The sequence below is a fragment of the Kiritimatiellia bacterium genome, assembly GCA_028715905.1.
Taxonomy (GTDB): Bacteria; Verrucomicrobiota; Kiritimatiellia; order JAAZAB01; family JAAZAB01; genus JAQUQV01.
Map to the genome: position 1 here is coordinate 1 of JAQUQV010000008.1, position 55,127 is coordinate 55,127.

The following is a 55,127-nucleotide window of genomic DNA, read 5'->3' on the forward strand; positions in this document are numbered from 1 at the left end:
CCCTCGCGCATACACGAGTATAGCGCTTCGCGCGGCGCCGGTCCATCTGAACCGGACTGGCCTTTCTTTTTCGAATCCGGCTCCGCCGGAAGCCAAATTCACCCCACGCTTGCATCGGGCTTCGCTCAAAGCTACGCCCGAGTTCAGACTTTCTCTGTTGCTTCTTCCGAAATAAAGTGGAAATGCGCCGTTGATCTCTTATGTTATGGGTGAACAAACAACCATTCATGGATCAAATGGCTGCCGTTAAAGACGTTTGCCCAACCCTTCTTATTAATAGCATGGAGCAGCCGGGAGCATGGGAAAAAAGGCTGCTCAATGGTGTGGTATGCCGTGGAAACAAAGGGGGAGTCAAGCAAAAACCGCATCAAAAGCCGTATCAAAATGACTTTTATCGAGCTCTGGCAACGTTCAAATGCTTAAAAACACTGGCGTACCTGGCTGGATTTGAACCAGCAGCCTTCTGATCCGTAGTCAGATGCTCTGTCCAGTTGAGCTACAGGTACCCATAAGCGCCGGTTAAAGCATAGAAAAACGGCCGGCGTGTTCAAGCTTTATTTTATAAATACGAAAAAAAATAATACTTTCACTTGCGCGCCGGACTTGATATTGTGCTTCCAAAGCTTGAAATAAACGGGAAGGAGCGCAAGAAAATGCTGCTGTTTATCGCGGTGGTTTTGTTTACGGTGGTCATGTCGTTCATATGTTCATTGAGCGAGGCGAGTTTGTTGAGTTTGTCATCAGCCGATATCGCGCGGATATCGGAAAAGCGGCCGAAAACGGCCGAGATCATGAGGGGATTCCGGAATAATATACAAAAGCCGATCGCGGTAATTCTGATCACGAATACCCTGGCCAACACGATGGGCGCTTCGGTTGCCGGCAGTTTATTCGGCAGTTTGTTCGGTTCCAAGCTGATCCTGGTGTTTTCCATTGTTTTATCCTATGTTATCATTCAATGGAGCGAAATATTGCCGAAATCGCTCGGGGTGCGGTTCAACCGGCAGGTGGCCTGCCTGATTGCCGGTCCTTTGCAAAAAGGCATGGCAATATTGAACCCCTTCACTTCTTTTATAGAATGGATGAACCGCCCGTTTTTATCGCGCGGCATGGTTAAGTCCGGGCATGACACTATCGGCGACATTTCCGTGCTGGCGCGCTTCGCCTTTTATAACAAGCTCATCACCAGCGAGCAGGAGGGTATTGTGGCGCGCAGCCTGAAATTGTCGCAGACCGCGGTGCGGGACATAATGGTGGCGCGTGAGGAGATAAAATATCTTTCAACGGACATGTCTCTGGCCGACGCTTTGATTGAAGCCCACCTGCACCATCACACACGTTATATCCTGGTTAACAAGGGCAATCTTGACGAGGTGCTCGGTTACGTGAACGTCAAGGATATTGTCAGCGCCCTGCAGACCAATCCGAAGGACCCTTCCCTGAAGGGCATCTCGCGCCCGATACCGGTTATAAAATCATCGCAATTTGCCACGGAATTGCTGAAGAGTCTGACCAAAAGCTACCAGCATATTGCCCTGGTGCACGATGCAGACGGGCGCACCGCCGGCCTGATTACCATTGAGGACGTGGTGGAGGCGATTGTCGGCGACATGGAGGATGAGTATGATATTTTGCCCGCCTATGTGTATCGTCTCTCGGACGTCCGTTTTATCGTGGGCGGAGGCGCCTCCCTGGAGCTCCTGAAAAGCCAGACCGGGTTTGATTTGCCCGACGAAGGCGCCACGGTTAATGATTTATTGCTTGGCCTTGTCGGGACGGGCCTTCCGGCCGTTGAGAAAAAAATCGCATACAAGGACATTGTTTTTATCATTCGCAAAATGCGCCGTTCAAAAATTCATGAAGTGATGGTTGAAGGCCGTCCGCAAGTTTAACGGTTTTTGCTGCCGCGCGGTTTTTGCGGGCCGCGCGCCGGAACGGGGTGGTTTCAAAACGGCCGGTTTCGTTTTCTATTTAAAAAAAAGGGGGAGGGTGCGAGCCGCGATTTATTTGTCGGCGCTGGTCTGGCCCGGCGCGGGGCAATACGCCCAGAAAAGATGGCTGGCGGGGACGTTTTATGCCGTGGTATTCCTGGCCGGCGTGGTGTTTCTGTTCGTGTCGGTTTTGACTCCATTGTTTCGGATGTTGTATGCGCTGGCGGATTTTTCCGGCCGGTCGGAAGAGTTTCTTGCGGTTCAGCCGTCCCTGCGGAACATTCTGCTTTCGTTCGGTTTTTTGTTTCTTGTTTATCTCGGCGGTCTGCTGGATACGATTATTTATTGCCGGCGGCGTGAGCGGGACGGTATATGAAAATATATGATTTTGATTTTGTGGTCATCGGCAGCGGCATCGCTGGATTGATGTCGGCCATTCATCTCGGCCGGCTGGGGCGTGTCTGTGTTCTGACAAAGAAAGACAGCGCTGAAAGCAATACCAATTATGCCCAGGGCGGCATTGCCTGCGTGTTTTCTTCCGACGACAGTTTTGAGGAGCATGTCCAGGACACGCTCACGGCCGGCGCCGGGCTCTGCGATGAAAAGGTGGTGCGCCGGATTGTCGCTTCAGGACCGGCGCGCATCGCGGAACTGGAAGTTCTGGGAATGAAGTTTGCCGAAGAAGAGACTTCCGGCGGCGTGCGTTACGACCTCGGCCGGGAGGGCGGGCATTCCAAGCGGCGGGTGCTGCATGCCGGCGATATTACCGGACGTGAAATTGAAAAAATTCTGCTGGAAAAGGCGCGCGCCTCAAAGGCCGTGATCATGGAGCATTGTCTGGCAATAGACCTGATCACCACCGGCTGGCTTGGGCTGAGCGGCCCGAACCGCTGTGTCGGCGGTTATTTCCTGAACAGGCGGACGGGCGAAATTTCGGCCTTCCGCGCCCCGCATACCGTTCTGGCAACCGGCGGAGGCGGCAAGGTGTATCTTTACACCAGCAATCCCGATATCGCCACCGGCGACGGTCTGGCCCTGGCATGGCGCGCGGGGGTGCCGATTAAAAACATGGAATTCATCCAGTTTCATCCGACCTGCCTGTATCACAGCGAAGCAAAATCGTTTTTAATCAGCGAGGCGGTCCGCGGCGAGGGGGCAGTCCTGGTGGATGCGGCCGGAAAACCTTTCATGGAACGTTACGATCCGCGCGGTTCACTGGCGCCGCGCGATATTGTCGCCCGCGCCATAGACCGTGAAATGAAAACCAGCGGCGCGAGATGCGTTTATCTGGACATCCGCTCCCAGTCGCCGGAGTTTTTAAAAAAACGGTTCCCGAATATTTACCGGACCTGCAAAACGTACGGTTTTGACATGGCCAGAGACCTGGTTCCGGTGGTTCCGGCGGCGCATTATTTTTGCGGCGGAGTGGAGGCGGCTGTTGACGGCGCGACGGCCTTGCCGGGACTCTATGCCTGCGGCGAGGTTGCCTGCACGGGGTTGCACGGCGCCAACCGTCTGGCCAGCAATTCCCTGCTGGAGGCGCTCGTCTGCGCTTTTGAAATGTCCGCGGCCGTTTCCCGCGTGCCGCGCCGGTTTGAGAAAGTTAAAATTCCGGACTGGCAGACCGGGGCGGCTGTGTCCAGCGACGAATCAATTGTAATCGCCCACAACTGGAACGAGGTGCGCACCTGTCTCTGGGATTACGTCGGCATTGTCCGCACGAACAAGCGGTTGGAGCGCGCGCGGCGGAGGATCGGCAATCTCCGCGCCGAAATTCAGGAATATTACTATGATTACGTGGTTACCGCCGACCTGCTTGAGCTCAGGAATATTGCCGCGGTCGGCGAGTTGATTGTCAGTTCGGCCGCCTTGCGGCATGAGAGCCGGGGACTGCATTATACGCTTGATTACCCGGGAAAAGACAACTCCCGTGCGCCGGTTGACACCGTTATCCGCGACAAACCCGGCGGGAAACTGTGGGGCGCGAACTGATTTTGCTCATGAACTGACGCCTGGTAGTCGCGGCTCTTCAGGCGTGATAAATTGTGCAAGATGTTTGCGCATGACGGCGAAGGTGCACCAGGAGGCCCGCGGCTTGTATTTCAGTTCAAGATTGGTTCTTATGTATTCCCCTTGTTTGTAATTGAAGGTTTTGCGGGAGGTGATGATTTGTCCCCAGGAACCGAGTTTGCCGACGATATTACACGGTTCCTCAAGGTTTTCCTGCCACTGGCGCGGAAAGAATTTCAGCCATTGCGGCGATGAATTCAGCCAGGTGAGAGTTCTCAGGACGCCATAACCGAACTCCTTTTCGCCGGCATCCATCAGCCGCAGGAGGCATTCGGCCGTGTAACGTTCTTCCGCGAGGATTGATTTCGGCGCGATGGAATTGGTGATGTGAAAGTTGCAATAGTCTGCCGGCAGTCCGCATGTGCTCGGCGCATCGTATCGGACGCAGCTTCCGTTGTATTTAGCGAGCACATTCTTTTCCCAGCGCAGGTTTTCCGACAGGAACCACTCCAGGTGCGGCTCAAGCATCCGCCATCCGTGTTCTTCAAACTCGCCGGAAGTTTTTGCTTGTCCATAAAGCTTTTTAAGCCTTTCGGTAAGTTCCTTTTCCAGTTCCGAGTTTTGAATGCCGGTTATTTCCCAGATGGAAGTCCGTCTGAGAATGGCGGAGTCTATTGTTTCTTCCGGGTGTTTCCGGAGGTATTCAGCCGCGAAAAAAAGAAACAATTTTATGACTTCGCGGATAAACTCGCGGTGCTCTTCGGGCGTCCGGGGTGATGTATTCAATGCTGCCAACCAGGGCCTCCCTTGTTTCAATGGTTTTCAGGTATCAGGCGCGTAATTGTAGCCGCGGAGTGTTTTTTGTCAATGGGCGATCCATTTCAAAATCAGCATGAAGTATGGCGCAATGGCCCAATAACCGGCCGAAAAAAGCTTGAACCGGACCGGCAAAGGCGGCAGAATGCACATCGGCAGACAATTCAATCTTAATCGTCCCGGGGCCGGATTGATCAACCGCCGGAACATCGTTAAAACAATAGGAGGAAAAAAATGAAAATAACTGCGGGAATATTATTGGCGGCAGTTTTAATTGCCGCCGGCGGCGCGGCGCGCGCGGAAGGATTGCAGGATTCGGTGGACCAGGCCGCGGACATTATTAAACGTTTCAAGGAAATGCCGGAAAAATCCATTCCGGAGAAAGTTATCCGTGATGCCCGCGGGTTGGCGATTATGACCGTGGTTAAGGCCGGTTTTGTTTTGAGCGCCCGCGGCGGCCAGGGCATTGTCGTTGCCCGTCTTGCCGGCACCAATGAATGGTCGGGGCCTTCGGCCATTGCCACCGGCGGCGCCGGGTTGGGGTTTCAAATCGGCGCACAGGCCAGCGAATTTGTTCTGGTGTTGAATACGGCTGAGGCGGTGAAGGCGTTTTCCAGGGGAGGGAACATTTCGCTCGGCACGGATTTAAGCGTCGCCGCCGGACCGGTCGGACGCGACCTGGCCGTGGATGTTGCGCCAACGACCGCCATTTACACTTACAGCAAAAGCCAGGGACTGTTCGCGGGCGTGTCGCTGGAAGGCACGGTCATTGTCACGCGCAGCGAATCCAACACAAAATATTACGGCAAACATGTTGAACCAGATGACATCCTCAGCGGCAAAATACCGCCGCCGGAAGGCGCCCGCCGTTTGATTCGGGAACTGAAAAATTTCTGATGCCCGGCGGCATCCCGGAAAAAGAAAAACAATCGCTTCCGCGAATCCGCTCCGGCGGAACGGGAATCATATGCCTTCTTGCCGGCTTGCCCGGCCGTAGCCCGGCAGGGAGGGGGATGGAGCGGAGGAGATTCGAACTCCCGACCCCCACGTTGCGAACGTGGTGCTCTACCAACTGAGCTACCGCCCCGTTTCAGAAATGCGGAAGGCAGAATTATAACAGCCTGCTTGCCGCGCCTTCAGCGCGGTTACTGCCGCGCGGGCGCAATGGCGGCGGCTGCCGCCTGCTTGGCCTGCATTTTCATTTTTTTCTTCAGTTGCTTTTCTTTGATTGAAAGCTTGGGTTTGTTAGTGTGCCCGACGTTGCCTCTATCCATTCCTTTTGCCATGGCGTTTCCCTTTCGCTTTGCTTCTATGGTGAAAGTTGCAACGGACTCATATTGTTTATTCGCCCGGAAAAAATCAATAAAAAACCGTTAAATTTTGCGCGCCCGCATGCGCAAAATTAAGGCGTCGCCTGCCGCATGACTTCTTTAATTTTTACGATGCGTTTTTCCGCCATGGATTTTTCGGCGGCCACGGCCACGGCCACGGCTGTTTTCCCTATCGCGGCGCCGGCAAACGGTTTTTTGCCTTTGCGTATGCAATCCGCAAAATCAACGAATATTCCGTCATTGCCGTTTTGATTGAAGGCGGTTGGAACATTTCCGCTGGTCGCGATGTTTATCCGCGCGATATTGCGCGAGTCATTCGGTAAAATTTCAACGTTTTGGCCAAGGTCAAAGCCTTCCGTCCTGATCATGCCTTTTGCGCCGGCCGCGCCGATTTCCCGCACGTGCTGGCCGACCCCGCACTCGCATTTGAAAGGCAACCCCATAAACATGCAGAGCTGCAGGAACGCTCTGCCGCCGTTTTCATAGTCAATAATCACATAGGCATTGTCCGCGATGTTGCTGTTCAACCCGAACGGTTTTTTAAACACGTCCGCCGCGCCGGAAGCGAAGACTTGCAGCGGCTTTGAGCCCATGAGCCAGTTGAAAACATCAAAATGATGACAGCTTTTTTCAACCAGCATGCCTCCGCTTTTTCGCCTGTCAAAGGCCCAGGACATGGTTTCCGGGAATGGATTGCGGAATTCTCTGATCCAGGCCATGACCGGCTTGCCGATTTCGCCTGCTTTGATAAGCGCCGCCGCCTTCTGTAAATGCGCGTGATAACGCATTTGTTGGCCGACCATAAAAATCTTTTTCGCCCTGTTGGCGGCGGCAATCATGTCGTCGCATTCCTTCACGGAAAGCGCGAGCGGCTTTTCGCAATAAACGTGCTTGCCGGACTGAAACGCCCGGATGCTCAGGTCGCGGTGGGCGAATTGCGGAGCGGCAATCACAACCGCCTCTATTTCATTATCCTGAAAAACATCCGTTGCATTGGTTGTAACTTGCAGGCCGGCGCCAAGCTGTTCTTTGGCGGCCTGAAGCCGCTCTTCTCGTTTATCGCAGATCTTCATGATGTTAAATGAATTGTTGTTGATCAGGTTTTGCGCAAGCCCTTGGGCGCGGAATCCGAAGCCGATTATAGCCGTCTTTATTTTTTTCATGTTTTTTTCTTTTGAAAACCAAGAATAACATATAAAACGATTTTATCAATAGAAAAATGCGATTATATAAAAAATAAAATGTATTTTATTGTTGATATTTTTGCGCCGATTGCTTATTTTAAAGAAAAGGCAGGAGGCTGTAGACGGAGATTATATTTAGCTGCCTTCAGGTTTCAGTCTGTCAAGCCATGTACAAATATCTTGAACTTAAAAATCGTATCATTGACGGCATTGTCAGGGGAAGATGGCCGGTCGGTTCCATCCTGCCGAAAGAAAACGAGCTCGTCGCGCAATTTAACATCTCGCAGTCAACGGTCTGCAACGCCATGCGGGCGCTGGTAACGGAAGGGTATATCAGACGCAGAAAAAACGTCGGGACGATCGTGATCAACGACAAGCCGATTGCGGACAATGTTCCGGAACCGGCGGAAATATACGTGGCGGGAATGCCGCCTGCGCAGTATGCGCATACCATCAATTGGTTTGTCAGCGAGGAATGTCTTCGGGGTATTCTTAATAATGCCAGTTATCCGGTTAAAATGATGCGCGCATCGGAATTTGTTAAAAAATGGGGCGCCGTTTGCAGTGTGCCGCCTTCGCCGGCCCGGCGGCGCGTCCCGGCCGGGCCGCCGGGCGCATGCGCGGCTCGCCCCGTGGGTTCGTTCCGTCTGCCGGAGCCGGAAGGAATTATTGGCTCTGGCCGGCTGATTTCCGATGCCGGGCGGCCGCCCGTTCGCCGCGGTCTCATCTTGTCTGATCCCGAACCGGATATTTTGGCGCGGGTTAAGGATTTACCCTGTGTTTGTATAAACCGATTGGCGTCTAAATTTCTGCCTTTCAACAGCGTCAACAACGATTCAGCCCAGACGGGTTATCAGTCAATATCCTATTTGGCGCACGAGCTCGGCCATCAAAAAATAGCAATTGTATGGGGAGGGCAATTGTATCATCAGGATTTTATGGCCGGCTGCCGGCGGGCATTTTCCATGTTTGCGTTGGCGCTGGACGAGAATCTGGTCGTTGACACGCGGGGCGGGGGTGAGGAAGCAGGATATGCCGCCGGGCAAAAGCTTTTGAAGCGGCGGAAACAATTTACCGCCGTATGTGTTGACACTGATTATAAGGCTTTGGGCTTAATTAAAGCTCTGTGCGCCGCCGGCGCGCGCGTGTCGGAGGATATTTCCGTGATTGGCGCGGATGACATTCCGGAAATCAGCGAAAAGAACGGCCTGACCACCATCAACCGCGCCTTTTACGAAACCGGCGAACAGGCGGTCAAAATGCTTGAAAAACGCCTTGCTGATCCCGATTTAAAGCCGGCTTCGGTCATGATTTGCGGTCATATCGTTGAACGGCAGACATGCCGGAAAATATAAAAACCTGTGTTGGGCAGTATTTTTGCCCGCCGGACATATGATGACTCCAAGACAAAGAGTTGAAATTGCGCTGAAGGGCGGCCACGGCGTCCGCGTGCCGTTTACCATGTATGAGACTATGATTCCCCAATGCGCCGCGGAACGCGAAATGCGCAATCGCGGTCTGTGTATCGTCAAGCGCGTCGACTGCTTTAAGACTCATCGTCCGAACGTCAAGACATATAGTCATACGTTTTATGAAAACCACCGCCAACTGGTCCGGCATTTTTATGAAACGCCGTATGGCGTTCTCACCACCCTGCATGAGCCGTCTGGCTTTACCAGCTGGGCACTTGAGCGGATGTATAAGAAGCCGGACGATTACAAGGCAATGCTTTTCTTTATCAAGGACGAGGTCTATGAGCCGGATTACGAACACGTTGCGTCCCTGGACAAGACGCTTGGCGAGGATGTGATCTTAAGGGCGGGCATTGGCGGCGAGCCGTTGCAATCGCTTGTTTCAGGCCCGTTTTTTGATACCGCTCAATTCTGCCTTGAATGGATGGATCATCGTGATGAACTCATGAAATTGTACGATGCCATCGCCGCGAAACGCCGTTCCATCTACAAACTGGTCGCAGATGCGCCGGTATTGCACGCCAATTACGGCGGCAACGTTACGCCGGAAATAATCGGGCTGGAAATGTTCAGGCAATACTACGTTCCGCATTACAACGAGGCTGCGGAAATATTGCACAAAAAAGGGAAACTTATCGGGTGCCATTTTGACGCCAATTGCAAATTGTTTGCGGATGCCATCGCCAAAACCAGGTTGGATTACATTGAGGCGTTCACGCCGGCGCCGGATACCGACATGCGCATAGCGGATGCGCGCCAGGCCTGGTCCGACAAGGTTATATGGTTGAATTTTCCTTCCAGCGTGCATCTGAAACCGGACGGGGTGGTGGAACAGACGACCGTTGACCTGCTTGATCAGGCGGAATCAATTGACGGTTTGATTATGGGAATTACCGAGGATATCCCGCCTGACCGCTGGCAAAACAGCTGCCGCGCGGTCATGGAGGGGCTTGACCGCCATGCGCGCCAAAGACCGGAATTGTATCGGGATTGATTTCAGACGGCGAAAGGGCGGGAAAAACGGAGCCGGAACACATGATAAGCAGAAAGGAAACAAAAGCGCCATGAAAACAGAAAATACCGCGGCAAAAACAAGCGGTCTTGGAAAAAAATCTGATTTTTCCGGGGGAAACTTGCTTAAATCGGGCGGATGGCTGCGGGGCCTTTTTTTTACGGGTCTGGTCGTGTTCCTTCTCGGATGCAACACGCGGGAAGTTGAAAACGGCGGAAAAAAATATGCCGGGGATCCTGTTATTGTTTTGCCGAAAAATGCGGATGCGATCAAAAAGTTTGCGGCGGAAGAATTGAAAAAACATCTGGAGCTTATCACCGGCAAACCGATAGAAATTACGGACGATGCAGAAGGGAAAAAGGGGTTTCCTTTTTATGTCGGGATTCCCTTTCCTGACGATAAAGCGGAATTGAAAAGAGAAGAGGCGCGGTACCGGATAACTCCGGCCGGGATCTATCTATACGGAGAGGACGCGCATGGAGAGGATGCCGACCTGGAAAAAGTTTTACACCCCCGGGTGACAAGAACAGGAACGATGTTTGCCGTTTATTTTTTCCTGGAAAATGAGCTGGGCGTGAAATGGATGGAGCCGGGGGATGACGGCATAGCTTTCTGCCCCAGGTCGGAACTGGTGTTTGCGTCCAAATGTTTTTCATGGGCGCCTGGACTGACAATCAGACAGTTTTCCTTGAACAGGCGGATCCTGTTCAGGAATGTGCCGGTGAAAATGGCCTATAACCGGGAAGAAATGGACCGGATAATCCTGGAGCACGGGATATGGTTGAGAAGAATGCGGCTTGGTTCAAGCGAAATGATTGAGATGGGGCATGCTTTCACTGACTGGTGGGAAAAATACGGCAAAAATCATCCCGAATATTTTGCGTTGAATCCGGAAAACGGCCGGCGGGAGCCCTACAGGGAAAAAAGGCCTGACCTTGCAAAGCTTTGTGTTGCCAACAGGAATGTTCAAAAGCAGATAGTGGCCAACTGGCTGGAAAGAAAAAAGAAACAGCCGGAGCTGGTCAATATCAATGTTTGCGACAATGATGGCTTTGGTTTTTGCGCCTGTCCTGAATGCCTCAAACTTGATGTCAGAAAAGAAGGAGAGCCGCTCGTGGCATGCCAGAAAGATGGAAAAAATATCCTGGCTCACATGACAGACAGAGAAGTTTGGTTCGCCAACGAAGTGCTGAAGCTGGCGCGCGAAAAATATCCCGACCTAAAAGCCGTAATGTACGGCTATGGTTGTTATCTCCAGGCGCCCCGGCGCGAAAAAGTGTCAGAGGGCGTTATCATAGAGTTTGTTCCCACCATGCTTTCGGGGAGCGCGGCAATAGAAAAACTATATTGCGATTGGAAAAATATGGGGGCAAAGGAGTTCATTCACCGGCCGAATGACATGTGGCTGGCGACGGGGCTGCCCATGGGGTTTGAAAAACTAATGTTTGCATCGTTGAAAACAGGTTTTGAAAACGGAGCTATCGGCATGCTTTTTGACTCGCTGATCACGGGTTCCTGGGAAGCCGACGGGCTTGGCTACTATGTCATAGCCCGGGCCGGCACATATCCGGACCGCAGTTTTGATGACTGGGAGGATGAATACTGTTCCGGCTTCGGCCCTGCCAAAGATGACATGAAAGAATACTTCCAATACTGGCGAAATAACTGGGACAGCAGGATATGGAACGCAAACACGCCGGACAAAGAAAATGTCTTGCAGGATGCCGCCTGCGCCTACCAGGTGGTTTTGCGCAGGATGCTTGATTACTTTACGGCGGCTGATTTTGATGCTACCGACGCCATTCTTGCAAAGGCCTCCGCAAAGGAGCTGAGCGCGGATGCAAGAAAACGCGTTGAGAAGATGCAGCTTGCCAATAAGCATTCCCGCCTCTCAATGGAACTGCTTGCGGCCTTTTCCGATGAGAATTCTTCCTTGCGCCAGAAGGTTGAGAAAGCCAAAGAGGCGTTAAATTTCAGGATAGAAAACAGGGACAAAATCAAGATGAACTGGTCTGCTTTTTTGGCCGCTGAAAGTTACTTCGGCGATGATGAGAAGCATAAATGGGACGGGCCGTTGAACGGGGCTATGGCTTGGGCCGAGGCCTTTTTTGACGGCGAGTTGGAGCCGCTCGCTCAAAAACCCCTGGTTTGGAAGTTCAAAATAGACGCCGAAGCCGCCGGAACGCAGGAAGACCTGCAGAACGCAAAATGGACCGATGTCAACAAGACATGGCTTTCCGTCAATACCGTCTGTTCCTGGGACAAGCCCCGAAGCGGACTTCCCGAAGAGATTAGAAGCAGACTTGAAAAGCATGATGGCAAAGGCTGGTATGCCGCGGCAATTAAAAAAGATGAAAGGATGAAAGATCGGAAAGTTTATCTTGTCTTTGGCGCGGCGGACGGATTCTGCCGGGTCTATGTCAATGGCGCAAAAGCGGGAGAAAATATTTGTAAAAAAGACAATGCGGGGGGCGCGCCGTTTACAATCAGGATTGACCAGCGCTTCGATGATGGTGAATGGCAGCAGATAAGAGTCTGCGTTTCAAACGCCACCGGGCCCGGCGGCATCTGCAAGCCGGTATGGCTTGCCGCCGGCAAATAAGGTGTTTCATAATGCAAGGCCATGATGCGAAAAAATGTCAGGCGCCAGGTTGGAGATAGCGCGGGCGCTGATCCGGGAACTCTTTGTGTCGTCTGCCGACATCATGCCAAACAACGAGGACGAAACGCTCGCCATTAAAATTCATCGCATGGCTTGCCCCGCTCTCGACAAGGCGATAGCCGCGCTCCTGGCGGAATGATCACCATCTCTTTTAGTATTCCAATTTTTAAGCATGGTTCTCCTTTGATTAATCGCGATGTGTTAAGAAATTTTCTTTTTTTTTGACGCGGTTTTCTGAACTATTTTTCCCGATTGTTGTTTCACGGGTTCATCCTTTTTCCGGCTTGGCAACGCGCTTGCGCGGGGCTTTGTTTTCCTGCCGGAAAGTTTCGCGCCATCCATTTCTATCCCGAACAATTTGGATATGTCTTCGTCTTTTGCTTTAATGACCCGCGCGCTTTTGACCTTGGCCTTTTTCAGCATTTTCGCGCTTTCGCGTTTGAGCATTTTGCCGACAAAGTCGTCTATTTTAATGCCGCGCAGGATGAAAAACAGTTCCGGCTTTTCGTCGAGCCGCGCCGCAGTCCCATACAGCGTTGCGGCCACATGCTTGCACATGGATGCCCAGTCCGGGCAGGAACATGAAAATTCAATCTCCCGGGGCGATGGAAACAGGCCGCTGCCCTTTTCGAGGAAAGATTCTTTCAGCTCGGCCGGAAACTCGCCTGAAAGCAGGGACTGCATGGAATCGAGCGAAGATCGGCTCTTTTCCATCAACGCCCGCCTGACCTTTTCGTTGAGCGGTTTGATGGCAATGGAAATTTCGTATGGTCTCGGACGACTGCCGGCAACCAGCGCTGTAATCGCATTGGCGGCAATCCTGAGGTCCAGCACCGATCCGTTGCGCACGTAGGACCGGCCGCGCGGCAGACGATTGCCATAGTCGGCGTAACGCTCAAGGTTCTCGTTCCATGCTCTTCCCCACCACGTTCGGGCAATTTCCCGGCCGTTGATTACAACCGGTTCAACGGCCACGCCTTTCTTTTTCAGCGCAACCGCGGCCTTTTCGGCATGGCGTATTCTTTCGGCCATGGGAACATAGCGAGGGAAGTAACTTCTGCTCCTGTATCTCCAGCTCATGACACTATTCCTTTCTCCTTAAGGCGGTTATTCATCTGCCGAAGCAAGCGTCAGCCGGAACAGATCGCGCACCTGGGCATCGTTCATTTCCGTGATCCAGTTTTCAGCCGCCGCGGGGATGATCTCCCCGGCCAGGCTTTTTTTATCCTCGATCAGGGCGTCTATCTTTTCCTCGATCGTTCCCTTGCAAATGAATTTATGCACCATCACGTTCCGTTTCTGGCCGATACGAAACGCCCGGTCCGTGGCCTGGTTTTCCACCGCCGGATTCCACCACCGGTCAAAATGAATGACGTGGTTCGCCGCAGTCAGATTCAATCCTATTCCGCCCGCTTTGAGCGAAAGAATGAAGAACGGCGCATAGTCATTACTTTGGAAGCGGTCAATGGTTTCCCTGCGCTGTTTGACCGAAGTCGAACCGTGCAGAATCAATCCCGGCGCACCGAAGACATTTTCCAGAAATGCGGACAGAGGGCCGATGATTTCCTTGAATTGCGTGAAAACCAGGGCCTTTTCCCGTTTTTCGCGGATGGTTTCGCATAATTCCGCCAGACGATTGAATTTGCCGCTTTCCTCCGCGTCAAACACGCCGGAACCGCTGTAATGATCCGGGTGATTACACACCTGCTTGCATTTCAGCAGATATGCGAGCACGACGCCTTTGCGCCGGATGCCATCGGTTTCGTTCAAATCCTTGTCCAGCCGGCGGACCAGGTCCTGATAAATAATCGTTTGCGCTTTTGAGAGCGGACAGAATGTTTTCATTTCCACCTTGTCGGGCAGATCGCTGATGATCGTTTTGTCCGTCTTGTTGCGCCGCAGGATATAGGGATGCACCACCCGGCGCAGGCGGCCAAATCCTTCGGGATGATCGGCCAGACTTTTGGCGTAGTTTTTGAATTCGTTAAATGAGCCGAGCAGCCCGGGATTGATGAAATCGAAAAGCGACCAGAGATCAGAGAGTCGGTTTTCAACCGGCGTGCCCGTCATCACGCCGCGATGAGCGCACTTAAGCGCCTTGACTGCTCTGGCCTGTTTGGTCATGGGATTTTTAATGGCCTGCGCCTCGTCGCAGACCACATAGAACCATTTGTGTTCAACAAGCCAGGAATAGCGGCTCAACATACCGTAAGTTGTAATGGCAATGTCGTATGAACTTATCTGTTTCCTGATATCATCGACAGGCGTGTCTTTCAAGACCTGTGGATGAATAATGACAGTCCGCAGGTCGGAAGTAAATTTTTCGATTTCGCGCCGCCAGTTTTCCATCAATGAGGCGGGAACAACGATCAAACTGGTTCGTCCTTTTTCCTTGAGTTGTTGCAGATGCGCAAGTATCTGGATGGTCTTGCCCAGCCCCATGTCATCCGCCAGGCAGATGCCGAATCCCAGCGTATGCAGGAAATTCAGCCAATTCAAGCCCTGCCGCTGGTAGGGACGCAATCGGGCTTTAAGCGCGGGAGAAGGATCGGTCTCGCGAATCAGCGTTGGATTGGTCATCTTTTCGAGCATTGATCTTAGCCAGTCGCCACAGGTGATTTCAACCTCGCCGGCCGACAGGCGGCCGACGGTATTCGCCTCCTTCGCGCCCATGAGCAGGCGCATGGCATCGGCAAAAGAGAGCTGCTGCGAATCGGCAAGCCTTCTGGCCTCTTTCAGAGCGTCCAGTGTCTTTTGCAGGGAAGCGGTATCGACGGCCACCCAGCGCCCCTTGATAAAAGCCAGACCTTCGGCGCTTTCCAGGATGCGCCGGGCTTCCTGTTCTGATATCTCTTCGCCGTCCAGATGCAGGCTGGCGTCAAAATCGAGCAAGGCGTTGTGACCGAGCAGGGACGGAGCGGCATTACCCACCGCGAGCGCAACCGTTGCCTTGCGTGTTCCTTTCCACCAGCGCGGAATGCGGCAGAGAATGCCGGCCGCCTCAAAGTCCGGTACGCCGTTCAGAAACGCGAACGCATCGCGCGGCGTGAATGCAATCGGATGGAATAATTCACCGGAATCCGTCAAGGCGGCGATCAATGAATTCTTTTTGGCAACCTTGTTGACCGTTGCCAGCAGTTCCAGCAGCTTGTCTTTCCGGCTGCCGTATTCCTCAAGAGCGTGCTTGAGCGGCAAGTGGCGTGTGCGGCCGCGTTCGTCAACATGCGTGGTGTAAGTTGCCATAAACGCAAAGGGACATTCTTCATCCTTGCGGTTTTCGACCAGGTGAAAATGAATGCGGTCAATATGGCGTGGCCGGGGAGAAATCTTCTGGAAATAGTCCTCGACCGAACCCTTGAAATCGCGGATTTCTTTGACAAATACAGACTGAATTGACCGCCAGATGTTCTGGATAAAGGCAGTGCCGGCATAATCAATTCCAATCATAGCCGGCATGCGTTGCCGGAAAGCATCGGCCTCGTCGTCAGCCAGTTTAATATCCAGCGTTGCGCGCTTCTTTTCTATATCGGGTGTTGTGCGCGCCTGATGAATCCAGTTGGCCGAAAAATCGCGCCAGAATGCAAGAGAAGAAGAGAGCGGAACAGTGGAGTCGGATAAGCCAAGCATCAGAAGCCATTTACCGGGTCCGTCCACGCGGCCGGCTTTAAAAACATCCATCAGCAGTTTTTCCAGCCGCTGGCGGTCATGATGTTCCGCAAGCGAGTTTTCCTCCCATTCGAGCGCCAACGAACCGTCAAAAAGGATGGAAGTGACAAGATGTTGCGGCATGGCGTTATATCACTTTTCTCGCTGTAGAAAAGCCCGCCCTTTGATTGTGAGCCGGTATTTCTGCAACCGGCTGTTGGGTTTATCGGGAATGGTCATTTCCAGGAATTTCTGCCCTGTCAATCGGATCAAACTGCGCTTGAAATTGCCGGTTCTTGTAATTTCTTCAAACACATCCCCCCTTTTGTTGCGATCATAGTAATTTCTTCTCCTGCGTTTGCCAACCTCAAAATAATGTCTGGCCGATACTCCTTTCAGGCATGGCCGCGGCCGCTGATTGAGGTCGTGCGCCGCATGGCCTTGACCGCTCCCCGGAAGTTCGCACCCTGCGCCAAAAAATCGCGATAATATCCACTACCGGCAAACCATTGGAATGGATGAAGGAATTATCCAAAACATGGATGGAATCCGATCCGAAAGAAGCCGGATACCTTTATATGGATGGCCACGTGCGGGTTTATCACGGCAAGGATGCCGTTTTCCCCCGGCGTTATGTTTCGCGCGAACGCCTCTGCTTGCGCGGTACTACGGATTATTGGGTTAACGATGCGATCGGGCGTCCGTTTTTGACTGTTTACTTCCCGTATCGTGCAAAAAATATTTTGCACGATCTATTTCAGCAAATATTCATGCGGCTTCCCGCCGTCTTTGATCCAGATACCCGAGAAAGTCCATGATCCCGGCCGCGCGCTGCTCATGCACGGAATAACGCACTTCATCCCGGTTGCCGTGATAGCGGATTTTCGCCGCTATAAAAAGCATTTTCAGGCGTGCCACTTGCAGCGTGTGTTTGGGCAGAACCACCGCTGTCGTTGGCGGCGGCGTTTCTTTATCCGCCGTCGGCTGCTGGACATGCCCGGCCAGCAGTTTCATCCAGCGCCACAGATTACAGGCCAGCATGATGATCTGGAAAAAGGCATGATTGCTTTGAAACCGCTTGGAAGGAATCGCCAGCAAGCCTTCCTGCTGAGCCTCGGCAATCAGATTTTCAACGTCAGCGCGTTGATCATAATTTGCAATCACCACATGCGGCCGGCGATTGTCGTTCTTGGCAAATACCCGGTACACGTAATTTTGCCCCACCCATCATCACCGGCCCGCCGCGATCTTTCATTACCCCAGCCGCTTAATTTCTCGCTTGCGTTTCCCTAAAACCTTCTGGTATCTTCGTAGCCCGCTTTGGAATGGGATAAAGACATGTCAAAACAAGTCATTATAGCTGAAAACGCCCCCAAACCGGTGGCGCGTTATTCCCAGGGCATTCTGGTTGATAACACGCTCTATGTTCAGGGCGTGATTGCGCTTGATCCCGCCGCCAATAAGCTCATTGCAGGTCCGATGGCCGTTCAGGCGCGCCGTGTTTTTGACAGCCTGAAGGCGATTGTTGAAAAAGCGGGATTGACCATGGCCGATGTTGTCAAGGTCACGGCATTCCTGGCTGATCTGGAAGACTATCCGGCGTTCAACGAGATTTACCGGCAGTATTTCACGGCCGATCCGCCTCCGGTGCGGACCACGGTCCAGGCCCGCATGCCCTTCGGCGCCTTGGTTGAGGTTGACGTCATTGCGGTTAAATCAAAGCAAATATGAGCCGCCGGTCTGTTTGGGCGCGAGAATCCCGGTTCCCGCCGCTGCCCGCCCCCCCCTTTTTTTTTTAAAATCTGCTCATTTTGTTTGCTTTGTGAGTTATTATGAGTAATATGATTAACTCATTTTAACGGAGGTAAAAATTGAAAGATATAGCAATCAATGACGTGAGAACCTTTGTCCTTTTGGGCCATACGGGAAGCGGCAAGACGACGTTATGCGATGCCGTCCTTTATAAAACGGGTTTAACAGACCGCATGGGGCTGGTCAGCGCCGGCACGAGTCTAAGCGACTTTACGGAAACGGAAATCAGCCGTAAAAGCAGCGTTTATGCCCAGTCGTTCACCACGGTTTTCAATGACGGCGGCAAAAAGAGCCAGATTGTGATCATAGACAGTCCGGGCGTGGACGATTTTGCCGGCCAGGTGATCTGCGCGTGCCGGGCCGTCAATTCCGCGCTGATCACGGTTGATGCTGCGGCCGGCATCCAGGTCGGCACAACCAGGGCCTGGCGCCGGGTTCAGGCGCTGGCGATGCCGCGGGGAATTGTGATTACCGGCCTTGACAAGGAAAACACGAGCTTTACGAAAACTATAGGCGAGATTCAGAATATCTGGGGTGAGAAATGCCTGCCGGTAATCGTTTTTGCCGAGGGTAAATTTATAGATGTGCTTTCCGAGGGCGCCGTTTCGCCCACGGCTGCGGAATTGGTTGAAAAAAGTAAAAATGCGTTGATTGAATGCGCCGCGGAAGGCGACGATGCCATGCTTGAAAAATACCTCGGCGGCGAAAAACTTACCGCGGATGAGCTTCAGAACGGGTTGCGGAAGGCCGTTCTGAAGGGGACGCTCATTCCCGTGTTTGCGGCGATGGCCTTGAAGAACGAGGGCCTTGACCTGTTGTTGCAAAAAATCGTTCAAGTTTTTCCCGGCCCGGCCGATGCGCCGGCCAAGGATGCCGCCGGCAAGTCGGTCAACCCCGCGCCGGATGCGCCGTTTGTCGGCCATGTCTGGAGCGCGGTTACCGATCCCTACGCCGGCAAACTGGTCTATATCCGGGTTTGCGGCGGAACGTTGCGGGAAAACATGGAGGTGAGCAATGCGGCCAAGGGGCACAAGGAACGGATCGGCCCCTTGCTTGTTCCGCAGGGCAAAAAACCAGCGGTTACCACTGAGGCCCGGGCCGGCGACATTATCGCCCTGCCCAAGTTGAAAAACACGACAATTAACGATGTCTTGTGCGCGGTCAACCACAAGGCGGAATTTACGCCGATCGTCTTTCCCAATCCCGTAATCTCAATGGCCGTTTCGGCCAAGGAGCAGAGCGACGAGGATAAAATCGGCACGGCTTTATCGCGCGTGGCGGAGGATGATCCGACCATCAGGGTTGAGCGGCGCGTTGACACCAACGAGATCATCATTGCCGGGATGGGCGACGCGCATCTGGACGTTGCCTTGAGCCAGATGAAAAAACGGAGCAACGTTACGGCCGAGTACCGCACGCCCAAGGTGCCTTACAAGGAAACCGTTACGGGATTGGGCGAGGGGCATTACAAACACAAGAAACAATCCGGCGGCCGCGGTCAGTATGCGGAAGTATATTGCAAAGTGGCGCCGAAGAAGCCGGATGAGGAATGGTTTGTTGATGAAGTGGTCGGCGGGGTCATTCCGCGCAATTTTCTGCCGGCCTGCGAAAAGGGGTTCATGGAAGCCATGCCGCATGGTGTCCTGGCCGGCTACCCGATCGTGGATGTCAAGGTGACTGTTTATGACGGCTCATACCATGACGTTGATTCGTCGGAAATTGCCTTTAAGATTGCCGCCTCCCGCGCCATGAAGGAAGCCGTGAGCAAGGCCAAACCGGTTTTGCTGGAGCCGATTATGACGGCGCGGGTCGCGGTGCCCGAGCAGTTTATGGGCGATATCAACGGGGACCTCAATCACCGCCGCGGCCGGATACTGGGGATTGAAATTGAAGACGGACTGCAGGTGATCGTGGCCGAAGTTCCCATGGCGGAAATGTTCCGTTACTGTTCGGAGCTCCGCAGCATTACCGGCGGCCGCGGCTCATTTGAAATGAGTTTTGCCCGTTATGATGTTGTGCCCAGCAATATCGCGCAGAAAATCATTGCCAGCGTGGAAAAGACCAAGGAAGAGGAAGTCTGAAAATGAATTCAACAGCCAGAAGACAGAATAAAAGCAAGACTCGCTTTTATTCGGCATTCTGACTACTGACTTCTGTTTCAATGAAACGTGTTGATTTTGAAAACATTCTTTCCCATTGCGAGCTTTGTCCGCGCCGGTGCGGCGTCAACCGCCTGGCCGGCGAACTTGGATTCTGCCGGGCGGGGAGGGAAGCGGAACTGTATCGTTACGCCCCGCATTTCGGCGAGGAACCGCCCCTTTCCGGCACGCGCGGCTCCGGCACGGTTTTTTTCACCCGCTGTACGCTGGGCTGCCTGTACTGCCAGAATTATCCCTGGAGCCAGAATGGCGCGGGCGCGAAAATTACGGTGGAATCTCTGGCGGCTGTTTTCCGGAAACTCGAAACGCAGGGATGCCACAACTGGAATCTGGTGAGCCCCACGCCCTGGCTGGCGGCGATTGCGGCAGCGCTTGAAGATGCCGGGCATGGCGGCGAAAAATTGCCGGTTGTTTACAACACCAGCGGATATGAGCGCGTGGCTATATTGCGGGCGCTGGAAAACATAGTGGACATTTATCTGACTGACCTGCGTTATTCACGGGAAAGCACCGCCCTTGCCTGCTCGCGGGCCGGCGGTTATGTGCAACATTCGCGCCTGGCCCTGCGGGAAATGTGGCGGCAGAAAGGAGCCTTGAAATTTTCGCCGTCCGGCCTGGCCGTTTCCGGCGTCATCTGCCGAATTTTAATTATGCCGGGCTTGGCCGCGGAAGCGTGCGCGAACCTCCGCTGGCTGGCGGAAAATATCGGCACGGATTTGGCCGTCAGCGTCATGGCGCAGTACACGCCGGCCTATCGGGCGGAAAAAATACCCGGCTGGAACCGGCGGATTTCTTACGGCGAATACGAGCAGGTCTGCCGCGCCGTTGAAAAAGAGGGATTTACGAACGGCTGGATTCAGGATTACAACAGATCAACGAATGCGGAGCTGGCCGGATTTAATATGCCGGCGCGGGCGCCGTGAGTTGAAAAATATGAGCGCTTTTATGAACGCCGCAGTGCTGGACCTGCCGACCGCGGATATCCGGCGGACGGCCGGCAAATATCCGACGCCGTTTTTTCTTTATTCCGAGAGGAAAATCCGCGCCAATTGTTCCGTCTTTCGCGATTCTTTCCGTTCTTTTTTTCCGTCTTTTGAGCCATTGTATGCCGTCAAGGCCAACAACAATCCGCGCTTGCTGGGCATAATCTTTTCGGAAGGTTTCGGCGCGGATGCCTCCAGCGAGGCCGAGGCCTGGATTGTGAAAAAACTCGGCGGGCGCGGCATGTACACCGGCAATTACACCGCGCCGGACGAATTCCGGTTTGTCGCCAAAACCGGCGCGTTCCTGCTGAACTTGGACGATATCACCATGCTTCCCGCCGTCAGGAAGATCGGCGTGCCGGAATTTCTTTCCTTCCGCGTCAATCCCGGCATAAGCAAGGGGGGCATGAAAAGTCTCTATCTCGCCGGTCCCGACGCGAAATACGGCGTGCCGCTTGCGCAGGCGGTAACGGCCTACCGGCGCGCAAAACACATGGGAGTGAAACGCTTCGGAATCCATGCCATGACCGGCAGCAACGTGCTGGATGAGGCGTATTTTGAGTCTGTAGCCATGATCCTGCTTGAAACGGCCGGGAAATTGAAAAAAGAGCTGGGGATCCGCATTGAACGCATGAATATCGGCGGCGGATTCGGCGTGCCTTACCGGCCGAAGGAGAAAAGCCTGGATTTGCGGCGCGTGGCGGAAGGCGTGCGCCGGGCGTTTGACCGGCAATGCGCAAAATACGGCCTGCCCGAGCCGTTGCTCATGGCGGAGCCGGGCCGTATTATCATGGCCGACACGGCCTGGCTGGTGGGCCGGGTCAATGTGGTCAAGGAAGGTTATAAAAAATTCGCCGGGATTGATGCCGGGATGAACGATCTTCCCCGCCCGGCGATCTACGACGCCTATCATCACGTAACGGTTGTCGGCAAAAAACTCTCCGGTAAAAAGCAGAAAATCAATATTGTCGGCAGGCTCTGTGAAAATAACGACCAGTTTGCCCGGGACCGCCGTCTGCCGGTTGTCAGGGTGGGGGATTTGATCGCCATCCATAACGCCGGAGCGCACGCCTATGCGATGGGCCATAATTACAATACCCGCCTGCGTAGCGCGGAATACCTGCTGAAGGAAAACGGCTCCATTCTGAAAATCAGGCGGGCGGAAACGTTTGAGGATATTTTCAGGACCGTCCGCGGACAAAGTTGATATTCACGGTTGCTTTTCGCCGCGCCGCGGTTAAAATTAAACGATAAAATTTTATTGAGCGGAAAAGGAGCGGAGGAACATTATGTTTCCAGGAGCTTATACGGCAATTGTAACACCTTTTAATAAAAAGGGCGAAATTGACTATCAGAAACTGCGCGAACTCATAGAAAGACAGATCAAGGGCGGCATAGACGGCATTGTGCCGGTCGGCACCACCGGCGAATCGCCCGTGTTGAACTACGACGAGCATCGCAAGGTCATTGAAATCTCCATTGAGGTTTGCCGTAAACGGATCAAGGTCATTGCCGGAACCGGGGCGAATTCAACCCGCGAGGCGGTTGAGTTGACGCGCTTTGCCGCCGCGGCCGGCGCCGATGGCACCCTGCAGGTTGCCCCCTATTACAACAAGCCCAATCAGGAAGGACTGGCCCGGCATTTCCTGGAAGTGGCGGAGGTCGGTCTGCCGGTTGTGCTTTATAACATTCCCGGCCGCACGGGTGTGGAGATTGCGGTTGAGACGGTGGCGCGGCTGGCGCAACATCCGAAAATAACCACTCTGAAGGAAGCCGGCGGAAACGTGGCGCGCGTCAGCCGGATTCTTGACCAATGCGAAATAGACGTTCTTTCCGGCGATGATCCCCTGACGCTTCCGATGATGTCAATCGGGGCCAAGGGAGTGATCAGCGTTGCCGCCAATATCGCGCCGGAGGCGGTCGTGAAAATGGTGCGCGCGGCGCTTGAGGCAAATTGGGCGGAAGCCATTTCCCTGCACCGGCGTTATTTCCGCCTTTTTTCGGATGTATTTTTGGATACCAATCCCATCCCGGTCAAGGCCGGTCTGGCCATGCTCGGCTTGATAGAAGAGGAATACCGCCTGCCGCTCTCCCCCATGGACGGCAAGCTCAAGGATAAACTGGCCGCCTGCCTGCGGGAATTGAATTTGATGTAACCGGCTCGCCGGCAACGGGAGCGTGAAGCAAATATTAACTCTTCCCGCGCGGCGGGAAGTTTTCCAGGGAGAAAATCACATGCTGAAAATTGCAATACTTGGCGCGGGCGGCCGGATGGGGCAGACTTTGATCCGCTGCGCGCGGCGCTTGAATAATCTCAAAATTGTCGCCGCCATTGAAGCGGAGCAGTGCCCGTTCATGGGCAAGGATGCCGGCATTGTGGCCGGGACGATGGATATCGGAGTGCCTGTTTCCGCCAATGTGCGCCAGGGCGCGGAACGGGCCGATGTGCTGATTGATTTCAGTTTTCCGTCGTCTTCCGCCAGACATGCCGCACTCGCCGCCGAGCTGAAAAAACCGATTGTCATTGGCACAACCGGTCTGAACAAGGAAGAAAATGAGTTGCTCAAAAAGGCCGCCGCCCGGACGGCGGTTTTGTCGGCCCCCAATATGAGTCTGGGCATCAATATCCTGAACAACATAATCAGCCGGATCGCGGGACAACTCGCCGATTACGATCTTGAAATAATTGAAACGCACCATGCCAACAAAACCGATGCGCCCAGCGGAACCGCCCTGCGGCTTGCCGAAACGGCCGCTGCCGCGCGCGGGAGCAGTCTTGAAAACAGCGCTGTTTACGGACGCAGGGGCAATACCGGCAAAAGAATTCCAGGCCAGATCGGCATTCTTTCAGTCAGGGGCGGCGACGTTGCCGGAGACCACACGGTTCTCTTTGCCGCCGAGGGCGAGCGGCTGGAATTGACTCACCGGGCCTCAAACCGCGACTGTTTTGCGCTGGGCGCTTTGCGCGCGGCGCAATGGCTGGCCAAACGGCCGCCGGGTTTTTATGACATGTGCGATGTGCTCGGTCTCAGGGAATAACGGCCTGATGATGAAAGTGAAAGTTGAGCCCTGAAACTATCAGCAGCATAGAGGTTGGTTTGAGCCTGGGCGCCAATGTCGGCGACCGCCTCGCGCAGCTGCAGGAGGCAAAAAAGCGCATTCTGGCGGCCGGGGGAATCTTTTTTGCGGCCCAGTCGCCGGTTTATGAAACGGAGCCGGTGGATGTCGCGCCGCGCGACAGCGCTTTATTCTTTCTTAACGCCGTGCTGATAATCAAATTTTCCTTGCCGTTATCCGGACTGCTTTCCACGTTTAAACGGATTGAGTTTCAGCTGGGACGCGCCCAACGCGCCGCGCCCAACGCGCCGCGGCCGATTGACATTGATATTATTTACGCCGGCGGATTGCATGTCAGAGACAAGGACGTCATTATTCCTCATCCGCGCTGGGCGCGCCGCCGTTTTGTGGTGCGCCCCCTGAGCGACGTCCGTCCGGAACTGGTTGTTCCGGGGCAGGCCGGCACCGTGGCGGAAGTTCTGCGAAGTCTTGCCGACGGGCATCGCGTAACGCTGTCATTGCCGGCAAATAAGTGGTAGGTCGTGCGGCATATCGGCAAATATTTCTTTCTTACCCTTAGCCCGACTTTCGGAACTCAGGGATGGAAACCCATTAATTTTTCGCCGCGTCAGTTTGGCGCATATGCGCGGCGCGGGAGGTGCCGCTGTATAAGCATACAGCAAACCTCACGCAACAAGGCAGATGGGCTCGCTCTTGCCCGGCTTTCTTGGCCTGCACCCGGGATCGCAGAAAAAGGATGCGAAGGCTTGCTTAAAACGCGCCGGTCATGTTAGCATCTTTTTGCCGATAACCAGGGGTAAAAAAAGATAAGCGCCCGGGCGTAAAATTTTTTTCCGGCCTGAATGGTTGCGTTGTTTGCCGGGTCTCGGCCTCGCGAAAGGCGTATCATGGGATTAAGCAGCAAGGAAAAACTGGAGCGGTTTTTTATCGCCGTCATCGGCGAACAGCGCGAGGGCCGCGCGGCCGATTTTCTGCGCTGGCTGCTGCGTTATCTCTCTTACCTCTACGGCGCCGCCACAACCGCCCGCAATTTCCTTTACGAAAAAAGAATATTCCGGCACCACACCCTCGGCTGCCAGGTGATCAGCGTCGGCAATCTGACGGTCGGCGGCACGGGCAAGACGCCGGTCGTGGAGGTTTTCGCGCGCGCGCTCCAGAAGGAGGGCCGGCATGTGGCCATCCTGAGCCGCGGTTACAAAAAAACCGAGCATGGTTTCGCGAAAAAAATGCTGGATAAAATAACCGGGCGGGAAAGGCGGCGTCCGCCCCGGGTCGTTTCCGACGGAACCGCGCTCCTGCTGGATTCGGCCATGAGCGGCGACGAGCCTTACATGCTGGCTTCCAACCTGTCCGACGTGGCCGTGCTGGTGGACCGGGATCGGGTCAAGAGCGGACGCTACGCCATTGATAAACTGCACTGCGACACGCTCATCCTGGACGATGGTTTCCAGTACCGGCGGCTAAAGCACCGTTTGGAAATCGTGCTCGTTGATTTTACGAATCCTTTCGGCAACGGCTATGTGCTTCCGCGCGGCCTGCTCAGGGAATCGTCCGGAAATATCCGCCGCGCTGATTTTATTTTCATTACCAAGTCCACCGGCCGCGATTCCGAACGGCTCAGGGAGCAGCTGCGCGCGTTGAATCCCCGCGCGGAAATATCCGAGTGCGCCCACCGCTCAAAGTATCTCCAGAATGTTTACACCGGCGGCCGCCAAAACCTGGATTTCCTGCGCCAGATGAAAGTGGCGTTGGTTTCAGGCATCGCCGCGCCGCAGGGTTTTGAATCCGAAGTCACAAGGCTCGGCGCCACGCTGGTTTACCTGAAACGCTTCGCCGATCATCACCGCTACCGCCAGCAGGAAATAATTGACCTCATCAATAAGGCCAAAAAGAACGGGGCGGCGGCGGTCATTACCACCGAAAAGGATTCGGTCCGCTTCCCGAAAATTGAGCGGCAGGATGTGCCCGTTTTTTTCCTGCGCGTTGAAATAGAACTGCTCAGCGGCGTGGAGGATTTTCATGCATGCATCTCCCGGATTTGTTTCCGGTAAGGCGGCCGCGCCGTAATCCAGAACAGACGTTCCGCGGTCCGCCGCCGATTGTTGCCGGCTTCTTCACAAAAATGTGTCATGTTTTAATGGAACGGTTTAAATGGCGCAATTTGAACAACTGAATGGGGAAATACTGATCGTCGGCCCCAACTGGCTGGGCGACGGCATCATGGCCATGCCGGCCGTTCAAATTTTTTCCGGGGCTTTTCCAGGCAAAAAAATCGTCTTGCTGGTCAAGCCGAAAATGGCCGGGCTCTGGAAAATGCACCCGGTTGTTGCGGAGGTCATGACCTGCGCCGGCTCATGGCCGGCAATGCGCAAAATTGCCGGGCAAATCCGCCGCCGGCGGTTTGCGGAGGCATGCATATTGCCGCAATCATTCCGCTCGGCTCTCATTCCTTTTCTTGCCGGTATTCCCCGGCGGAGAGGACTGCCGGGACATTTCCGCCGATGGCTTCTCACGGAGGCCGCTTCCTTGCCGCAAAACGCCGCAAATCTCCACCAGCGGCATGAGTACGCGGCCGTTCTGGGGTGTGGCATGAAAGAGGAGGAGCGGCCGGTTTTAAGGATCAACCGGGATCAGGTTGAAAAAGCGGAGTTAATTCTGGGCCGCGGTAAACAGCCGTGGATTGGAATGATTCCCGGCGCGGCGCGCGGTCCGGCGAAAAGGTGGCCGGAGGATTATTTCGCGGCTCTGGGGAAAATCATTCGGGAGAATCATTACGGCAATCTGGCTGTTTTCGGCTCGGCGGCCGAAAAAGGCCTGTGCGCCCGGTTGACCGCCCGCATCGGGAATGGGAGCGCAATCAACATGGCGGGACGCACGTCGCTGGCTGATCTGGCGGGCTTGATGTCCCGTTGTGCCGTCGTGATTGGCAACGACAGCGGCGGGGTTCATCTGGCCGCCGCCGCGGGCGCGGCGGTGATAGTGATTTTCGGCATGACCGACCCTTCCAAGACAAAACCGCTCGGGCATAAGGTTGTCGTGCTCCAGGACAGCGCAGTGCGCGGCCGGGATATTCCGCGCCGCTCGGCGGAAGCCGTGGAAAGTCTTGAAAGAATTTCCCCGGAGCGCGTGGCGGAAGCGCTGCGCGCCATGCTTGGCGCTTGAAAAATCGGGTCAGCCGGCCGCATTCCGGTGTTTTTTTGGTTGACATGGCGCGTTTGCCGGATAATTTCACCCTGTTAAATACCTGCGAAAATTCTGGAGGCAAACACATGATCAAGACCGGCTTTATCGGAACCGGCGGGATTTCCGCCGCCCATTTAAATTATTTGAAAACACGCCGGGACGTTAAAATAGCCGCATTGTGCGACGTTAACCGCGAACAGGCCTTGAAGCGGCAGAAGGAATTCGGCGGCGATGTCTTTACCGATTTTGAGGAAATGCTCAATAAAACCGGGCTGGACGCCGTCTGGATCTGCACCCCGCCCGCAGTGCGCCGCGCGCCATTGCTGGCCTGCGCCGACCGGGGCATCCCGGTCTTTTGCGAAAAGCCGGTTGAACGGAGCGCCGCCAAAGGCCGGCAGATTGCCGCCGAGCTGCGCCGGCGCAGGGCAAAGGTCCAGGTCGGATATGTCTTCCGCTCAACGCCGGTGGTGCAGGCCTTGCGGAAAGCAATCGGGCGCGACCGGATTCATCTCGTGCATTCGTTTTATGCCTGTAACGTGAGTCTGACCATGGCGCTGCCGAAATGGTTTTACGACAAGGCCAAATCCGGCGGCGCCCTGATTGACCAGGCCACGCACAACCTTGATCTTCTGCGTTTTCTGTTCGGCGAAGTGAGCGCGGTGCGGGGCGCGGCCCTCAATCCGGTCAAAAGGAAGAAAGGCGGTTATACCGTGGATGAAACCATCGGGCTTATCCTGACTTTCCGCAGGGGCATCATTGCCGCCCATACGCACACCTGGGTCGGCGACCGCTGGCGCAATGAAATGACCATGAGCGGCGAGAAAAATTTTTACCGGCTTGACCTCAACAAGGGCAATTTGACCGGCGACCGCCCCGCGTCGGCGGAGTGCGATCTTTACTCAAGGAAGGGCGGAAAGACCAAAACGGCGTCCGCGCCCCTCCAGTTCCAGCAGTCGGCGCGGAGCATTTATGAGTACCAGAACAAGATCTTCCTGAAACAGGTTGTCTCTGGAGATTGGCGCAACAATCCTTCCGATTATGCCGACGGTCTGAAAACACTGCAATTGACCCTGGCCTGCGACCGGGTTTTGGCCGGGGGGTAAGGTTTGGGTTTTCCGGCATATCTCTGCCGGTAATGAATCGCCGATATGGGCTGGTGCGCCGCCGGCCGGCCAGTTTCGGATGGCGGCGCGTCCGCCTCAGCGGAAAAGCCGCGCGGATAAACAGTCAAACGCCCGCTTGCTGCGGGGCGGTTTTCAGGTGGAAAGAAAAGACCGAACCCTTTCCCGGCGCGCTTTCCACTTCAATTGCGGTTTCGTGGATCTGGGCTATCTCCCTGACGATGGCCAACCCCAAGCCGGTGCCGCGCTCGTTGAATTCAACGGCCGGGTTGGTCCGGAAATATTCTTCAAAAATCCGGCTCTGGTGTTTTTCGTCAATGCCGATTCCCTGGTCGGCCACCGATATGCGCACGGAAGCGTTCGGCTCTTCCTTGAGGACAATGGCGACGGAGTTTCCGGCGGGCGAGTAATAAATCGCGTTTTCAATCAGGTTGGAAAGCAGGATGAGGATCTGGTTCCGGTTGCATTTCACCAGGATGTTTTTTGCTTCCGGCGTGGATATTTTGATTTCCCGGGCCGCGGCCGGCGCGGCCAGGTGCTTGACGGCGGAGGCCATGATGCCGTCCAGCGGGGCGAACTCCATCCTGATGTTTTCCCTGACGAGCGATTTTAAATTGGCCAGTTCCAGCATGTCCTTGATGACGTCGCTCAACAGCACGCATCTCTCCCTGATTTTCCTGATGATATCCAGAGCCATGCGCGGAATGCGGCCGGCGTAGCCCTCCAGGATGAGGTCGGTGTAACTCTGGATGGCGGCAAAAGGGGCCTTCAACTGATGCGTGGCGTGCATGAGGTATTTTGTTTTTTCGTTGTTGATCTGGAGGAGTTTGTCGTTGAGTTTTTCATAGGCGAATATTTTCTTTTCCAGCTCCGTATTGGCCTTTTCCAGTTCCATGGTCCTTTCCAAGACGCGGCGCTCAAGGACGAGGTTGTAATCTTCCAGGCGGTCGGAGACTTCCTGCTGCAGGTCGAGCAGGTGGAAAATAATGCGGGCGTCCTCGGAGCCGAGCACCCTGGTTTTTTCCGGTTTTTGCGCGATGATCTGGGCGCATATCTCCTGCCGTCCGGTTACTTCAAAGATCAGGTCAATTTCATTGTCCCGGCAGATTTCAGCCAGCGGGGTTTGGCATTCAATCCCGTGCTGTCTGGCCAAGGTCATTCCCGGCGCTTCGGGATTTACGTCGCAGACATATTTTACGGAGATGCCCGGCATTTTCAGCAGGGTTTCCAGAATCGCGGCGCCGCCCTTGCCGGCGCCGATAATGGCGATAATTTCCGTTTTCATGGCGTGTCAAAGTTGCTTGTGCTAAAAAAGACTATCATAAAACGGGGGAAATGCTATATTCTTTGCGCAAAAACAGCGGGAGTAAAAGACATAATGAAAAAAATATATATCATTGACGACGACCGGAATATCGTGGAAGCCATGAGCATCGTGCTCAAGGCCCATGGCTATGAAGTGGCGCATCAATACAACGAGGAGAATGTCGTTGAAAATCTTGCCGCTCAAAAGCCCGATTTGGTGATTCTGGACGTTATCTTTCCCCAGAACCCCAGCGCCGGCTTTGATATCGCCCGGCAGATAAAAAACAATCCGGCCACGGCCGCGATCCCTGTCATCATGCTTTCCGCCATCAATGAAAAAGGGGTTTATGCCGGCACTTTTTCCAATAACGACCGGGACGAAGCCTGGCTGCCGGTTGAGCAGTTCGTGGAAAAACCCATCCGCAACGACCAGCTTCTGCAGAAAGTGAAGGAAATCCTGGAGCGGCAGAACCCGGAGATATCAATATGAAAATCCTGGCCACCGGCGGAGCCGGATACATTGGAAGTCATACCTGCGTTGAATTGCTGCAAAGCGGCCACGAGGTGGCGGTCGTTGACAATTTGCAGAACAGCAATTACGAGGCCCTCAAACGCGTTCAGGAAATCACCGGGCGCAAAATCTCTTTTTACCAGCTTGATTTGCGGGATAAAACCGGGTTGGAGGAAGTTTTCCGGCAGAACAAAATCGGGGCCGTCATTCATTTCGCGGGCCTCAAGGCCGTGGGTGAATCAACAAAAATCCCGCTGGAATATTACCAGAATAACATCGCCGGCACGCTGGTCTTGTGCGAGGTGATGCGGACGTTCGGGGTGAAAAAGCTCGTTTTCAGCTCCTCGGCCACGGTCTACGGCAACCCGAAAACCGTTCCGATTACGGAGGATTTTCCGTTGTCAGCGGCAAATCCCTACGGACGGACCAAGCTGATGATAGAGGAAATCCTGGGGGATTTGTACGCTTCCGATCCGGAATGGAACATGGCAATCCTGCGCTATTTCAACCCGGTTGGCGCGCATGCGAGCGGCAGGATCGGCGAGGACCCGAAGGGCATTCCCAATAATCTTTTCCCTTATATCTCGCAGGTGGCCGTCGGCAAACTGAAGGAGCTTTCGGTTTACGGCGGCGACTATCCCACTTCGGACGGGACCGGGGTGCGCGACTATATCCACGTGGTTGACCTGGCCGCCGGCCATCTTAAGGCCCTTGAAAAAACAGAGGGCAAAACGGGGTGCGCGGTTTATAATCTCGGCACCGGCCGCGGTTACAGCGTGCTGGAGGCCGTGGCCGCGTTTTCAAAGGCCTGCGGAAAAAAGATACCGTATAAGATTGCCGGCCGCCGGCCGGGCGATATTCCGGCCTGCTATGCCGATCCGGCGAAGGCCAACCGCGAGCTTGGCTGGCAGGCGCGCAAAGGGCTTGATGAAATGTGCGCCGATGCCTGGCGCTGGCAGACGGCCAACCCCGAGGGATATTCGCCGTCCGCTTCGCGATAGGCGCAAGGAACGCGGAGATAGGGTTTTTTTTAAAAGAATCGTTTTTACCCCCGCGTCCTCTGCGTCTCTGCGGTAAAAACAGAACGTATGAGCATCTTAACCGATATTTTCGCGCACCGCGAACTGCTGGGGAACCTGATCGTCCGCAACCTCAAGAGCCGTTACAAGGATTCCGTCCTCGGCTTTCTCTGGAGCGTTTTGACACCCCTTTTCATGGCCGGCATTTACATGGTTTTTCTGCGGATTCTCGCCCGCGGCATTCCGATGACGGAAATACTGATCGGCGTCTTTGCCTGGCAGTTCACGGTGCAGTGCATTTTCAACGGGTTAACCTGCATCACGGAAAACGGCAACCTCATTAAAAAAGTTTATTTTCCAAGGGTGATCCTGCCCCTCGCGACCGCCGTTTCCAACCTGGTCAATTTTCTTCTGACGCTTGTTGTTCAGTTCGTGCTGCTGGCGGTTTTGCTGGGGCGGCACGGCCAGCATATCAGCTTGGCCTCCGCCGCGGTCCCGGCGGTGATCATTGTCCACTTCTTTTTCTGCTTCGGAATAATTCTTTTCCTTTCAAGCTCCAATGTCTATTTTCGCGACCTGGAGCATCTGGTCAACGTGCTGGTGATGGCCTTCTTTTTTATAACGCCGGTCATGTATCCTTACGGAATGGTTGAGCAGATTGCCGCGGCCTGCGGTTTGCCGTTCCTGGCCGATCTTTACATGGCCAATCCCATGGCGGTCATTATCAGCGCCTATCGCGCGCTCATTCTCCCCGGCGCGGCCTTTCCCCTCGGCGCCGGTTCGTCCGTCGGGGCCGCGCTCGCGCTCGTGTTTGTTTTTCCGGCTTATTACCTGTTCAAGAAACTGCAGCGCAATTTTTCGGATATGTTCTGATTAAATGAACGCCATTGAAGCCAGGAATTTGAGCAAGTCATACCGCCTGCTGGGATCGGAGCCGCCGACCATGTTCGGCAAACTGCACCGGATTTTCCGGCGCGAAAAGCCGAAATTGTTGTGGGCGCTGAACGACGTTTCCTTTGACGTGCGGCCGGGCGAAACCGTGGGCGTGATCGGCCCGAACGGCTCCGGAAAAAGCTCCCTGCTCAGCCTCATTGCCGGCACCACCGCGCCGACTTCCGGCGCCGTGCGCGCCAACGGCCGCATCTCCTCGCTCCTGGAGCTCGGCGCCGGGTTTCACTCGGAATTGACCGGCCGCGAAAATATTTTCCTGAACGGCGCGATTTTGGGCATTCCCCGCTCCGTTTTGCAGAAGCGTTTTGACAACATTGTGGATTTTGCCGGCATCCGGGAGTTTCTGGACATGCCCGTGAAATTCTATTCCAGCGGCATGTATGTGCGGCTCGGTTTTGCCATTGCGGTTGAAATGGATCCAGACGTCCTTTTGATTGACGAAGTCCTCGCGGTGGGGGACACGGCTTTCCAGATAAAATGCCTGGCGCGTATCCGCGATTTCCAGCGGCGCGGCAAAACCCTGCTCATGGTCTCGCACGCGCTTCAGACCGTGGAGGAATTCTGCGACCGTGTTTTTCTGATTCACAAGGGCCGGCTGGTCCGCGAAGGACGTCCCTCCGAGGTTATTTTCACTTACCTTAAATCCTACATGGGCGAAGGGGGGGAGGTTCACGCCGTGGAGTACGGCAGCCGCGACGTTGAAATCACCAACGTGCGCTTTCTCGGGCCCTCTGGCGCGGAAACCGGAACTTTTGCCGCGGGCGAGCCGCTCGCGGTGGAAATCAGTTACCGCGCCGGCCGGCAAATAGACAAACCGGTTTTCGGTTTTGCCCTCAAAACCGGCAACGGCTTCTATGTTTTCGGCTCCAATACCCAGATTGCCGGCCTGCGCATTGACCGGATTGAAGGAGCGGGAAAAATTTTGCTTAAAATCAATCCCTTGACGCTGATGCAGGGCAATTTTTTCCTTTCGCTCTCCGTCCATTCCTGGGATCATTCCATCCAGTATCACCGTCTGGAGGACTGGTACCCGTTCGTGGTGAAAAATCCCACGCCGGAGCAGGGCGTTTTCCGGTTGAACGCGGAATGGGAGCTGATGTAGAATTAAAAAAACGCTCAATATTCAACTTTGAAAAGACAAATTGGGTTCAATGTTGAATGTTAGGTGTTGTAAATTGCGAGCGCATGCTCGTCTGATAGGAGGCTAAAATGGCATTATTGCCCCAGATTCAAAACCGTTATTCGGTCCGGTCGTATCAGCAAAAAAAAGTTGAAAAGGAAAAACTTCGCACGGTTCTGGAGGCCGCCCGTCTGGCGCCCTCGGCCAAGAATTTCCAGGAATGGCGTTTCGTTGTCGCGCAGGATGTGGCCGTTCGGCGCAGGCTTATGGTTGCGGCCAACAATCAGGCTTTTGTGGGTGAAGCGCCGGTGGTCATTGCCTGCTGCGCAACCAATGTGGAATACAAAATGCGCTGCGGCCAGCTTTGTTATCCGATTGACCTGGCAATCGCCATTGACCACATGACCCTGCAGGCGGTGGAGGAGGGCTTGGGCACTTGCTGGGTGGGCTCATTTCATGAAGACCAGGTCAAAGCCGTCCTTGACATACCCGGCGCGATCAGGGTGGTTGAATTATTGACGCTCGGCTATCCCGCCGACAGTTCCCATCCCAAAAACCGCCTGCCGCTTGGAAAAATCGCCTGTTTTGACAAGTGGCAGTTCGCCGGTTAATAAAATCCATGAAAAACATTGACAACGGAGTGGGGATTGGTTATCTTAATGGATAAACGATTACTCAAAGGTTTTTTCACATGCATTTGCCGCAGCGCATCACCATTAAAAAACTGGCGCGGGAAATAGGCCTTTCGGTCTGTACCATCAACAAGGCCCTGAACAACAAGCCGCGCATCAGTCCGGAAACGCGCGAATTGGTGATAAAATCCGCCGCCCGTCTTGGATACCGGCCCAATACGCTGGCCAAGGCCTTGGCCCGGCCGGTCCTTTCAATCGGCTTCGTGTATCCGGATGTCTGGCCCAGCCATACCGGCTTGCTCATTCGCGGCGCGCGTGAAAGTTTGGAACTGCTCCGCGATCATCGCGTCAATTCATTATTGCGCCCCCTTCCGGCCGGGAATGAAAAGGCCTTCCTGTCCACCATCCGGGAATTGGCTGATAGTAAAATTGCCGGTCTGATTCTGTGTCTGTTTAATTACAGCCGGAAGTGTCTGGATAAGGCATGGCATTTGCTCAAGAAGAGGGAAATCCCCTTTATATTGCTTGGAAGTAATATTCCGGGCGGGCCGCAGATTTGTTCGGTATGGCATGATTGCCGCCGGTGCGGAAAAATGGCGGCCGAGGTTCTTGATTGGATGACGCCTGATCGTTCTGTCGCAATTTTCATAGGCCGGAAAGGGGTGCTTGATCACGATTTGAAAATAGAGGGATTCCAGAGCTGGCTGGACCAAACCAAGCTCAAACTGGCCGGGATTGGGGAAACGCATGATGATCCCGCAATGGGATATCCGGTCGCCAGTGACATGTTCAAAAAATATCCGGATATTTCCGGAATCTATATAGGCACTGAAAACGCGGCCGGAATCTGCAGATGTCTGGTTGAGTCTGGATTGGCGGGAAAGGTCAAGATAGCGGCGACCGGCGTATCCGATGATGTTTGGCAAGGACTTCAAACGGGGGTGATCAATTGCAGTATCAACCAGAACCAGTCCATCCAGGGACGGCAGGCCGCCGGTATCCTTTATGATTACCTGGAACTGGGCCGGATGCCAAAATCATCCGAAATCCTGGTCACACCGGAACTGATTTTACGGAGCACGATGGACGTGCGTAATCCGGAAGATTTGTGCACGGGAGGTATTCTATAACAGTTCCTGTGCGTTATTCTGAACAACGTGTCGGTAATATTTTAACCATGACATGACGTAGGCTGGAAATATGACAAACAACGAGATAAAAATTGATGTGCATTCGCCTTATGCCGTCATAATGAGCCTTGACTTAGAACCATCCGGCGGTCATTGGGGCGTCTTACGACCAGAGGGCAATAAAATTTCGTTTGAAAACGATATTTACGACCTGACTCTTCACAAGACGGCTCTGGAAGCCGACGTTACAGGCATTGAATATATCCTTCGTCGCAAGGATGAAACATCGTTTCTTTTGAAACACATGGAAGTTGCGATTGAAGTGAGTGCAGCCGACGTCCAAAACATACTTACTCCGTACGGCGTTAAGCATGACTATCAATGCCTTACGCCATACAATCATTGGCATTGGGGATTGAAAGATTTTGGTATATCCAGCGCCGGCGATCCGGTTGTCATGGCATTAGACCATGGCCAAAATAACAAATGCACTGTTGGCATGGCATGGACAGCACCTGAAACTTATATAGCGGCAAAGCCTTTACCCGGTTTTAATGAGGAATGGGACAGGAAATACAGGCTTTCATTGACAAGACCAAGATTCCCGAAGGATAAAAAAGCGCCCCCGGCACAGGTATCGGAATATCGCGACGGCATTTTTATCTCTACGAAACCGGAAACCTGGTTCAGGAGCATGCGCCGTTATGCCGCGTACGTTGATCAGCGCAGAGGATACAAGCCGCGTAAACTATCTCCGTGGAGTTTGTCGCCCTGTTGGAGCGCTGCCTGGTCTCTTTGGCCACCGCCCGGATTTGAGTCTAAATTACTCCAAGACCGATTGGAGTCTCAATTGGCTCTGGCCAAAGACTTGGGTTTTGGAATATTACATCTGGACATTGACTGGACGGAGCATGATGGATATTACCGCCAACCGTCAAAAAAATTCCCCCGTTTTCCCGAGTTGATCAAGAAGCTGAATGAAATGGGCATGGCTCTTGAATTGCACATTTCAACTCCCACGGTGTCACAACAAGATCCCCATTACAACGATAGGCTGAAAAAATTCGTAATGGCAACCGCCACACAACCGGAAGGAGTGTTTAATCGCTGGACTTCGGGGAAAAGCGCCATTCTCTGCCCGCGCACTTCCGGCTTGAGGGATCATCTGGTTGAGTCTTTTCAATACATGGTGGACAAACTGGGTGTAAAATCATTTTGGATTGACTTCAATGATGACTTTGTTCCGCTTGAGCCTTGCATCGCCAGACATGAGCATATCTGGAACACCCTGGGAGAAGGCTGGGATGAAACTATGAAGACCATGACAAAGGCGGCCTGGGATATTAACCCCGAAGTTACGTTCATTTCCCGCCGCAGTATCGCCAATCTTAACAATAAGCCGTATTTGACGCATGGCTGTGCCTTTGATTGCGAATACTCCCTGGCTCTAAATAGACACGATGCGGTCTACGTCAGGAGTCTTGGAGATATTATTCCGTACACTTTTCATGAAAAATGGCCGGATTCGGAGTCCGATCAGGGCGTGGCAATGCACATGGCAAACTGCGCCTTTCTCATGGTGCCGGTGGTGTGTCAGGAACTTGCCCGTTTGCCCCAGGGACACCGTGATGTCATAAAGGCCTGGTTGAGCTTCTATAAAATGCATGCTTCCGACCTTATCCTCGGTGATTTTGAGCCGATTACTTTTTCGCTGTCCGGCCCATTCCGGATAGAAAGCAAGGGCAAGGCGTTTATCGGTTGTTTTGAAGTGGTGCCGGGCGCTGTGCCGCTCACAACCGAACCATCCGAAATCTGGGTTTTAAACACCGTTGAGAAGGATTTCTTTACGCGGTTAACGCCTGTTAAGGGAACCTTTAAGGCGCAGTGGCTTGACTATCGGCTGCGGCCGGCCGGTCCGGAATTTAAAGTCAGTGCAAAAGACGGGCAGCTGCTTCTTGACGGTAATTGTCAGGCATTGCCGTCCATGTTGCATTTGTGGAAATAAATTCAAAACAAAAAGGAAAACCATGAACGCAAAGTCAGGCAAAAATAAGGCCAAAAATCAAAAAGCGGTTTCCAGCGGCGCCCGTGAATCGGGCAAGACGAATAATTATATCACCTCGCTCCCCTGTGAGAAACCCGGATGGCATTATGGATCGGATTGCGCGATTTATACCGAGCGTTTTGTGGATGGGCGGCTTTTATGCGCGGCTTACCAGGATAACGGCGCTCCGATCCATGAATGTGATGAGCAAGTCTGTCAACCGGCTTTTGACCTGGTTGTTGACGGCGACGCGCTTTATTTCGGATGGGAATTTATCGCGTTTGAATCGAGCGGAATTTCAAACGGCGGGGTTCAGGGAACACTTACCCTGAAACACAGCATCAAGCCTCTGTCGTTGAAAATTATCACCTGCGCCTGCGGCCATGGTTTTTTCAGCAGGCGGCTTGAGCTAACCAATACTTCCAAGGACAAGACCCTGGGGCTGACGTCCATTGTGCCCTTGTGCGGTATTCTCTGGCCAATGAAAGACAATCTGGAAGACAACCTGAACGACCGAAGGCTATCGCCTTATTCGGCCGGATATTTCAAGGATGTTACATGGGCTAACGAGGGCAATTTTGAATGGCAAGATTTACCCGCCAATACGGAGATATCAACCGGATCCACGCACGGCCGGAGCGGACACAATAGTCCCTTTGCGGTTCTTCGGAACAATATATACGGCGGATATTTTGTATGCCAGCTGGGCTGGTCGGCCAACTGGCGCATGACTTTTCATTCGCATTATGAGGGTGGCACAAGGCTGGGGTTTTCAGCAGCGCCCGTCGCTCCGTCTCCCATGCGGCTTATCGCGCCCGGCGAAACAATCGCCGCTCCCGAAGTTCATTTTGGACTTAACCATGAAAGTTTTGATTCCGCGATTCAATCTCTCCACTCGTATTTGCGGACTTTTGTGCTGAAGAAAGGCGCCGAAACGCCCCAGCCGGTCATTTACAATCACTGGGGTTACATTGAACATAAAATAAGCGAGGGAAAACTTTTACGGGAAATAGATATTGCCGCGGAAGCCGGGGCGGAGTTGTTTATCGTGGATGCCGGCTGGTATGGCGACAAGGAAACTTCATGGTTTGAGACAACCGGAAACTGGCAGGCGGGGAACCGGCTTCCCAACGATCTCTTTCCAGTTTTTGATTATGCCCGCAAGAAAGGCTTGAAATGCGGACTCTGGGCCGAAGTTGAGAGCGCGGGCAAAAAATCAAAGATTGCCGCCGAACATCCGGATTGGTTCATCATGCGCTATGGAAAATCGGTTGAGCGGATATTGGATTTGAGCAAGCCGGCGGTCAGGGATTATGTTGAATCCGAAGTAATTCGGCTTGTTGAAAGATACAAACTTGATTTGTTCCGCCTGGACTACAACTTGGACGCCAGGGAAGGCGGATTCAACCTGGTTGACGGACATTATGAAAACACACTCTGGCGCCACGTGGAAGCCGTCTACGGCATTTTTGACCGGCTTTCCGTCCGTTTCCCCGGCCTCCTCTTGGAAAACTGTTCCAGCGGCGGCGGCCGCACGGACGTTGGTATAATGAGCCGGTTTACCACGACGTGGGTTTCCGACTGGATGAGAATGCCGCGCGCTGTGCGTATTCTCAACGGCATGACTATGTCATTGCCGCCGGAATATGTAAACCGTTTGTTTGGCTCGTGCGGCAATGCCAGCGAGCGGGGGAACATGGAGACTGTCATGCAGGTCGTTATCCTCGGTCATCCGGCCTTATCCGGGCTGACGCCGTCCCTGGCCGAAGCCAATCCCGCGCTCATGGAGTGCGTGAAAAAATATGTTGGCATTTACAAGGATTTTATCCGGCCATTTCACCGGCAGGCAAAGGTTTATCATCACACACCGGTTATTTCTGGCGGGGATGGACGGGGTTGGTGCGCGCTGGAATACGTTTCACGCGACCAACTCCGGGCGGTTGCGGCGGTTTTCCGGCTGGTTAACGCCGAAGGAAATGTTTATCGCTTTAAATTCCGCGGTTTGAATCCCGCGCTTGATTACCGGCTCCGATTCGAGCCGGGCGGTCTTTTTGCCGAGGAAAAAGGTTTTAAACTCATGCAGGAAGGCATTGAAATAGAACTGGATAACGCCTTAACCTCCCGGCTTATTCTTTTGACGGCTGAAGAAAAATTACCGGCGTGTTTTGACCAGGCCAGAGCGATGCGTAAATGATTCTCGCCTCCAACCGGCACAATGTTTTGCCCGGCATAGCCATCGGGTTGCCGGATATTTTGCCCTGCTTCCGTTCGGTTACGGGCAGCGGCTTCAATCTGGATATTGAGGAAAAGATGTTCCGCTCAATGCTTGCGCGGGTGGGTGAGAATGGCTTGTTATTACATGAAAGGCAAAATCAATGAATCTGTCAGGTCAATCAAAACAATTCAACATACCGGAAACCCCCTGGAAACTTATTGCCGAACAGCGCAATATCCTACGCAAACTCTGGAACCGCGACCGTGACTCTTTTGACCTCCAGTATCCGGTGGTTTGCATCAGCTGGCCATACAGTTTTGAAGTGGATGGGATAAAATTCGGCGATAATAACCAGTTCAATTGTTTCAGCAAGCCGGAATTGCGGGTAAAAAATCAAGAGTTTGACTTGGCCTGCCAGCTTGAATCCGTCAGGCATATGCGGAATCTTACCGGAACCATCAAAAAAAGAAAGTTTTACAGGGAAAAGTTCCGCGCCCTCTTCCCGCCGCGGGCGGCGGAGCCTCTGGCGGAAATGATGAGAACAACGGCGCAGGACGGGCCGGATTTGTCTACGCGCGTTTTCTTTCAAGCATTTCCTGCGCATGCCGGAGGGTCACGCTGGTGATATCCTTGCCGCCCAGCATTCTCGCAATCTCTTCAACCCGTTCCTCCTGGTTTAGCGGGAGGACATTGCTTACGGTGCGGCCGCCGGTGATTCTCTTGCGGACGGCAAATTGAACGCGTCCGTGGACCGCCACCTGCGGCAGGTGCGTGATGCAGATAACCTGGCGGCGCCCGGCCAGCTCGGCCAGTTTTCGCCCGACGGTTTGCGCGGTCTGTCCGCCGACGTTTTCGTCAATCTCGTCAAAAACCAATACGGGAACGCGGTCCTGTTCCGCCAGGATGGTTTTCAGGGCCAGCATGACGCGCGACATTTCGCCGCTGGAGGCGATCTGGCGCAGTGATTTTTCGGCTTCCCCCTTGTTGGGCGAAAAAACGAATTCAATCCTGTCCAGGCCGGAAAACTGCGGCTCAACCTCTTCAAACCGCGCGGAAAACAAGGCGTGGGTGAAAGCCAAATCTTTCAGCTCGGCCTGGATCGCCCCGGCCAGGCGCTTGGCCGCTTCCATCCGTTTTTTTCTGAGATCGCGTCCTTTTTTTTCAAGCTGATCGCGGCTTTCTTTTATCCGGGCGTCAATTTGCGCTAGTTTTTCGGCGTTGTTCTGCAGATCGGCCAGGCGTCCCTTTGCTTTTACGAGCATGTTTTTCAGATCGGCCGTTGAAATGCCGTATTTATTTTTCAATTTCTGATAGAGGGCGATGCGCTCATCCAAACTTTGCAGGCGCGCTGAATCCGCCTCAATTTTCCGGGAGACGGAAGAAATATTTCTGGCCGTTTCCTGGATCCGGCCGGCGATCTCTCTTATTTCCCGCTGCCATTCGGCGGCGATTGGCAGAATGCCGGCGAGCTCGCCGGCGGCCTGCTGGGCCGCGGCCAGCAGGTCAAAGGCGTTCCGGTCGGACTCATGGAGTGCGTTCTGCATGTCGGCGGCCAGCCGGATGATCCGGTCGGCGTTGCCCAGAGTTTGATGCTCGGCGGCGATTGCGGTTTCCTCATTCTCGTCAAGTTTCGCCTGTTCCAGTTCCCGGATCTGGAAGGCGAGCATATCCATCTCGCGCGGGGCGTTGTCGCCGTCCGCCTGCAGGGCCTGTTTTTGTTCCAGGAGACCGCAGTATTCTTCAAAAGATGACCGGTAAGCGGCCAGTGTTTTCTCGTTGCGGGCAAAAGCGTCCAGCAAGCTCATCTGGAAATCGGGTTTGAGCAGCGACTGGTGGTCGTGCGGCCCGTGCATGTCCACGAGCAGGTCGCCGAGCAGTTTCAGCGTCTGGAGGGTGGCCGGGCTGTCGTTGACAAATTGCTTTCCCGCGCCGCCGGCGGAGACTATCCGGCGCAGGACAAGCATCCCGTCGGAGCAGGGTGGCAGGCCGCGTTCCTGCAGGAGGCGGTCAATTTCCCCGGGGTCTGGCAAATTGAAGACGGCCGTGATGGAGCACTGTTCCGTTCCCGCGCGGATGATGTCTTTGTCCGCCCTTTCGCCCAGGAGGAGGCTCAGGGCTCCGATAATGATTGACTTGCCGGCGCCGGTTTCGCCGGTAACCGCGTTGAGGCCGGATGAGAAATCAATCCGCGCCGATTCCACCAGCGCCAGGTTTTTTATTTGCAGGTTTTGGAGCATTTAACGGGGGTGATGCGGGTTTTTCCGCGTTATTTCTATTTCAGCCGAACAAGCCTGCGGGAGAACATTTTTTTTAGCGATTTTCACGGTAACTTTGCTGATTTTTCTTTCGGCCAGGCAGACTTCCGCGATGCGCCGCGCCAGCGCTTCCAGGAGGCAAAATTCTTCGCCGGCGGCCAGCGCCAATAGTTTCCCGGCCAGCGCGGAATAATCAACGGTGTCTTCAAGCCGGTCGGAGCCTCCGGCGGCGCGCAAATCGCATCGCAGGGTAATATCCGCGGTTATGTTCTGTTTTTTGCCGCGTTCTTTTTCCGTAACGCCGATATGGCATTTCAGCCGAAGACCGCGGATATGAATCGTGTCAGGTTGATGCATAGTCATTCTTTGCTTAAAGTTGCCCTGAAGCATGCGCTTCGCATTGCTTCACGGGCCTGATTCATACGAACGACGCTTCGCGAATCCCGCTATCCGCTCATATTACCCAGCAAGTGCTGGCCGCCGTCAACAAAAATTATTTCGCCGGTGATGGCGTCGGATTTCAGGAGAAAGATTACCGCCGCGGCGAGGTCGGCGATTGTCGGGCGCCGGTTGAGGGGGATTTTACCGGCTTTTTCGCGCGCCTTGCCTTTCATCTGGGCCAGCACCGGTCCCGGGGCCACGCCGTTGACGGCGATGTCAGGCGCCAGTTCAAGCGCGGCAATGCCGGTGAAATCGGCGAGGGCTTTTTTGGAAAGCAGGTAGGCGGCCAGGCCCGGCTCAAAACCGGAAACGCGCCGGTCAAGGATGTTGATTATTTTCCCCCTCCCGATTATGCCGGCGAAAGCGCGGGTCAACAGGACCGGCGCCAGCAGGTTTATTTCCAGCGTCCCGCGGATGTGTTTTTCCGTCCCGCCGGCCAGTTTTTCCCTGTTGAACACGGCGGCGTTATTGATGATTGCGTCCAGCCGGCCCAGGGCATGAAGAGCCCTTTTTATCATAATTTCTCCCGCCCGCGGTTTGCGCAGATCGCATTTTAGCACCGCGGCGCGGCCGCCGCCGCTTTGCAGTTTATCGGCCAGCGCTTCCGCCTTGCGCGCGGAGCGGTTGCAATGCAGGGCGAGCCGGCATCCTTCGGCGGCCAACGCCTCGGCCAGGCCGCGGCCGACGCGCACGCCGGCGCCGGTGATGAGAACGGCCTTGTCTTTAAGGTTCATAATGGGAGGTTACGCGTTAAAAAAGCGCGCGAAATAACGGTCATAGAACGCCACAATGTTTTTGAAAGGCGAATATAAAAGGCGCAACCGCGCCAGCGCGGCGAACATTTCCAGCGAAGCCCTGATAATTTTCAGGCGCGAGCCGGCCACGTCGTGCCAGACCGATGGAATTTCAACGGTCTGAAAACCGGCGCGGCGCAGTTGGAAGAGCAGGTCAACGTCAAAGGCCCAGCGCGTGATGCCCAGTTCCGGCAGAATGCGCAGGGCGGCGCCGCGCTTCATCAGTTTGGCGCCGCACTGGGTGTCCGAGAATCTCAGGCCGAAGAGCAGGCGGACCATGCCGTTGAAAAGGCGCGAGGCCATACGGCGTTTCCACGGCTGGCGGGGGCGCACTTGCGCGCCCCTGATCCAGCGGGAAGCGATAATCGCGTCGGCCCGGCCGATGCGTTCAACCAGCTTCTGAAATGCGGCCGGCGGCGTGGAGCCGTCCGCATCCGTAAAACCGACCAGATCCCCTTTGGCGCGCGCGATTCCGAGCATGATGGCGCCGCCCTTGCCGATCGGCCTGGTTTCAACAACATATTTCAGTTGCGCGAATTTTTCCGCGTATTTTCCGGCAATGACGGCGGTTTGGTCGGAGGAACCGTTAATCACGACCAGCACTTCAAAATCGGCTCCATAGGCGCGCGCAAAGAAAGGCAGGTATTCATCAAGCATTTTAGGCAGACGCTGTTCTTCATTATGGGCCGGAATGATGATGGTGAGCTGCATATAAAGCGGTATCCGGAATAAATTATGGTTAAAGTCCCGGAAAACGGGTCCGCCTGCGACCCGATTTCCTATTTTCTTTTCTCTGCGCCCGCGCCGGGCGAAACATTGATTTGCGTAAGTCTTCCGGTCAAATTCCGGCGATTCTGGCTTTTTGAATGCTTATCCGCCGGCGGATAAAAGTCGGAATGTCCAGGTTGCTGCCGTTAACAATAGTCGGGCTGACTCCCTTGAAGCGTCCCTGTTCAACGGCGTCAAACAATCCGGCCTGAATCAGGTCGGCTTGGCCGGGGCCGGCGTGTTTCCCGGGCGGTTCCGCCTTGGTATTCTGGCGGGCGCGTTCATTTTCGGTGTTCGCATGTCCGGCGGCTGGCGGCGCTTTTTCCGCCGCGAGAATGGCGACATGAATTTTTTCGCGCCATTCCGGCTCACAGCCCACGCCGGCCATGGTGAAAGCCTGGCGGCCGCCGAGGGCCAGGATGCCGTTCACCACCTTGTTCACCTCGTTGATGGAAAGATCGGGGCCGCCGCTGATGCAGATGATAAAGGAATCGGCGTCGGCCAAAGAGCGGCAGTTGTTCAAAAGGACGTTTTTTTTAATATTGTCAATCACCGTCGCGATTCTTTGTTCGCCGTCGCCTTCCGCGCAGCAGAAAACACAGTTGCCGCTGCTGTTCCGCAGGAAGGCGCGCAAATCGGCGAAATCAAAGTTAATAATGGAACTGCGGTTAAGCACCCGCCAGAGCTCGCGGATTCCTCCGGCCAGCATTTTTTCCGCGCGGCGGAAAGCTTCACGGATATTGGCTTTGTCGTCAATCAGCGCCGTGAGGCGCTGGCTCGGCAGGCAGATGACGCCGTCGGCCGCGTCCCGGATGGACTGCAATCCGCGTTCGGCCTGTTCTTTCCGTCTTGGCCCTTCAAATTCAAAGGGCAGCATGGCGAAACATAATGTCAGCGCTCCCGCCCTTTTCGCCTCGTCAATCAAGAGCGGCGCGACGCCGGAGCCGGTTCCGCCGCCGAGCCCGGCGGCGAATATGGCGATTTTGACGTTATTGAAGAGGGGGCGCAGTTTTTCAATGTCCGCTTCGGCCGCCTGCCGCGCAATACGCGGGTCGCCGCCGGTTCCCAGTCCTTTCATGGTTTTTGCGCCGATAGGGACGCATTCAATTCCCGTCAGCCCGGCCAGCGCCCGTTCGTCGGTGTTGATGCCGATCATTTTCGGTCCGTCCGGCCATTCCCGCGCCATGGTCTGGACCGCGTTACAGCCGCCATTGCCGATTCCGACGATCAAGAGGTCCGCTGAACTGCCGGATAATGAAGCGAAGTCGTTCATAGGTTCACATATAAAAAATTAAGCGCCGCCTTGTTGCGCCGAACTGCCTGCCCGCCATAACGCGCGCCGATTAAGCCTGGCCCGCGAACCATCTTTTGATCAGACCTCCCAGCGATAATGTTTCTTCCGCCTGCCGGACCGCGCCGCGGATCGCGTAACGGATCATCCCCAGCGGCGCGGCGTATTCCGGGCCGTCGTGCGCCGAAGAGATGCCGCTGAAGCGGCGCGGACGGCCGGTAACACAGGAAACGCCGAAGACTTTTTCGGCGAGCGCTTCCGTTCCCTTCAGGCGGGAGGCGCCGCCGGTCAGGATCAGCCCGGCGCCGAGTTCCGGGAGCAGCGCCTTGCGCTCCAATTCATTCCTGATAATCTGAAAGGTTTCATCCATGCGGGCGTTGATGATGGCGTTCAAATCGCCGGCGGTTACCGAGCAGGCGGGGAAGCCGACTTCCAGCGGAATGGTTATGTGCCGGGAACGGTCGGAGGGGGCAACAACCGCGGCGCCGGATTCCTGTTTCAGCGCTTCGGCGCGCCGGATGGAAATCGTGAACCCCTGCGCGATATCGTTGGTGACATGGTCGCCGCCCACGGCAATGACGCCGACGGCGGCGATAGCGTTTTCGGCGTAAACGACGTAATTGGTGGTGCCGCCGCCGATGTCAATCAGCGCCACGCCGCATTCCTTCTGTTCCGGCGTCAGTGTGGCCAGCGCCGAGCACAGTCCGCTGAAGGCAATATCCATGACTTCCAGGCCCACGTTGCGCGCCGCCTGAATCGTATTGTTCAGGATGTTGCGCGAGCCGTGCACGATCAGCATGTTGAGTGAAAGGCGGCTGCTGTGCATGCCCAGCGGGTTAATGATGCCGTTCTGGCCGTCAGCCGCATAGGTCTGGGGGATGGTATGGAGCGATTCGTTTTCGTGCGGAAGGTTGATTGTCCGCGCGATGTCGGTAACATCGTCAATATCATCGGCGCTGATGCCGCGCACAGAATCAAACACCGGAACGCTGCCCTGATTGTCGGAGCCGCGGATATGTTCCCCGTTGACGATCAGGTAGATCTGCCTTATTTCAACCGCGCCGGTTGTCTCGGCTTCCTGGACGGCGGTCTGGACGCAGGCCGCCGCCTTTTCCAGGTCCACAATGATGCCTTTGCGCACGCCGCAGGACAGGCAGTTGCCCATGCCGGTGATCATGATATTGCCGTCCTCGCGGGGTTCTCCCACCAGTGCGCAGACCTTGGAAGTCCCTATCTCAAGAGCGGCAAAAGGCGCTTTGGTCATAATTTTTCCTCTTCGTTCCTCAATTAAAGTTAATAACATGAACGGGGCGCGGTGTCAATGACGGCAAACGTTTCAAAAATGCGGTTGATTTTCGGGCGGCTCATTGAACCGGCAGGGAGACAATCCGGCTGATGAGCACGCCGAGGTCGGGTGGAAAATTATGTTTTCCGGGGTTCCAGGCCGGATGCGTTTCCAGCGTCAGCCATGCGGCGTCGCCGGGAAAATCGGCGGGCAGCGGCGGCAGTCGCCATGCCTGCCATTGCCATTCTCCGGAACTGACTTTACGCGGCGGCCCCAGCTTTTTATCGTCCCAGGCAAGCTGCAGCGAAATATAACCGGAGTTGTCCGGGTCCGGCGCCTTGAGATGGATCAGCAGGAGCGCGGCCGCGGCGCGCGGGGCGGGAAGCAATACCTGGGCGCGCGCGCGCGCCCAGCGCGCCTTAATCGCCGGTTGCGACGGCCAATCCATAAGCGCCGCGGCGTTTTCCCGGACTTTTTTCGGCAGATCCAACCCGGCGGAAATGACCGCCTGCGGGGCAACGCTTTGGCCTTGAAACGGCTCATGGCGCACGTTGGCGAAATGGCGCAGGCCCATGTTGCCGGGGTCAAACGAGATTATAACCGCGTTGGAAGAGGAAATACCGGCCGGGGGCGGCGCGGTTTTTAAATGCATTTTGAATAAGCGCAGGTTCAGTTCCGATTTCCCGACTTTCACCGGCAGGCTCCGGCGGGCCTGCTCAAGACGGCAATCATGAAACGCGGCCTGATAAACCGGCTCAAACAGAAAATACGGGCTCAAAGGCGCGTTCTCCCCCCACGGGGTGGCGAAAAATGCCGGCCGGTCCGGCATGGAGCGCACAATCTCCGCCCAGGCCTGTTCGGCCATCTCGTAGTTATCGCGGCGTTCATTGTCAAGCCCCAGTGCCGGTATGCCGAAGAAGTGCTCCAGCGGCGCCGCAATCCGCGAATATTCACACAACAATATTCCCTGCCGCGCCTTGACAGCCTCGGCGTATGGTCTCAGGAAACGGCAGAATCCCCTGTGTTCGACGGTTGTAACCAGGTGGGTCCGTTTGTTGAGGGCAAGAACGCAAAGGATTGCCGTGAGTAAAATAGCCGCCCATAATCCGTTCCGCGGCGGCAAAGGCAGAGTAAGCAGCGCCGCCAGCAGGAGGGCGGACGCGGGAATGAAGGCCACCATCAGGTAACGCGTCATCATGAAATCGTGGATGTTGCCGGTCAACATGACCGCCGGAAACAATACCAGAGCCAGAATTATCCGGTAAGGGCGTTTATCGGCCCGGCCCGTCAGCCAGGCCGCCAGGCCGGCCGGGATCAACAACATGACGGGCATGGAAAGCATGTTGGCCACAACGCGGAAATCCGTCAGATAAAGATAGTTTTTCACCGGACGCCCGAGGACCGGCAAATCGCCGTATATCTGGCGGAAAAAAACAAGGCTTGCCAGAAAAGCGGCCAGGCCGGCAAAAAGCGCGGCGCTTAAAAACAACGAAACCGTTTCCGGCGGCGAAATTTCCGGGCGCGCGGATTTTCGCCGCAGTTGTTTTACCGCGATGGCCGCGGCCGCCAGCAGTCCGAACCCGCCGGCGATTAATTCCGGCCGCAGGAAGACGATATCCAGAAAACGTTTTACCTTGTAATAATCGGTAACATATTTTGCCTGCGCGTAAAAGGCGGCGAGCGCCAGGATGATAATGGCCAGCCAGGGCAGGAAATCGTCCCGGCCTTTGAAGACAACCGCGATTGCGGCCGCCAGCGCCGCCGGAATAACGAGCGCCCAGGCCGTGATGTGGAAAAAAGGCGCGGCGCCGATGCAGAGGGCGCCGAGCAGAATGTCCGCCGCGTTTTTCCAGCGGCGGCCCTGCCAGGCCTGGAGTGTTAAGGCGCAGCCGGCAAAAAACATGAAGGCGGCGATTATTTCCGGCCGCGCGCAGCGCCCGTGCCAGACGGTCAGGGGGTTGCAAATATACGCCATGAACACGACCAGGCCCGCCCAGCGGCAGGGAAGCGTCTGCAGAGCCAGGGTGCGCAGGGCCAGGGCGGTGAAAACGGCAAAGAGCGGCGCCACGAACAGCGCCCATGAATCCGGGCCGCAGCGCGAAACAAAGGCGATCATCAGCGGATAAGCGGGCTGAAAGTGCGGACCGATTGTCGCGGTTGAGGCGTCGCGGACCCAGAGGCACGCGTCCTTGGTTTTGCCGTAACCCGCATGGCCGTAATAAAAGACGGAACGGACTTCCGGCGGCACTTTTGAAAGCAGTTCGTCAACGTAAAAGAACTGCCGCTGGCGGTTGTAGGTCAGACCGGAATTGACGTAAGAGCCGGGATCTTCGCCGCCGAATATGTCTTCGTGCGGACGGAAAAGAAGCAGGCCGGCCAGGAAAAGCAGTATTAAAATTTCCGGCCATTGAAAACGCGCCGCGCGGCGGCTGATTTGCAGAAGGCGGAAAACAGCGGCGATTGCCAACAGCCAGAAAAAAGCGCCGATAAACGTGATCATGTTTTTAACTTCAATTCTTCATGTGCGTTTTGGCGGCAATTTCAGGAGGGGAAGTTTAACGTTTGTTTTCATGCTTGTCAAAGGTACTGATAAGGAATATATTGGCCCGCAAATGAAAATTCTTGTTACCGGGTCCGCCGGTTTTATCGGATTCCATACCGCTTCCCGTCTGCTCGATGAAGGCCATGAGGTCGTTGGCCTGGATAATTTCAACGATTATTACGCGGTGGCGCTGAAACGCGCGCGGGACGCGCTCCTGCGCCGGCGCGCCGGTTTTTCCGGAGTAAAATGCGATTTATGCGATTTTCGCCGTCTGGCAAGGCTTTTCCGGGAGGAAAAGTTTGACGCAATTTGCCATCTGGCCGCGCAGGCCGGCGTGCGCTATTCCCTGGTCAATCCGTTCATCTACCAGAAGTCCAACAACGAGGGGTTTGTGAATGTGCTTGAAGCCGGCCGGCGCTTCGGCGTTAAGCGCCTGGTATACGCCTCCAGTTCCAGCGTCTATGCCGGCATCCGGCGCCTGCCGTTCCGCGAAAGCGATCCCGTTGACAAGCCGATCAGTCTCTACGCGGCCACGAAGAAATTCAACGAGCTGGCCGCCCATGCCTACAGCCATCTCTACGGCATGCAGACGATCGGCCTGCGGATTTTTACGGTCTACGGGCCGTGGGGCCGCCCCGACATGGCCGTCTGGCTGTTTACCGAGGCCATCCTGCGCGGGAAAAAAATCAGGGTTTTCAACCGCGGCCGTATGCGCCGCGATTTTACTTACGTGGACGACGTGGTCAGCGGCATCCGCGCCGCGCTCTTTGGAAAAAATCTGCCCCGAAACGAAGTGTACAACCTGGGCAATCACCGCTCGGAAAAACTCAAGGACTTTATCAGAATAATTTCAGATTGCCTGGGAATCAAGCCGCGGATGGAATTGCTCCCGCTCCAGCCCGGCGACGTGAAAGAGACCTACGCGGATATCGGCAAGGCGCGGCGCGACCTTGGATTCCGGCCGAAGACCGCCCTCTCCGAGGGGATTCCCCGTTTTGTCAATTGGTATTGCGCGTATAAAAAAAACGGATCATGGTGAAGTCTGCTTGTTGTTTATGAGACATTTAAGGGATGTGTTGACGGGGGCCGATCTTCTTCTGCGTCTTACGGCGCACGATTTGCGCAACCGCTGCCTGGGTTCCACGCTCGGATTCGTCTGGGCCTTTATCCAGCCGTTCGTGATGACAATCATCCTGTGGTGCGTGGTCGGCATCGCGCTCCGGGCGCCCGCCGTGCGCGGCGTTCCCTTCATCGTCTGGCTGCTGGCGGGCATGAGCGCCTGGTCGTTTTTTTCGGAAGCGTTGAACCAGGCCGCGAATGTTTTTTATGAATACGCTTTCCTCGTCAAAAAAGTCAATTTCAGGCTGTTTTTCCTGCCCCTGATGAAAATTGCCGCGGCCCTGGCGGTGCATTTCGTCTTTCTGCTGATTGTCGCCGTGGTTCTGATTGCCGGCCGCGTGCCTGTTTCCTGGAACTGGCTGGCGGTGTTTTATTATCTTTTTTCCGCCGCCATGCTGCTGGCCGGCTTAAGCTACGTTACCGCCGCGCTCAATGTTTTTCTGCGGGATATCGGGCACATTGTCAATATCGCGCTCCAATTCGGTTTCTGGCTGACGCCGGTTTTCTGGGATTTCGCCATGTTCCCTCTCCAGGGGCATTCCCTGCTGGTGAAAATCCTCCGCCTCAATCCGCTGGTCTACGTGGTGGAGGGTTATCGGAACAGCCTCCTTTTCAGCGCGCCGTTTGCCGCGGGCTGGCGCGCGACGGTTTATTTCTGGCTGTTCACGCTTTTAACGCTGGCGCTGGGCCGGCTCGTTTTCCGCAAGTTAAGGCCGCATTTCGCCGATGTCCTGTAAAGCCCCGGGCATGGCATTGATGAGAGCGCCGATTCCAAAGTCAAAATTAACGCAATAATCAAGAGGAGGATACGTTGATGAACAGGGATTCCTATTCGTTCTTGAAAACACTCATGCAGCAGCCTTCGCCGTCCGGTTTTGAAGTGCCGGCCCAGAAAATCGTCCGCCAGCGCATGAAATCTTTCGCCGACCGGGTAACTACCGACGTGCACGGCAACCTCATCGGGGTTTTGAACGAGAAGGCCCCCATGAAAATCATGCTGGCCGGCCACGTTGACGAAATAGGGCTCATGGTCACGCACATTGACAACAGCGGGTATCTCTACTTCGCGGCCATCGGCGGCTTTGATCCGGCGGTGCTGGTCAGCCAGCGGGTTTGCGTGCTGGCCTCCAAAGGCGCGGTGCGCGGGGTGGTGGGCCGCAAACCGATTCATCTCATGGACCAGGCGGACCGCGGCAAGGAAATCAAGGTGAGCGATCTCTGGATTGATATCGGCGCCAAAGACAAGAAGGACGCCCTCAAGGTTGTGGCCGTCGGCGACCCGGTCGTCGTTGTCCCGGATTTTATTGAACTGCGCAATAACCTTGTGTCCTCGCGCGCTTTTGACGACCGCGCCGGCGCCTGGGTGGTAACCGAGGTCTTGCGCGCCCTTTCCGGCAAAAAAATCAAGGTGGCCGTCTATGCCGTTTCAACCGTCCAGGAGGAAGTCGGTCTGCGCGGCGCCGTTACCAGCGCGTATTCCGTCAAGCCCGACGCCGGCATAGCCGTGGACGTGGGGTTTGCCTCCGATTTTCCGGCGGGTGAGCCGAAAAAAACCGGCGAAATATCTCTTGGCAAGGGTCCCATTCTGCACACGGGCGCGAACATCAACCCGGTCCTGGGCAAAATGCTTTGCGATACCGCCCGGGAAAAGAGGATCAAATATCAGATGCAGGCCGAGCCGCGGGCGACCGGCACCGACGCCAACGCCATCCAGCTTGCGCGCGGCGGCAGCGCCACGGCGCTGGTCAGCATCCCGAACCGTTACATGCACACTTCCGTGGAAGTGGTTTCGCTGAATGACCTTGAAGCGTCCGTGGCCCTTATTGCCGGAACCATTGCGGCGATGTCGGGGCGGGAAAACTTCATTCCGGGCTGAAAAATAAAACCGTCCTTTTTGCCGGCGACAAAAATATTCCTCGCTTGCGCGCTTATTCCGCGCCGCGTTCCTTTTGCCATCGTTCGCGCGCCTTGTAATCAACGGCGTGGTATTTGTTCATGCCGTAGGGGAAATCGTGTGGTTTGTAATTTTTGAGCCAGCCGTGGTGCAGGCCGTAGGCGAGCGGATGCTGTTCAAATATCCAGGGGCAATCCTCCGCGACAATCGCGGCCATCTGCTGATAGAGCCGGGTGCGCCCCGGGCAATCGGACATGACGCGCGCTTTTTCATAGAGCGCGTCAAATTCCCGGTTGCGGTAATTGCAATGATTTGGTCCGGGCGAATGGTTCGGACTGTAAAAAAGCTGGAGGAAATTCTCGGCGTCCGGATAATCGGCCACCCAGCCCAGGCGGAACATCTGGGCCTGGCGGCGTTCAATCCGCGCCAGGAAAGTCGGCCAGTTGTTGTAAACCGGAACGATCTGCACGCCGATTTTTTCCATGAAGGCCGAAAATAATTCCACGGCGGCCCTTATTTCCGGGTCGTTCGGGTTGCCGATATCCAAGCTCAATTTCAGGCGCCGGCCGGTGGCCGGGTCCTTGCCGCCGGGATAACCGGCCCGGGCGAGCAGTTCGCGGGCACGATCCGGATTGAACGGGTAGGGGGAGGACTGATTTTCAAAACCGGCAATGCCCGGCGGCACCGGGCCGGCGGCGCGGATGACCCGGTGATTGTAAAAACGGACATATTCTTCGGTGTTAAACGCGCAGGACAAGGCCTGGCGCAGCGGCTTGTTTGCTCCGACGACCGGGTCGTCCATGTTGAATCCGATATAATATGTTTCCATGACGGGCGTGCTGAACATTTGAATGCCCAAGCCGGCCAGCTCGTTTTTCAGAGTTTTTTCCGAGGTGATCACCGCGTCCCAGTTGTCGCGCGAAATGCCGGAAGACTCAATCTCTCCCTTCAGAAACATAAACCATAAGGTGGTTGAATCGCCGACGACGTACTGGACGATTCGGTCAATGAAGGGAATCGGCTGGCCGGCGTCGGCCAGCAGTCCCGCCGCGGCGTCCCCCGCGGCGCCTTCGTCCGGATAGCGCTCCCTCCTTCCGGTTTCCGCCCATTTCGGATTGCGCACAAATTCAATGCGGTAATTCCTGGTCCACGACTTGAGGCGGTAAGGTCCGGTGCCGACCGGGTGGTTGACAAATTCGCGGCCGTAATATTCAACCGCCTCGCGCGGCACGGCAAAGGAATAGTGCATGGTAAGAATCCAGAGCAGTTGGGGGTAGGGGCGTTTCAGGCGGAAACGCAGCGTGTAGCGGTCAACGGCGGCCAGTCCTTCAACCGCCCGGTCGTAATCGGTCGGATTTTCGCCCGCGGATGCGGCGCGGAATTCATCCAAACCGGCGATGCGCTCGTGAAAGGCCCAATAACCGGTTGCGCCGGTCTTCATATCCGCGACGCGCTTGATTGAATAGACGAAATCTTCGGCCGTAAGCTCGCGGCCCTTGCCGCCGGCGGCGAAACAGGGATCGTCCTGGAAAAAAACGCCTTTCCTTATAGCGAAGGTATAAGTCAGTCCGTCGGGGGAAACATCGGGCATTTTTTCACAGAGGCACGGCTCAACCCGGTAGGGGCGCGCAAGGTAGGCGTATTGCAGCAGGCCTTCGTAAACCCGGCTGATCGCCAGCGAAGCGGCCACGTCTCCGGCCGTAACCGGATCAAACCCGCGGATGCGGACGGCGGAGCCGTAGAGGGTGTTGGGATTTTCCGCGGAACCCTTATCGGCGGCCGGGGAAAGAATAACCAGAAATACAAAAATGATAAAAACCAAGGCCGCTGCGCGCGCCGTTACCGGCGCGGCGGCCTTTTGCGGCCGGTTTGTGAAATGCGGAGTACGCTTCACGAGGCAAAAATGCGAACAGTTTACGGCGCGGCCTGCGTTGGCGCCGCGTTGGGTGGTAATACCGGTGCGGCCGGCATGGCCGGGCTTTGGGAAACGGGGGCTGGCATTTCAACCGGCGCCGGCAGCGGGGCGGCCTCAAGCATGGAATGGCGGGGCGCCCGGGAATAAATCATTGCCAGGACAACGGTGTTCAGAATAAAAATCGTTCCCAACCAGATGGTGGCTTTGACGAGCACGTTGCTGGCGCGGGCGCCGAAAATTGATTCGCCCATCTCGGCGCCGAAAGCCATGCCGAGCCCCTCGCTCTTGGATTTTTGCAGCAGAATCAAAGCGATGATCAGAAAACTGCAGATTGTTTCAACGGCGATCAGGAGTATTTTAAAGGCAAGCATGATGTTTTTCTCCGGTGTCAGATTTCCTGCGGCAGGGCGGCGTTGACGATTGCGGCGAACGCTTCCGCTTCCAGCGCGGCGCCGCCGATCAGCCCGCCGTCAATGTCCGGCTGGGAGAAGAGCTCCGCGGCGTTGGCCGGCTTGACGCTGCCGCCGTACAGAATGCGGATGGATGCGACTGTTTTTTCATCGGCCTGCGACAGGGCAAGCCGGCGGATGAGCTGGTGAACTTCCTGCGCCTGCTGGGGGGTGGCGGTCATGCCGGTGCCGATGGCCCAGACCGGCTCGTAGGCTATAATCAGATTGTTGAATCCGGCCGCATCCAGGTCCCGCAGGCTCGTTTGAAACTGTTTCCGGATTGTCTCTTCCATCTTGCCGGCCTGGCGTTGTTCCAGCGTTTCCCCGAGGCAGACAATGGGATGCAGGTTGGCCTGCAGGGCGGCTTTGAGCTTGCGGTTGACGATTTCATCGGTTTCGCCGAACAGCGCCCGCCGCTCGCTGTGGCCGAGAATGACATAATGGCAGTACATGTCCCGCAGCATGGCCGCCGAAACTTCTCCGGTAAATGCCCCCCTCTTTTCCCAGTGCATGTTCTGGGCGCCGAGCCCGATGTTTGTTCCCGAGATGACGCCCCCGACGGCGGCCAGCGCGGTGAAGGGCGGACAGAGCACAACGTCAACGCCCTTGATGTTTGCCAGCAGGCGGACGACGTCTTTCGCCAGCGCGATTGATTCGGCGGCCGTGTTGTTCATTTTCCAGTTCCCAGCCACGAATGGTTTCCGGTATGCCATGGTTGTATTATTATTCATTTTCTGAATTGTTTTCAAGACTATTTTTCGCCAGCCTTGATCTTTTCCAGATACTGGCTGGCGCCGCGGGCCAGCCAGGTGTCTGTGTATTTCTTTTGACACGCTGCAAATATCTTTTGCGATTCCTTCTTTTGCCCCTTTGCATACAAAAATTCACCCTGATGATAATATGCCCGTTTTCCCCACTCCGTGTCCGGGAAACGCCGATGAACGTCCTTCAATGCGGCCAGCGCTTTATCATCTTGGCCCTTATTTTGATAGATCATAAAGCCCGCCATAATTGCCCGTGGCCAGGTCGGAGTATTCCGGTACTCCTG

The 55,127-nt window shown here is 55.1% G+C and carries 50 protein-coding genes and 2 tRNA genes; 32 read left to right on the forward strand and 20 right to left on the reverse strand.

All coding sequences use genetic code 11. The annotated features are described in order from the left end of the window. Positions 1 to 227 precede the first annotated feature (227 nt). Positions 228 to 467, forward strand: coding sequence for a hypothetical protein (locus tag PHP98_02900; GenBank protein ID MDD5482589.1), 240 nt, complete (start codon positions 228 to 230; stop codon positions 465 to 467). Here the strand turns inward: PHP98_02900 and PHP98_02905 are convergent. Then, positions 430 to 506 (reverse strand) — tRNA-Arg (locus PHP98_02905). The two genes, PHP98_02900 and PHP98_02905, sit on opposite strands and share 38 nt — an antisense overlap. 147 nt (positions 507 to 653) lie before the next feature. Here PHP98_02905 and PHP98_02910 point away from each other — a divergent pair. The 3 genes from PHP98_02910 (at position 654) to nadB (ending at position 3,923) form a co-directional block, all read left to right on the forward strand. Beyond that, a complete protein-coding gene (locus PHP98_02910) occupies positions 654 to 1,892 on the forward strand; it encodes a CNNM domain-containing protein (GenBank protein MDD5482590.1) in 1,239 nt (412 codons plus the stop codon). Positions 1,893 to 1,989: 97 nt separating this feature from the next. Beyond that, positions 1,990 to 2,307, forward strand: coding sequence for a hypothetical protein (locus tag PHP98_02915; protein ID MDD5482591.1), 318 nt, complete (start codon positions 1,990 to 1,992; stop codon positions 2,305 to 2,307). Beyond that, a complete protein-coding gene (nadB, locus tag PHP98_02920; protein ID MDD5482592.1) occupies positions 2,304 to 3,923 on the forward strand; it encodes an L-aspartate oxidase in 1,620 nt (539 codons plus the stop codon). Before PHP98_02915 ends, nadB begins: the two co-directional genes overlap by 4 nt. Positions 3,924 to 3,929: 6 nt before the next feature. On the opposite strand, the gene PHP98_02925 is transcribed toward nadB, so the two are convergent. After that, a complete protein-coding gene (locus PHP98_02925) occupies positions 3,930 to 4,727 on the reverse strand; it encodes a hypothetical protein (GenBank protein MDD5482593.1) in 798 nt (265 codons plus the stop codon). A gap of 264 nt (positions 4,728 to 4,991) precedes the next feature. Here PHP98_02925 and PHP98_02930 point away from each other — a divergent pair, with 264 nt between their 5' ends. Then, positions 4,992 to 5,654, forward strand: a complete 663-nt coding sequence (locus PHP98_02930) for a YSC84-related protein (GenBank protein MDD5482594.1) — start codon at positions 4,992 to 4,994, stop codon at positions 5,652 to 5,654. Between the two features lie 117 nt (positions 5,655 to 5,771). Here PHP98_02930 and PHP98_02935 read toward each other — a convergent pair. The 3 genes from PHP98_02935 to PHP98_02945 form a co-directional block, all read right to left on the reverse strand. Beyond that, positions 5,772 to 5,844 (reverse strand) — tRNA-Ala (locus PHP98_02935). A 58-nt stretch (positions 5,845 to 5,902) separates the two neighbouring features. Beyond that, positions 5,903 to 6,043, reverse strand: a complete 141-nt coding sequence (locus tag PHP98_02940; GenBank protein MDD5482595.1) for a hypothetical protein — start codon at positions 6,041 to 6,043, stop codon at positions 5,903 to 5,905. Positions 6,044 to 6,159: 116 nt separating this feature from the next. After that, on the reverse strand, positions 6,160 to 7,251 hold the full coding sequence (locus tag PHP98_02945; protein MDD5482596.1) for a Gfo/Idh/MocA family oxidoreductase: 1,092 nt from the start codon (positions 7,249 to 7,251) through the stop codon (positions 6,160 to 6,162). A gap of 188 nt (positions 7,252 to 7,439) precedes the next feature. On the opposite strand from PHP98_02945, the gene PHP98_02950 reads away from it, so the two are divergent. From PHP98_02950 to PHP98_02965, 4 genes are all read left to right on the forward strand, one after another. Beyond that, positions 7,440 to 8,627 (forward strand): GntR family transcriptional regulator, encoded by a 1,188-nt coding sequence (locus PHP98_02950; protein ID MDD5482597.1) that lies wholly within the window; start codon positions 7,440 to 7,442, stop codon positions 8,625 to 8,627. Between the two features lie 40 nt (positions 8,628 to 8,667). After that, positions 8,668 to 9,738: a uroporphyrinogen decarboxylase family protein gene (locus PHP98_02955; protein ID MDD5482598.1), complete on the forward strand. Its 1,071-nt coding sequence runs from the start codon at positions 8,668 to 8,670 to the stop codon at positions 9,736 to 9,738. Positions 9,739 to 9,808: 70 nt separating this feature from the next. Next, the gene (locus PHP98_02960; GenBank protein ID MDD5482599.1) at positions 9,809 to 12,358 is read left to right on the forward strand and encodes a DUF4838 domain-containing protein; all 2,550 of its coding nucleotides are present in this window, start codon (positions 9,809 to 9,811) and stop codon (positions 12,356 to 12,358) included. 34 nt (positions 12,359 to 12,392) lie between these two features. Then, a complete protein-coding gene (locus PHP98_02965) occupies positions 12,393 to 12,557 on the forward strand; it encodes a hypothetical protein (protein ID MDD5482600.1) in 165 nt (54 codons plus the stop codon). A 62-nt stretch (positions 12,558 to 12,619) separates the two neighbouring features. Here PHP98_02965 and PHP98_02970 read toward each other — a convergent pair whose 3' ends face one another. After that, positions 12,620 to 13,498: a hypothetical protein gene (locus tag PHP98_02970; GenBank protein ID MDD5482601.1), complete on the reverse strand. Its 879-nt coding sequence runs from the start codon at positions 13,496 to 13,498 to the stop codon at positions 12,620 to 12,622. Positions 13,499 to 13,525: 27 nt separating this feature from the next. After that, positions 13,526 to 16,207, reverse strand: a complete 2,682-nt coding sequence (locus tag PHP98_02975; GenBank protein MDD5482602.1) for a DEAD/DEAH box helicase — start codon at positions 16,205 to 16,207, stop codon at positions 13,526 to 13,528. Positions 16,208 to 16,581: 374 nt separating this feature from the next. Between PHP98_02975 and PHP98_02980 the strand changes: the two genes are divergently transcribed. Further along, positions 16,582 to 16,881, forward strand: coding sequence for a hypothetical protein (locus tag PHP98_02980; GenBank protein MDD5482603.1), 300 nt, complete (start codon positions 16,582 to 16,584; stop codon positions 16,879 to 16,881). Here PHP98_02980 and PHP98_02985 read toward each other — a convergent pair. After that, complete coding sequence (locus tag PHP98_02985; protein ID MDD5482604.1) at positions 16,832 to 17,272, reverse strand: hypothetical protein; 441 nt, start codon at positions 17,270 to 17,272, stop codon at positions 16,832 to 16,834. The genes PHP98_02980 and PHP98_02985 overlap by 50 nt on opposite strands. Before the next feature lie 129 nt (positions 17,273 to 17,401). Here PHP98_02985 and PHP98_02990 point away from each other — a divergent pair, with 129 nt between their 5' ends. The 10 genes from PHP98_02990 (at position 17,402) to PHP98_03035 (ending at position 28,381) form a co-directional block, all read left to right on the forward strand. Next, positions 17,402 to 17,794: a Rid family detoxifying hydrolase gene (locus tag PHP98_02990; protein ID MDD5482605.1), complete on the forward strand. Its 393-nt coding sequence runs from the start codon at positions 17,402 to 17,404 to the stop codon at positions 17,792 to 17,794. 140 nt (positions 17,795 to 17,934) lie between these two features. Beyond that, positions 17,935 to 19,956, forward strand: coding sequence for an elongation factor G (locus PHP98_02995; GenBank protein ID MDD5482606.1), 2,022 nt, complete (start codon positions 17,935 to 17,937; stop codon positions 19,954 to 19,956). A gap of 80 nt (positions 19,957 to 20,036) precedes the next feature. Next, positions 20,037 to 20,957: a radical SAM protein gene (locus PHP98_03000; protein MDD5482607.1), complete on the forward strand. Its 921-nt coding sequence runs from the start codon at positions 20,037 to 20,039 to the stop codon at positions 20,955 to 20,957. Positions 20,958 to 20,967: 10 nt separating this feature from the next. Continuing rightward, entirely contained in the window at positions 20,968 to 22,224 is a 1,257-nt protein-coding gene (gene lysA, locus PHP98_03005; GenBank protein MDD5482608.1) for a diaminopimelate decarboxylase, read from the forward strand. An 82-nt stretch (positions 22,225 to 22,306) separates the two neighbouring features. Further along, the gene (gene dapA, locus PHP98_03010) at positions 22,307 to 23,173 is read left to right on the forward strand and encodes a 4-hydroxy-tetrahydrodipicolinate synthase (protein ID MDD5482609.1); all 867 of its coding nucleotides are present in this window, start codon (positions 22,307 to 22,309) and stop codon (positions 23,171 to 23,173) included. A gap of 79 nt (positions 23,174 to 23,252) precedes the next feature. After that, on the forward strand, positions 23,253 to 24,056 hold the full coding sequence (gene dapB, locus PHP98_03015) for a 4-hydroxy-tetrahydrodipicolinate reductase (protein ID MDD5482610.1): 804 nt from the start codon (positions 23,253 to 23,255) through the stop codon (positions 24,054 to 24,056). Positions 24,057 to 24,079: 23 nt separating this feature from the next. Further along, positions 24,080 to 24,613, forward strand: a complete 534-nt coding sequence (gene folK, locus PHP98_03020; GenBank protein ID MDD5482611.1) for a 2-amino-4-hydroxy-6-hydroxymethyldihydropteridine diphosphokinase — start codon at positions 24,080 to 24,082, stop codon at positions 24,611 to 24,613. 369 nt (positions 24,614 to 24,982) lie between these two features. Further along, complete coding sequence (lpxK, locus tag PHP98_03025) at positions 24,983 to 26,146, forward strand: tetraacyldisaccharide 4'-kinase (GenBank protein ID MDD5482612.1); 1,164 nt, start codon at positions 24,983 to 24,985, stop codon at positions 26,144 to 26,146. Positions 26,147 to 26,246: 100 nt separating this feature from the next. Then, positions 26,247 to 27,257, forward strand: coding sequence for a lipopolysaccharide heptosyltransferase II (gene waaF / locus PHP98_03030; protein ID MDD5482613.1), 1,011 nt, complete (start codon positions 26,247 to 26,249; stop codon positions 27,255 to 27,257). 107 nt (positions 27,258 to 27,364) lie between these two features. Continuing rightward, positions 27,365 to 28,381: a Gfo/Idh/MocA family oxidoreductase gene (locus PHP98_03035; protein MDD5482614.1), complete on the forward strand. Its 1,017-nt coding sequence runs from the start codon at positions 27,365 to 27,367 to the stop codon at positions 28,379 to 28,381. A 124-nt stretch (positions 28,382 to 28,505) separates the two neighbouring features. Here PHP98_03035 and PHP98_03040 read toward each other — a convergent pair whose 3' ends face one another. Next, positions 28,506 to 29,684, reverse strand: coding sequence for an ATP-binding protein (locus PHP98_03040; GenBank protein MDD5482615.1), 1,179 nt, complete (start codon positions 29,682 to 29,684; stop codon positions 28,506 to 28,508). Between the two features lie 93 nt (positions 29,685 to 29,777). On the opposite strand from PHP98_03040, the gene PHP98_03045 reads away from it, so the two are divergent. From PHP98_03045 to PHP98_03085, 9 genes are all read left to right on the forward strand, one after another. Beyond that, positions 29,778 to 30,194, forward strand: a complete 417-nt coding sequence (locus PHP98_03045; protein MDD5482616.1) for a response regulator — start codon at positions 29,778 to 29,780, stop codon at positions 30,192 to 30,194. Continuing rightward, entirely contained in the window at positions 30,191 to 31,216 is a 1,026-nt protein-coding gene (gene galE / locus PHP98_03050) for a UDP-glucose 4-epimerase GalE (GenBank protein ID MDD5482617.1), read from the forward strand. The genes PHP98_03045 and galE overlap by 4 nt, the downstream gene beginning before the upstream one ends. Positions 31,217 to 31,303: 87 nt before the next feature. Further along, positions 31,304 to 32,107 (forward strand): ABC transporter permease, encoded by an 804-nt coding sequence (locus PHP98_03055; protein MDD5482618.1) that lies wholly within the window; start codon positions 31,304 to 31,306, stop codon positions 32,105 to 32,107. Between the two features lie 4 nt (positions 32,108 to 32,111). After that, positions 32,112 to 33,287 (forward strand): ABC transporter ATP-binding protein, encoded by a 1,176-nt coding sequence (locus tag PHP98_03060; protein MDD5482619.1) that lies wholly within the window; start codon positions 32,112 to 32,114, stop codon positions 33,285 to 33,287. 107 nt (positions 33,288 to 33,394) lie between these two features. Continuing rightward, a complete protein-coding gene (locus PHP98_03065; protein MDD5482620.1) occupies positions 33,395 to 33,916 on the forward strand; it encodes a nitroreductase family protein in 522 nt (173 codons plus the stop codon). 80 nt (positions 33,917 to 33,996) lie between these two features. Further along, positions 33,997 to 35,067 carry a LacI family DNA-binding transcriptional regulator gene (locus tag PHP98_03070; GenBank protein MDD5482621.1) on the forward strand — a complete coding sequence of 357 codons (1,071 nt, stop codon included), beginning with the start codon at positions 33,997 to 33,999 and terminating at the stop codon, positions 35,065 to 35,067. A 70-nt stretch (positions 35,068 to 35,137) separates the two neighbouring features. After that, positions 35,138 to 37,072, forward strand: coding sequence for a DUF6259 domain-containing protein (locus tag PHP98_03075; GenBank protein MDD5482622.1), 1,935 nt, complete (start codon positions 35,138 to 35,140; stop codon positions 37,070 to 37,072). Positions 37,073 to 37,094: 22 nt separating this feature from the next. After that, complete coding sequence (locus PHP98_03080) at positions 37,095 to 39,305, forward strand: alpha-galactosidase (GenBank protein ID MDD5482623.1); 2,211 nt, start codon at positions 37,095 to 37,097, stop codon at positions 39,303 to 39,305. 181 nt (positions 39,306 to 39,486) lie between these two features. Beyond that, on the forward strand, positions 39,487 to 39,951 hold the full coding sequence (locus PHP98_03085) for a hypothetical protein (GenBank protein ID MDD5482624.1): 465 nt from the start codon (positions 39,487 to 39,489) through the stop codon (positions 39,949 to 39,951). Here PHP98_03085 and recN read toward each other — a convergent pair. From recN to PHP98_03120, 7 genes are all read right to left on the reverse strand, one after another. Further along, a complete protein-coding gene (recN, locus tag PHP98_03090) occupies positions 39,896 to 41,563 on the reverse strand; it encodes a DNA repair protein RecN (protein MDD5482625.1) in 1,668 nt (555 codons plus the stop codon). The two genes, PHP98_03085 and recN, sit on opposite strands and share 56 nt — an antisense overlap. Beyond that, positions 41,564 to 41,938, reverse strand: a complete 375-nt coding sequence (gene folB / locus PHP98_03095; GenBank protein ID MDD5482626.1) for a dihydroneopterin aldolase — start codon at positions 41,936 to 41,938, stop codon at positions 41,564 to 41,566. Positions 41,939 to 42,027: 89 nt separating this feature from the next. Then, positions 42,028 to 42,756 carry an SDR family oxidoreductase gene (locus tag PHP98_03100; protein ID MDD5482627.1) on the reverse strand — a complete coding sequence of 243 codons (729 nt, stop codon included), beginning with the start codon at positions 42,754 to 42,756 and terminating at the stop codon, positions 42,028 to 42,030. A gap of 9 nt (positions 42,757 to 42,765) precedes the next feature. Further along, on the reverse strand, positions 42,766 to 43,527 hold the full coding sequence (locus tag PHP98_03105; protein ID MDD5482628.1) for a glycosyltransferase family 2 protein: 762 nt from the start codon (positions 43,525 to 43,527) through the stop codon (positions 42,766 to 42,768). 127 nt (positions 43,528 to 43,654) lie between these two features. Further along, positions 43,655 to 44,857, reverse strand: a complete 1,203-nt coding sequence (locus PHP98_03110) for a cell division protein FtsZ (protein MDD5482629.1) — start codon at positions 44,855 to 44,857, stop codon at positions 43,655 to 43,657. A 70-nt stretch (positions 44,858 to 44,927) separates the two neighbouring features. Beyond that, complete coding sequence (gene ftsA, locus PHP98_03115) at positions 44,928 to 46,139, reverse strand: cell division protein FtsA (GenBank protein MDD5482630.1); 1,212 nt, start codon at positions 46,137 to 46,139, stop codon at positions 44,928 to 44,930. Positions 46,140 to 46,239: 100 nt separating this feature from the next. Continuing rightward, positions 46,240 to 48,660, reverse strand: a complete 2,421-nt coding sequence (locus PHP98_03120) for a hypothetical protein (protein ID MDD5482631.1) — start codon at positions 48,658 to 48,660, stop codon at positions 46,240 to 46,242. A 112-nt stretch (positions 48,661 to 48,772) separates the two neighbouring features. On the opposite strand from PHP98_03120, the gene PHP98_03125 reads away from it, so the two are divergent. The 3 genes from PHP98_03125 to PHP98_03135 all read left to right on the forward strand — a co-directional run bounded on the left by PHP98_03125 (position 48,773) and on the right by PHP98_03135 (position 51,697). Then, the gene (locus PHP98_03125; protein ID MDD5482632.1) at positions 48,773 to 49,741 is read left to right on the forward strand and encodes a GDP-mannose 4,6-dehydratase; all 969 of its coding nucleotides are present in this window, start codon (positions 48,773 to 48,775) and stop codon (positions 49,739 to 49,741) included. Positions 49,742 to 49,757: 16 nt separating this feature from the next. Continuing rightward, positions 49,758 to 50,558: an ABC transporter permease gene (locus PHP98_03130; protein MDD5482633.1), complete on the forward strand. Its 801-nt coding sequence runs from the start codon at positions 49,758 to 49,760 to the stop codon at positions 50,556 to 50,558. A gap of 77 nt (positions 50,559 to 50,635) precedes the next feature. Further along, a complete protein-coding gene (locus PHP98_03135) occupies positions 50,636 to 51,697 on the forward strand; it encodes a M42 family metallopeptidase (GenBank protein ID MDD5482634.1) in 1,062 nt (353 codons plus the stop codon). 52 nt (positions 51,698 to 51,749) lie between these two features. Here the strand turns inward: PHP98_03135 and PHP98_03140 are convergent, their stop codons facing one another. From PHP98_03140 to PHP98_03155, 4 genes are all read right to left on the reverse strand, one after another. Next, a complete protein-coding gene (locus tag PHP98_03140) occupies positions 51,750 to 53,609 on the reverse strand; it encodes an ABC transporter substrate-binding protein (GenBank protein MDD5482635.1) in 1,860 nt (619 codons plus the stop codon). 20 nt (positions 53,610 to 53,629) lie between these two features. After that, complete coding sequence (secG, locus tag PHP98_03145; protein ID MDD5482636.1) at positions 53,630 to 54,001, reverse strand: preprotein translocase subunit SecG; 372 nt, start codon at positions 53,999 to 54,001, stop codon at positions 53,630 to 53,632. A 17-nt stretch (positions 54,002 to 54,018) separates the two neighbouring features. Further along, positions 54,019 to 54,810, reverse strand: coding sequence for a triose-phosphate isomerase (gene tpiA / locus PHP98_03150; GenBank protein MDD5482637.1), 792 nt, complete (start codon positions 54,808 to 54,810; stop codon positions 54,019 to 54,021). A 20-nt stretch (positions 54,811 to 54,830) separates the two neighbouring features. Further along, a partial coding sequence (locus tag PHP98_03155; GenBank protein ID MDD5482638.1) for a tetratricopeptide repeat protein occupies positions 54,831 to 55,127 on the reverse strand: 297 nt, incomplete at its 5' end.

Coding starts and splice junctions, on each gene's coding strand:
- PHP98_02900 (MDD5482589.1), top strand. CDS start 228: ATGGATCAAATGGCTGCCGTTAAAGACGTTTGCCCAACCCTTCTTATT.
- PHP98_02910 (MDD5482590.1), top strand. CDS start 654: ATGCTGCTGTTTATCGCGGTGGTTTTGTTTACGGTGGTCATGTCGTTC.
- nadB (MDD5482592.1), top strand. CDS start 2,304: ATGAAAATATATGATTTTGATTTTGTGGTCATCGGCAGCGGCATCGCT.
- PHP98_02930 (MDD5482594.1), top strand. CDS start 4,992: ATGAAAATAACTGCGGGAATATTATTGGCGGCAGTTTTAATTGCCGCC.
- PHP98_02940 (MDD5482595.1), bottom strand. CDS start 6,043: ATGGCAAAAGGAATGGATAGAGGCAACGTCGGGCACACTAACAAACCC.
- PHP98_02945 (MDD5482596.1), bottom strand. CDS start 7,251: ATGAAAAAAATAAAGACGGCTATAATCGGCTTCGGATTCCGCGCCCAA.
- PHP98_02950 (MDD5482597.1), top strand. CDS start 7,440: ATGTACAAATATCTTGAACTTAAAAATCGTATCATTGACGGCATTGTC.
- PHP98_02955 (MDD5482598.1), top strand. CDS start 8,668: ATGACTCCAAGACAAAGAGTTGAAATTGCGCTGAAGGGCGGCCACGGC.
- PHP98_02960 (MDD5482599.1), top strand. CDS start 9,809: ATGAAAACAGAAAATACCGCGGCAAAAACAAGCGGTCTTGGAAAAAAA.
- PHP98_02965 (MDD5482600.1), top strand. CDS start 12,393: ATGTCAGGCGCCAGGTTGGAGATAGCGCGGGCGCTGATCCGGGAACTC.
- PHP98_02970 (MDD5482601.1), bottom strand. CDS start 13,498: ATGAGCTGGAGATACAGGAGCAGAAGTTACTTCCCTCGCTATGTTCCC.
- PHP98_02975 (MDD5482602.1), bottom strand. CDS start 16,207: ATGCCGCAACATCTTGTCACTTCCATCCTTTTTGACGGTTCGTTGGCG.
- PHP98_02980 (MDD5482603.1), top strand. CDS start 16,582: ATGAAGGAATTATCCAAAACATGGATGGAATCCGATCCGAAAGAAGCC.
- PHP98_02990 (MDD5482605.1), top strand. CDS start 17,402: ATGTCAAAACAAGTCATTATAGCTGAAAACGCCCCCAAACCGGTGGCG.
- PHP98_03000 (MDD5482607.1), top strand. CDS start 20,037: ATGAAACGTGTTGATTTTGAAAACATTCTTTCCCATTGCGAGCTTTGT.
- lysA (MDD5482608.1), top strand. CDS start 20,968: ATGAGCGCTTTTATGAACGCCGCAGTGCTGGACCTGCCGACCGCGGAT.
- dapA (MDD5482609.1), top strand. CDS start 22,307: ATGTTTCCAGGAGCTTATACGGCAATTGTAACACCTTTTAATAAAAAG.
- dapB (MDD5482610.1), top strand. CDS start 23,253: ATGCTGAAAATTGCAATACTTGGCGCGGGCGGCCGGATGGGGCAGACT.
- lpxK (MDD5482612.1), top strand. CDS start 24,983: ATGGGATTAAGCAGCAAGGAAAAACTGGAGCGGTTTTTTATCGCCGTC.
- waaF (MDD5482613.1), top strand. CDS start 26,247: ATGGCGCAATTTGAACAACTGAATGGGGAAATACTGATCGTCGGCCCC.
- PHP98_03035 (MDD5482614.1), top strand. CDS start 27,365: ATGATCAAGACCGGCTTTATCGGAACCGGCGGGATTTCCGCCGCCCAT.
- PHP98_03040 (MDD5482615.1), bottom strand. CDS start 29,684: ATGAAAACGGAAATTATCGCCATTATCGGCGCCGGCAAGGGCGGCGCC.
- PHP98_03045 (MDD5482616.1), top strand. CDS start 29,778: ATGAAAAAAATATATATCATTGACGACGACCGGAATATCGTGGAAGCC.
- galE (MDD5482617.1), top strand. CDS start 30,191: ATGAAAATCCTGGCCACCGGCGGAGCCGGATACATTGGAAGTCATACC.
- PHP98_03055 (MDD5482618.1), top strand. CDS start 31,304: ATGAGCATCTTAACCGATATTTTCGCGCACCGCGAACTGCTGGGGAAC.
- PHP98_03060 (MDD5482619.1), top strand. CDS start 32,112: ATGAACGCCATTGAAGCCAGGAATTTGAGCAAGTCATACCGCCTGCTG.
- PHP98_03065 (MDD5482620.1), top strand. CDS start 33,395: ATGGCATTATTGCCCCAGATTCAAAACCGTTATTCGGTCCGGTCGTAT.
- PHP98_03070 (MDD5482621.1), top strand. CDS start 33,997: ATGCATTTGCCGCAGCGCATCACCATTAAAAAACTGGCGCGGGAAATA.
- PHP98_03075 (MDD5482622.1), top strand. CDS start 35,138: ATGACAAACAACGAGATAAAAATTGATGTGCATTCGCCTTATGCCGTC.
- PHP98_03080 (MDD5482623.1), top strand. CDS start 37,095: ATGAACGCAAAGTCAGGCAAAAATAAGGCCAAAAATCAAAAAGCGGTT.
- PHP98_03085 (MDD5482624.1), top strand. CDS start 39,487: ATGAATCTGTCAGGTCAATCAAAACAATTCAACATACCGGAAACCCCC.
- recN (MDD5482625.1), bottom strand. CDS start 41,563: ATGCTCCAAAACCTGCAAATAAAAAACCTGGCGCTGGTGGAATCGGCG.
- folB (MDD5482626.1), bottom strand. CDS start 41,938: ATGCATCAACCTGACACGATTCATATCCGCGGTCTTCGGCTGAAATGC.
- PHP98_03100 (MDD5482627.1), bottom strand. CDS start 42,756: ATGAACCTTAAAGACAAGGCCGTTCTCATCACCGGCGCCGGCGTGCGC.
- PHP98_03105 (MDD5482628.1), bottom strand. CDS start 43,527: ATGCAGCTCACCATCATCATTCCGGCCCATAATGAAGAACAGCGTCTG.
- PHP98_03110 (MDD5482629.1), bottom strand. CDS start 44,857: ATGAACGACTTCGCTTCATTATCCGGCAGTTCAGCGGACCTCTTGATC.
- ftsA (MDD5482630.1), bottom strand. CDS start 46,139: ATGACCAAAGCGCCTTTTGCCGCTCTTGAGATAGGGACTTCCAAGGTC.
- PHP98_03120 (MDD5482631.1), bottom strand. CDS start 48,660: ATGATCACGTTTATCGGCGCTTTTTTCTGGCTGTTGGCAATCGCCGCT.
- PHP98_03125 (MDD5482632.1), top strand. CDS start 48,773: ATGAAAATTCTTGTTACCGGGTCCGCCGGTTTTATCGGATTCCATACC.
- PHP98_03130 (MDD5482633.1), top strand. CDS start 49,758: ATGAGACATTTAAGGGATGTGTTGACGGGGGCCGATCTTCTTCTGCGT.
- PHP98_03135 (MDD5482634.1), top strand. CDS start 50,636: ATGAACAGGGATTCCTATTCGTTCTTGAAAACACTCATGCAGCAGCCT.
- secG (MDD5482636.1), bottom strand. CDS start 54,001: ATGCTTGCCTTTAAAATACTCCTGATCGCCGTTGAAACAATCTGCAGT.
- tpiA (MDD5482637.1), bottom strand. CDS start 54,810: ATGAATAATAATACAACCATGGCATACCGGAAACCATTCGTGGCTGGG.